Source organism: Paenibacillus piri, assembly GCF_004354045.1.
In the GTDB taxonomy this organism is placed as follows: Bacteria; Bacillota; Bacilli; order Paenibacillales; family NBRC-103111; genus Paenibacillus_S; species Paenibacillus_S piri.
In genome coordinates, this window is the sequence record NZ_SMRT01000011.1 from 57,672 (window position 1) to 115,342 (window position 57,671).

Below are 57,671 nucleotides of genomic sequence, written 5' to 3' on the forward strand. Positions count from 1 at the left end.
ACGGTATTCATACGATACATTATTATTCCAAGGATGCTGCCGGAAATACCGAAGCCGCGCAGTCGCTAGTCGTCAAGCTGGACAAGACAGCGCCTACTGCCGTGTTAACCCAATCCGGCAAAGCGGTTACGGATGTAACTTATACCGACACGCTGAGATTCGAGCTTACAAGCTCTGATGCGGGATCGGGGATTGCCGCTCAACGGCTGCTGCTTGATGGCAATGAAATCAGCAGCGGTCAATCAATCAAAGCGGCGGATTTGGGCTTGGGCGCCCATACGGTACAATTCCGGGTAACGGACGCCGCCGGCAATCAAGCGGAGCAAAGCTTTACTTTTAATGTAACGAAACCGTTATCCGGCGGCGTACCCGGCAAGCCGGTGCTGTCCGACGACAGCACGCATGCAACCGGGCTGAAGGATGGTAACTTCACGGTTACGATGAACATGTGGTGGGGAAATAACGGCACCGAGTTCAAGCTGTACGAAAACGGCAAGCTGATCGACACGCAATCGTTGACTGACGCATCACCAGGCGCGCAGGCTGCGAAGACGGTTATCAAAGGCAAGCCGAATGGAACCTATACGTATACTTGCGAGCTGAGCAATGTTTTCGGTACGACGGCCTGCGCGCCGCTTACTGTGAAAGTAACCGATGCCGCACCCGGCAAGCCGGTTCTGGCACAGGACAATTGGGATGGCGACGGAAACTATCAAATAACGATGAACATGTGGTGGGGCACGAACGCAGCCGAGTACCGCTTGTACGAAAACGGAAAACTGATTGACACGCAAAGCTTAAAAGCGGCTTCGCCCAATGCGCAAAGCGCGGTTACGAAGATCGAGGGCAGAGCGAAAGGCCAATACGAATACCGCAGCGAGCTGGTCAATGCGGCCGGCGTTACGGCCAGCGAGAAAATAACGGTAAAGGTTACCAAGTAAGCAGAGCTTGCAGGAAGCCCGGGACATCATCCCGGGCTATTTACTTTGTCCCGATAAAACGCGGATTTCACCCTACATTCAAGGAATCATGAATATAATCGACAAGTTTCACTATTAATAGAAGACGAATTGAATCATTTATAGTAAAATAAGACGAGATTTATTTTAAAACCATTTTTTTGGAACTTATGACTGGTTAATAACGTTAATGATATGAGATGAACAATATGAGGTGACTGCGATGCTACGAAAAAAAACGACGGATGTACATAAATCCAAACAGGCGCCGGTTAATAAGTCGGCCATGATGGTATCGGTTTTCATGGCTACGGCGTTGGTAGGCTGCGGTCAAACGCCGCCAACCCAGCAGGTGGCTGCCGTTCCCAACAGCACCGCGCAGCAGGCCGCCGCTTCCGGCAATGCGGCCCAGCAGGAGCAATCGAACGCCGAAGCGCCGCCATTCGGAGGCACCGAGCAAGATTATTGCCGGGATGACAACAACGACAGCCGGTGCGACGATTCGGGGGACAGCTACGATAAGCAATATGCATACTCGAATAATGGAAACACGTACTACGGACGCAGCTCCTCCGTTTCGTCGGGAATTTTAACCGGCGCTTTAGTAGGTGCGGTGATCGGAGCGGCGACGGCCAATTCCGGAAAAACCGCCCCGCCCCCGGCGGCCCCGCAGACGGCAGGCAAGGAAGGAAGAAATGTGACGACTGCGCCCGCGCAAGCCCCAAGCAATAAAGCGCCGGCGCCAACAACATCGACGCGCTCGGGCTCCTTTAACAGCTCTCCCGCCTCGGGAAGCTCGTCCGGCGCAGCAAGCACGTCAAGCTCAAGCAAGCCTTCGGGCACGAGCAGCTCAAGCGGTTCAAACGCTGCGACAAGCCCGTCCGGAGCAGCAAGCACGTCAGGCGCAAACAAGCCTTCGGGCACGAACGGCTCAAGCGCTGCGACAAGCCCGTCCGGCTCCGCTTCGAAAAGCTCTTCCGTAAGCTCGGGGAGCAGCTCATCCAGTCGGCCTTCGTCCGGCATTTCCAGCGGCACCTCCGCCTCCAAAGGTGGAATCGGCAGCTCCAGCAGTTCAAGCGGATCCAGCAGCTGAAGTTTGGAAGGAGTCGCATAAACCCGGAGATAGAGGATGAAGCAGGATGAGCGGCCGCCGTGCACGAAGGTGAAGATTGACCGTTTCATGGGCGTTCGCAATAATCGTAACTTTATAGCATCGGAATAGCCGGAAGAGCCGCAGTGCGGCTCTTTTTTTGTGTATATTCTCGACATAATAGAAATCGTAAAATCTGGAAAACCAAGTGGTCTAATCGAAGGAACACGACTTCAACAACGGCTGCAACCCCATATCCATCCCTCCCAACGCTCAAACGTACATCCTACACCAAGGACTACGCAAGGCGTTTTTCTTTATGGCTGAATGTTTTCAAAGGAATAAACCTTCGTTACATTGGAAATGTTTTTCGGACACATACTCTTCGAACAAGAAGAACTTGACACCCGGTTCGTCTGTGCGATATATTGGTTGACACGCAAGTCAATTTAAAAGAGGTGACCGATGATTGCCGCGCAATAAGGAACAAAACCAGGAAATTCGTCGACAACGACAAGAAACGATTATTCGGGCCGCGCTCAAAGTTTATGCAGAGAAAGGGTACTCGGCCTCCGAAATTAATGATGTTGCGGAACAGGCCGGCGTTGCCAGAGGTCTTATTTATTACTATTTCAAAGATAAGCATGCGCTATTCCGCGAATTGTTCCTCATAATGCTCAAGCGTTCGAATGAGCATATTCAGGCGCATTTTGATCAGGACGGCTCCGTTGTCGCCTTGTTGGAAAGCTTCGTCCGCACCATGTACATCAATATATTGGAGCAGTCGGACAGCATCCTGTTCTTCATGCGGATGCGTCATGATTTGCACGAGCTGTTCACACCGGAGGAGCTGAAAACATGGAGCTGGCATCACGACAATATGAGCGTAGTCCGCAAAATGTTGGACAAAGGCATGAAATCGGGCGAAATCAGGCAAATGTCCCCGCAGCTGCTGACCGTGCAATATTGGGGCGCGATGATGCATGGGGTGATGCATTTGCGTCAATCTCACCAGGAGCTGCTGGCGCAGGGCGTCGACAAGAAGGAAATCGAACAGTCGTTTCAGAGGGATATTCACGATGCCGTTGCAGGCTGCATGCTGCTTGTAACATCGTTAAATGGGCAAAATTCGATTGGAGTGGATAAAGAATGATCAAGCTGTTCAAATTGCTGATGCCGTATCGTTGGACGATCGGGCTGGTGCTGGCGCTTATTTTTTTGCAGTCGCTGTCCGAGCTGTACTTGCCGACCTTAATGGCGGATATCGTCAATCTTGGTATTGTGACCGGCGACCACAGTTATATATGGCGCATCGGCGGATTCATGCTGCTAGTATCGGCCGCAAGCGGGTTGTTTTCGGTTATCGCCAGCTTTCATGCCTCCAAAATTTCTTCCGGCTTCGGCCGGATTGTCAGAGGCAAAGTGTTCTCGCATGTCGAGCGGTTCTCCCTGCAGGAATTCGATAAGATCGGTACGGCGTCGCTAATTACCCGGACGACGAACGACATCAATCAAGTGCAGCAGGTGCTGCTCATGATGATGCGAATGATGGTTGCGGCGCCGATGATGTGTATCGGAGGCATCATTATGGCCGTGTACAAAGATGCAAAGCTCTCCCTTGTCATTATTTGCGTCATTCCTATATTGGCGCTGACGATTTTTTTAATCGCAAGGAAAGGAATCCCGCTGTTTAAGATCATCCAGACCAAGATCGATAAGCTGAATTTGGTGCTGCGCGAAACATTGACCGGCGTCCGCGTCATTCGGGCATTCAATCGGACGGACCATGAAAAAAAGCGGTTTGACGAGGCCAACCTCGATCTGACCGACGTCGCGATAAGAGTCAATAAAATTATGGCGGCCATGATGCCCATGATGATGCTCATCATGAGCTTCACCTCGATTGCGATCATCTGGTTCGGAGGCATCCGCATCAGCACCGGACATATGCAGGTGGGCGATTTAATGGCGTTTTTGCAATACGGGATGCAGATCATGTTTTCGCTGATTATGGTTTCGATGATGTTCGTCATGGTGCCGCGGGCGTCCGCTTCCTCGGTAAGGATCAATCAGGTGCTGGACACCGTGCCTGACATCGTCGATCTTCCGGCAGCCAGACAGGCGCCATCCGGACAGGGCCACGTTGTGTTCGATCGCGTCACCTTCAGCTATCCGGGGGCCGAGAAGCCCGCGCTATCGAACATTTCGTTCGAGGCCGTGCCGGGTCAAACGACGGCGATTATCGGCGGTACCGGATCCGGCAAAACGACGCTGATCAGCCTGATCCCGCGGTTTTACGACATCGAAAGCGGCAGCGTAAGGGTGGACGGTGTCGATGTGCGCGAAATGACGCAGGAAAGCTTGCGTTCGAAAATCGGCTTCGTCCCTCAGCAATCGGTTCTGTTTACAGGAACCATCCGCGACAATATCCGTTTCGGCAAAGAAGAAGCAACCGACGAGGAGATCGGTAAGGCAGCCGAGACTGCCTTCGCCGCTCCGTTCATCGCGGAAAAGGAAGATGGCTACGATTCGGCGATATCGCAGGGCGGCGGCAATCTGTCCGGCGGGCAGAAGCAACGGCTGTCGATTGCTCGTGCGCTTGTCCGCAAGCCGGAAATTTACGTGTTCGACGACAGCTTCTCGGCGCTCGACTTTAAAACGGATGCCAATCTGCGCGCCGCGCTAAAACGCGAGACGAGCAATGCGACGGTTATCATCGTCGCTCAAAGGGTCAGTACCGTCATGGACGCCGACCGGATTATCGTATTGGACGAAGGAGAGATTACGGGGATCGGCACACATCGCGAATTAATGGAAACGTCCACTGTCTACCGTGAAATCGTCTCCTCACAGCTTGCAGAGGAGGAGAGCGCATGAGCGAACATAATAAATCGCAGGGAGCTGGCGAAGGTCAGCGAAGAGGTATGGGCGGCCCCGGAAGGGGCCCGATGGGCGGCGGCTTCGGTATGCCGATGGGCATGCCGGGGCAAAAGGCGAAGGACAGCAAACGTACGTTTCGCCGTCTTCTTGGTTATTTAAAGCCGTTTCGTGTACAGCTTATTTCGGTAATAGCGGCAGCGATATTAAGCACTGTGTTCAGTATCGTCAGCCCGAAAATTATGGGGAAAGCCACGACGAAGCTGTTTGAGGGCTTGATGGCGAAGCTGCAAGGGGTTCCCGGCGCGGCAATCGATTTCCCTTACATTTTGAATATCGTTATGATCTTGGTCGTGCTGTACATTTTCAGCTCCTTGTTCGCATACATCCAGCAGTATTTGATGGCGGGCGTAGCGCAAAAGACAGTGTACCGCATGAGGAAGGACGTCAATGAAAAGCTGGTGCGGCTTCCGCTCAAATATTACGATTCGCAAACGCACGGGGAGATATTGAGCCGGGCGGTAAACGATATGGACAACATCAGCGGTACGCTGCAGCAAAGCTTGACGCAGGTTATTACCTCCGTCATAACGCTTGTCGGCATCATAGTCATGATGCTGACGATCAGCCCGCTGCTGACCTTGATTCTCGTGCTGACGCTGCCGCTCAGCTTTATCGTGATCAGGATGATCGCCTCCCGCTCGCAAAAGCATTTCATGGGGCAGCAAAAGGCATTGGGCGAGCTGAACGGGCATGTGGAGGAAATGTACACCGGGCATAAAATCGTCAAGGCGTTCGGGTACGAACGGAAGTCGATCGGCAAATTCGACGAAGTCAACGACCGGCTGTATGAATCGGGCTGGCGGGCCCAATTCATCAGCGGCATTATGATGCCTCTGATGACGGTCATCAACAATATCGGCTACGTGATGATCTGCGTCGTAGGCGGGGTGCTTGTGACACAAAGAGCGATCGAAATCGGCGATATTCAGGCATTCATCCAATATGCCCGTCAATTCTCGATGCCAATCGTGCAGACGGCGAATATTGCCAATATTATTCAGTCCACATTGGCTTCGGCCGAACGGGTGTTCGAAATATTGGATGAACAGGAGGAGGTGCCGGAATCTGCGCAAGGAAAGCTGCTTCTGAAACCGCGCGGCGACGTGCGCTTCGAAAATGTCAAATTCGGCTACAAGGAAGATGCCGTCGTGATCGACAATATGAACATCGACGTCAAACAGGGACAGACGATTGCCATCGTCGGACCGACGGGCGCAGGCAAAACGACGCTCGTCAACCTGCTGATGCGTTTTTACGAAATTAACGACGGCGCAATTACCATCGACGGTGTCAACATTACCGCTATGAAGCGGGAGCAGCTGCGTCAGCTGTTCGGCATGGTGCTCCAGGATACATGGCTGTTCAACGGCACCATCCGCGATAATATCGGGTACGGCCGCATGGGCGCGACGAAGGAGGAAATTCTCGAAGCCGCGCAGGCGGCGCACGCGGATCATTTCATACGGACTTTGCCCGACGGGTATGATACCGTGCTGAACGAAGAAGCGTCCAACATTTCGCAGGGCCAGAAGCAGCTGCTGACTATCGCGCGGGCCATCTTGGCCGATCCGGCCATTCTTATTCTTGACGAGGCGACGAGCAGCGTCGATACCCGCACGGAGATCTATATTCAAAACGCGATGCACAGGCTCATGCAGGGCCGTACCAGCTTTGTCATCGCGCACCGTTTGTCGACGATCCGCGACGCCGATCTCATTCTCGTTATGAATCACGGCAGCGTGATCGAGCAGGGAACGCATGTGGAGCTGTTGGCGCGCAATGGCTTTTATGCGGATTTATATAACAGCCAGTTTTCCAAAGCGCCCACAGCGGGCTAGACTTCATAAAGGATTCGCTTTCGGTCAATCGTACGCTCAAACCTCTTTTCCTGAGCAATAAGCTGCTGTATTAGCGACTTCCAAACTCAGCCGCACCCAATAGGAAGGAAGCAGCAAGCCGGTCACCCAACCCGAACCGTTGGAACCGGCTTGTTTGCGTACCTGCTGTATCGGGACCCTCCTGCCGGCATACCGGACAGTCTGTTTAAAACCGTCGGCAGCGGTTTAATGATTTGATGTACTGCGAATGTCATATTGACTAGCGAAAACGCTTAATTATAAGGGAGGTGGGAGTACCCGCTTCAACCGATTCGATGGATAAGCAAGCTTTTTACGACGGGAGGAGAGCGCCAGCCATGAACAAAACCAGGAAGACCGGTTCCGTTATTATGCGTGCAGTATTAGCGTTAATTCTGGCTTCGTCCGGATGGGTAACCTGCACGCCGGACTCGAAAGCGTATGCCGCCGATACGGCGTTCAATCAAAAAGGATCGGGCATAATGGGATGGCATGCGACACCGTATGGAGGCAGCTTTACCGAAGAGAAAATGAAGGCGAACGTGGACTGGCTTGCCGAGCGGTTCAAAGATTACGGCTACGAATATGTTTGCATCGACGGTTGGGTAGGCGACTCGACACTACATAATGCCGACGGTTACATTACGACGTACAAAAACGATTGGCAGCATGATTGGAAATATTGGGCCGACTATGTTCATTCCAAAGGGTTGAAGCTGGGCATTTATTATAATCCTTCATGGGTTCATAAGTCGATCGCGGACGATGCGACGAATAAAATCGCTGGTACCGATATACCGATCCAATCGATTACCGATCCGGCGCATATACACCAGACCCGGTATATAATCGATCCGGGCAAGCCGGGTGCGGAGCAGTATGTCAAAGGAATGATTCGTTATTATATAAGCGTGGGCGTCGATTTGTTGAAAATCGATTTTCTGCGTTATGTCGACGACGCCTACGGTCCGGAAGCGACAACGACCTTATACCGTTGGATGAGGGAAGCGGCCGGCGACGAGCTGATCTTGTACTATGCCAACGAGAAAAACCGCAATCATGCCCAGGATGAAGTGAAGTATGCGGATATTATACGAGCCAGCGAGGACTGGCGAACGAATACGGATCAGCCCCGCGTCTGGTATCATACGAGCATGCGCAACCGGGGTCAGGCGAAGGACGACATCTGGCCGCCGGCTTACAACATTTTCGACGGATTCATTTGGCTGTCGGATGTGTCCGGCAAAGGCAAGGTCGTCATTGACGGCGATTTCAGCGTGATGAGCTCGGGGGGCACGGATGCAGAGAAGAAAACCCGCATCAGCCTGCTGGCCATGGCCGGGAGCAGCATCAATATCGGTGACAATTACGGCAATATCGGGCAAAACGACGTTTATTACAAAAACCGTGAAATTATCGATATGAACCGGAAAGGCTTTGTCGGCAAACCGTTATCGCGGGATGTCAACGATCCGCTCAGCCAAATATGGAAAGGCCAAATGCCGGATGGAACATGGATTGTCGGCTTGTTTAACAGAGAGGATACGCCTCAGACGAGGACGATCGATTTCCAGCGGGATCTAGGTATTAACGGTATGTATACGGTTAGCGACATGTGGTCGCATACCGCTTTGGGCATCATGTCGTCCTATAGCGAGGAAGTGGAGCCGCACGGAGTACGGCTGCTCAAAATTTCTCTGGACGTCACGCCTCCGATTACGACCGCCCGGCTTGAGCCGGCTGCACAGAATGGCTGGAACCGTTCCGACGTCAGCGTTACGTTAACTGTCTATGACGATGTATCCGGTGCGGCCGGGACGGAGTACAGACTTAAGCCTGACGACGAATGGATAAAATATACCGTTCCAATCCTTTTTCAATCGGAAGGAGTTCACTCGCTGCAGTTCCGATCGTCGGATACCGCAGGCAATGTGGAGCGTACGAAGGAACAGCCGGTGCAAATCGACAGGACCCCGCCGGACTATACTTTAAAAGTGAACGGAAACGATTTTGCCGACGGAACGGAGTACAAGGACGACCAAATACTGCGATTCGAGCTTGCGGCGAAGGATGCCTTATCCGGAGTGGCCGCCCAGTCCATGACGATCGATGGCCAGCCTTATACGAATGGGAGCGGGTATGAGCTGGCTGGCAAACTGGGTACCCGCCATGTTATGATTACAGCTGTGGATCTGGCAGGCAATACCATAGAGCACAGCTTGCAATTCAAAGTCGGCACCGACATCAGGTCGCTCGTGAACCTGATTAATCGCTACATTGACTCCGGTGATATAAAAGGAGCATTGGTGCCCTTAATCCAAAACCTGCTGGATAAAATAACGGAACAGCTGGACAAAGGCTTGGGCAAGGAAGCCTCCAAGCTATTGCCGGAGTTGCTCGACCGTCTGAATGTTCATCCGAAGCTGTTGGAAGTAAGCGATCGGGCCAAAACCGTACTGACAACCGATTTGCAGGCGATTTTGGCAAAGTAAGCATAGGATGCCCAGGAAGCCCACCCTTCGGCGTGGGCTTCTCTGCCGTCTGCCTTGTCTGCCGCGGCTCGCAGCCGTCGCAAATTGACGAATTGCCATGAGCCCGTTGAGGAACGCTGCAACAAACCATGCAGAGAAGGAGCCGTCCCGTGAATTTGAAATTACGCTTGAGCGCAGCCTTCGCGCTCAGTTTTCTTTGTGCGGCCGCCTTCGGCGCGCTCGCATTATTCGTGAGGGTTTCCCAAATAAACCGTTTCGATTCTACAGTCATCCGCCTTGTTCAATCGATGGAATCGCCTTCAATGACAGCGGTGATGAAGCTTTTTTCATTCGTCGGTTCCGGTGCTGTGATCGCCTTTCTCGTCCCGGTCATTGCATTTTGTTTGTATAGAGTGCTGGGACACAGAAGGGAGCTGGTACTGTTTGTCGGCGTTGTTATCGGATCGGCCCTGTTGAATTGGGGTCTTAAAGCCGTTTTCCATCGAGCCCGTCCGACGATACACCGGATTGTGGAGGCAACCGGCTACAGCTTTCCGAGCGGGCATTCAATGTCGGCCTTTACGTTATACGGAATAATCGCTTTTTTGCTGTGGCGCCATACATCCCCTGCAAGCAGTCGAATTGCGCTGATCGCGTTCAGCTCAGCCATGATTGTGGCTATCGGGCTAAGCCGGATCTACTTGGGCGTTCATTACCCTAGCGACGTGCTGGGCGGTTATTTGGCAAGCGGTTCGTGGCTGGCTATCGCGATCTGGGTTTATCAAAAAGACGACCCGAACCCGAACAAAATAAAATTACCTTCACCGTCGCACCCGTAAGCTTGCTTCGCTTCACTCCGAGCCTCATTAACGCATAATCATCGCATGCATGTTCCACATTTCGCTCCATTACGATTTGATATGGCTGTCCGACACTTCGGGACATGCAGGCTCCATCGCCTCGGGACTGGACCGTGTGGAAAGCGGGTTGATCGAGCAAAGCACCGTGTTTGAAAAGCATTTCAACGACTATAGCCGGGGCTTTGTGCTTCAATGGGGACCGATATTTTGGGGATTGATCGGGGCTGCGTCGGGGTCGTTATGGTTGCCAAAATCAATTGAATGGCATGCGTCTCCCGCTCAGGGAGATGACGGGAACTGGATAAATACCTAAATAACGGGAAACATACAACCAACCGATTACGAGTCGAAATGAGGTTGGGTCCATGTACTGGGATTATTGGTCGATTGACCGCATTTTGGTATTGTTAGTCAGCCTGGCTTTTTTAATGCTCGGCAGTCAAGTCAGCTTGTTTCATTACCGTCAAAATTTTCACCATGCTTCCATGGGGGTTCCGGCTATTGCGGTGCCGCTCTTTTTTATCGCGGGCATCATTCTGACCTGGCTTAATGCAGGATGGCTGCATCAGCTGTTCCATGTGTTCATGTGGCTCGGGGGCGTTGCCGGACTCATCGGATTTTATTTCCATGTTCGCGGAGTCGGGCATCCGTGTCGGCGGGTGTGTGCTGTGCAATTTCATGATCGGATGGCATGTCGTGCTGCCGCTGATGTTACTGCTCTTAGTATATTGGGCCGCATTGCGATATACAGGAAGGGGATGTAGCTTTTGTCTCAGCGGACGCATTATCCACGGTTTCATGTGTTGAATGAAAAGGCAGCCTGGGATGAGCACACCCGTTCGATTGTAACTTCCCGGACCACGGATGTATCGCCTTACCGGTTTCTAACCGGGAAAGAGGCGGACGCGCTGTTTCTTATTTGCGGATTGCTGGTGAACGATTTCTCGCCGGATGTGCTCCGTTTCGTAGTCGGCCACATCGACCGTACGCTGTACGCCTCGACTGGGGAAGGCCAGCGCCAAGAGGGTGTGCCAGCGGCGGCCGATTTGATCCGGCTCGGACTGCAGGCGCTCGATAATTGCACAAAAAGCAATTACTACATCTCGTTTCATGCGCTGGACCGTACGGCGCAAAAGCAGCTTCTGCAGTCAGTGAGCGGAGGTACGGCGCATCCTCAGTCGGAATGGAAAGCTGTGCCGCAACAACCGTTTTTCCGGAAGCTGATGAGCTTAACGGTCGAATCGTATTGTTCGCACCCTAAAGTATGGTCGGAAATCGGCTATGCGGGTCCGGCATATCCGCGCGGATATGTGCGGGCTCAATTGGGGCAGGCCGATCCATGGGAGGCGAGACAAGAGCAATGAAGCGAAAATACGCCAACGAGGAAGCCGACGTTGCTGATCGATCACGCCGTCCGGACGATGAGCTCGATTATGGAGGCTGAAAGCGGCAAGGTGGAGTTCGTCGTTCCGGACACGGCTCATCTGATGGGCGGGTGCAGGATGGGCGATGACGCGTCGACCTCCGTCGTTAATTCCTGCGGGCAAACGCATGATATCGATAATCTGTTCATTTGCGACGCCAGCATTTTCGTAACGTCCGGCGCCGGCAATCCGACGAATACCGTTATGTCGCTTGCACTGCGGACGGCCGATTACGTCAAACAAAAGGCAAAAAAATTGGAGCTGCAGGCGAGCCGGCCGTAACCGGAACGTTTGCAGTTTTTCAATTCGCGTGCGGAAGGACATGGTTTCGATTCGTTCGACCAAACAGCCCTTGGCTATATAAAAAAAGGAGGGTCCGTATTTGGAAACGATACTGCGGACGGCCATTTCGTTCGTTTCCCTGCTGCTGCTTATCCGGGTTCTGGGAAAAAAGCAAATGAGCCATATTACGTTTTTTAATTACGTTACTGGCATTGCCTTCGGCTCGATTGCCGCTGTCATCGCGATTGATAAGCGAATTGCCGTTATGGACGGACTCATCAGCTTGATTGTATGGGCGCTGCTTACGATCCTGATCGAAACTTTTTCGTTAAAGTTTCCTAAATTTCGGGTCGCTATGGACGGAGAGCCGACCATCGTCATAAAAAAAGGAAAAATCGTCGAGAGAGAAATGGCTTCCATGCGCTTGAATATGGATGATTTAAGCATGCTGCTTCGCGAGAAAAACATTTTCTCGCTCGAGGAGGTGGATTATGCAATACTCGAGCCCCACGGCAAACTCAGCGTATTAAAAAAAGCTGAATACGAGCAGATCACAAAGTCCGACATGCATCTTCCCGTGCCGCCGCGCGCTTATTTGCCGACGGAAATCATTGTTGATGGCAAGGTTATCGACAAAAATCTGAAAGAGCTGAATTTAAACGCTGAATGGCTCGAAGAGCAATTGAGAAAATCCGGCAGCGGGCTCTCCCAGCTCAGCCATATTTTTTACGCTGAACTGCAAAGCGACGGCACGTTGTACATCGACAAAAGGGAAAATTGATTCTTGCTGATCGCGAATGTGTGCGTTCTAAATTGAAAGCGGCCCGGACTCATCCAATGAACAGTGAGAAACCGGATGGTCGAACGGGCAGGCTTTTCCGGAGGTACTAGAAAAAGATAGTACTAACCAAATCGTCCATGACCCCGTATAATTGGGATTGCATGCAGCAACCGGTCAATTCTAATGCGGAGGGGCGATGGGGATGGTAAGCACGAATGAGCGTATAGCCTTGCTGAGGCATCATGAGGAGTTTTGTTACAGCATTTGCTTGTATCTCGTACGCTGCGACAAGCTCGCTTGCGAAGCTGCGGCGGCTGCGTTGTTCAACCTTGCCCATTGCGAATCATTTTTCCAGGCAGGAGAAATGGACCGGCATCAATTGCTGCGGAAGGAATCGGCGAGATGCGCGCTTCAGACATTGATCCGGAAGGCAGGAGAAACGCAGCCGGTGGAACAGCATTATGGAATATAAGCCTTACATACATCACATACGATTAGCAATCGATGACGCGCGCGCGCAGCGCGTTTTTTTGTTTTTTGGGTAGGCCGCTTGTTCAATAAACCTATGGGAGTTGTGCCATTTCTTCGGATTGAAGACGATTTTACGATAGCAAATTGGAGATATAAAGTTTTAAATAAGATGGAGAAAGGAAGCTTCAAAAAGGTATAATGATTTAAATCCCCTATTAAAAAGAGTATAAGGAGGAGCAGCATGATATCGTTTAATGCCAGCGGAAAACAAGTGTCGGTCTTGTTATCGATTGAATCGGAAGTCTGCGCTCAGACTCAGAGGCTACGAGGAGGTATACGATGATGCAAAGCGAAGGTTTATCCACTGCCGGCTCCGGACCGCAAGTCCCTTTTCTCGCATCCGCCTCTTACCCAGTGCGGCATGGCAATGCGGTTCGTCCGCTTGTAGATAGCGGCCCTACCTTCCGACGGATTTGCGAGGCGATTGAAGCCGCCCGGCACAGTGTCTGGCTTGCGGTTACCTTCATGGCGCCGGATTTTCAGATGCCGGATGGCCGGGGCACCGTGTTAGATGTGCTGGACCGTGCGGCTGCGCGAGGGTTGGACGTTCGGATTATTTTCTGGCGCCCAAATCCGGAGAGCAGCGGGTACGGCCAAGCATTCGCGGGATCGCAAGCCGACCTTGAATTGCTCGGCGCACGCGGATCGCGTTTCCGCGCCCGCTGGGATCGTGCTCACGGCTATTATTGTCAGCACCAAAAAATTTGGCTTATGGATGCAGGACATTCGTCCGAGACGACATTCGTCGGCGGCATTAATCCGACTTTCAAAGTATTCGAACCGGGACACATGGGCGAGGGTCAGCGCCACGACGTCTATGTCGAAGTGACGGGACCGTCCGCGACCGACGTCCATCACAATTTCGTCCAGAGATGGAACGAAGCAAGCGAGAGAATGGAGGCTGACGGCGTGTGGGGGCACAACGGCGACGACGATTTGCCTTTTCCTGTACATGTATCCGCCCCTCAAGGGGACAGCCCGGTGCAGATTCAAAGGAACATCTATGCGGGACGCTATAGCAATAGTTATCCGACTCCCGGGGGTCCTCTCTTCAACATTGCAGCCGGCGAACGGTCCGTTTCCGAGCAATACATACAGGCGATCGATGCCGCCTGCCGCTCCATCTATATCGAGAATCAGGCTTTCCCGATTCCGGAGGTCGCTGTCAGACTGGAGGAAGCCCTGAAACGCGGTGTGGATGTTGTTATCCTTGTTCCGGCCGAACCCGAGGAACACGTACGCGCTGCCCGCCACAATCCGGCCCGCAAAGGCTTCTTTGATCATATTGAGGCGCTCGGCCGATACGAAAATTTCGCGCTTGTCGGAATTGCCGGGCCAAATGAACAAGGCAGGCGCAGCGCTATCTACGTACATGCCAAAATAATGCTCGTCGACGACGCATGGGCGACAATCGGGTCCTGCAATCTTCACTCGAATTCGCTGTTCGGCCACTCGGAGATGAATGCTGCGATATGGGATCCGAAAGTGGTGCAGACGCTGCGCCGCCAACTGTTATCCGAACACTTAGGTCAGGATACCGGGCAGTTGGACGACCGCGCTGCGCTTCGGCTCTACCGGAACGTTGCTTGCGAAAACCGCCTTAGCGGAGAGCGCGGCGACTTTAACTGGCAAGGTCTAGCGTACAGCCTGGACCCGACGACGTATGGTGAATAACAGTATCGTAATAACCGGCCGGAACATTGAGTGATAGCTATGATTTGTAGGATACTGCCATAATAATAACTTGTCAGAGGCTGCCTGCGTTGGATTGGCGGCCTTCTGTACGAAAAGCCTGAAAGTATAATGAAATCAAGGCAATAAATCGTGTTTGAGCTCCGAAGTCGTATCCATTGTATGTTCCCCACAATTAATCGTCAGTCTCAACGCGGTTAGAGGCAGAGAAAATTACACTTTACATTATTATGAAATTGCGTTATATTTGTATGTGCAAGCAATTAATATATAAATGAGGCTGAAACCATAAGGCAAAGCATTGGATGGGACGATCAATGAGTGCTGGAATAACCTTCGTAAACGATACGCCGTATTATTGGGAGAAAAGGAAGGAGATGAGCTGTCGCTTCACTTGCACAATGTGAGTAATCAATTGGAAAATATGGAATGACAGGGAATTTTTTATTTAGGAAATTATTTGCTTGTGCAAACAATCGTAAATCATTGAACCTACGTGTATAAAATGAAATTATGAAAAGGAGTGTTTATATGAACTATAATGCAGGCAATAAAACAGTTGTCGGGGCTGTGAAGCCGATTTTGATCCTTGGAGGTACGGGAAAAACCGGTCGCCGCGTGGCGGAGCGGTTAACGGAGCGCGGCTTGCCCGTACGGATCGGTTCACGCTCGGGCGAACCATCCTTTGATTGGGAGAACCGGTCTACCTGGGAATCGTCTCTGCAAAATGTGGGAGCGGTTTATATTACGTATTATCCTGATCTGGCGGTACCGGGTGCCGCGGCGGCGATCGGTGCTTTCGCCGAGCTGGCGGTGAACAACGGGATCAAGCGGCTCGTATTGTTGTCCGGCCGAGGCGAAGAGGAGGCTCAGCTCAGCGAGCGGGCGGTGCAAGATTCGGGTGCTGACTGGACGATCGTGCGGGCAAGCTGGTTCTGCCAAAATTTCAGCGAGAGCTTCCTGCTCGGATCGGTGTTGAGCGGTATGGTTGCTCTTCCGGCCGCGGACGTGGCGGAGCCGTTCATCGACGCTGAGGACATCGCAGATGTCGTAGTCGCGTCTTTGACTGAGGACGGACATATCGGGCAACTTTACGAGTTGACCGGTCCGCGTGCGCTCACCTTTGCAGAAGCGACCGAAGAAATTGCCAAGGCGAGCGGCAGGCATGTCCGCTACGTTCAACTCTCCGCAGAGCAATTTACATCCATGCTGTCGCAGCAGGGCATACCGGCCGAATTTATAGCGCTGTTGACCGATTTGTTCACAAAGGTATTGGACGGCCGCAACTCCCACCTGACGGACGGCGTTCAGCGCGCCTTGGGCCGGGGTCCCCGGGATTTTGCCGACTACGCTCGAGATGCAGCCGCTAGCGGTGTGTGGGAGGTTCATGATGAGCGACCGCTTGCTTAATGGCTTGACATTATTTTCGGCTATAGGCTCGGGATTGATTGCCGGAATATTTTTTGCCTTTTCAGTGTTCGTAATGACCGCCCTGGCCCGACTTCCGTCCGCTCAAGGTATTGCAGCCATGCAGTCTATCAATGTCGTTATACTCAATCCATTGTTTGGCGTGGTCTTTACTGGTACGGCACTGGCGTGCGCAGTCCTGGCGATCACTTCATACTTCAGGTGGGGCGAAGCAGGCGCTATTTATTTGCTGATCGGCAGCTTGATCTATCTCATTGGCTCATTTCTGGCGACTCTCATGTTCAACGTGCCGTTGAACGACGCACTGGCAGCCGCGGATCCCAATAGCGCCAATGGCGCTGAACTTTGGTTGCATTACAGCTCCAACTGGACGGCATGGAATCACGTGCGGACTGTCGCGTCCATTGCGGCACTGACGTCATTTATCGTCGCATTCCGGCAATTCGGCTAGTAAAATATGTGACGAATATCCCGACACGCTGCGATCAACCGGCCGATTTTTTAAAAAAGCAGACCAAGACGGTTGTCGTTTTGGTCTGTTTCACGTTTACTTTTCATAACGTTCATTTGTTGGAGGAACCGCATTTTTTAAAAAAATATTATTTTGTGTCGATAAAGTACATTGACAGTCATAGTAATATGATTTATATTGTAATCAAGGAGGTGAGGGTAATGGCCGATTACAAAATGTCATCCGATCTGCTCAGGGGACATACCGATACGATTGTGCTGAAATTGCTGCTCAGCGGCGATAAATACGGATACGAAATTTCCAAGCTGGTTCATTCCACCTCCAAAGGCGAATACGAGCTTAAGGAAGCCACGATGTATTCAAGCCTGAAAAGGCTGGAGCAGGAAGGAAATATTACCTCATATTGGGGTGACGAAACGCAAGGCGGCAGGAGAAAATATTACCGGATCACAAGCAAGGGCAAATTGACGTATGACGATAATAAAAAAAACTGGGAAACCGCCAAGCATATTTTGGACCAATTAATATAAGGAAGGTGGAAAAAGAAATGAACGACAAGCTGAAAAATTATTTGGACGCCATCTTTTCTCCGTATGAAAATAATCCGCAGGTGCGCGAGCTGAAGGAGGAGCTGTACAACGATCTGCAGGAAAAGCTGAACGATTTGAAGCAGGAAGGCTACGAAGAAGCGGAGGCTTATCATATGACGATCGAGACGATTGGGGAAATCAACGACTTGGTGGAAACGATCCAAATCAAGACCAACGAGCTCCAGCAAAAAATCGGCATGGATTTTTCCAAAAGCAATCTGAAGCATTCCGATTTGAGGTCATCGAACCTGCAGGACGGGAAATTCAATTACTGCGATCTGCAAGGCTCCGACTTCAGCCTTTCCAACTTGACCAACAGCTCTTTTAAATGCAGCAATCTGGATAAATCGAAGTTTGACGGCGCCAACCTGACCCGTTCGATCTTCAACAAATCGAATCTGAAAGGTGCGAGCTTCGCTAATTGTATTTTAGACCATACGTCTTTTCTGATGTCCGAACTGTCCGGCGTCTGTTTCGATCATCTGGTGTTTAACGGAACCGTGTTCGATAACTCCGGCTTGCGGGGCGCTTCGTTTCGTCATGCCATTTTCCGGAACGTATCGTTTAAAACGGATGTAAAGAAAGTCAACTTCGACGGAGCGACGATGGATAAAATGACATACGCCATTTTGAAGGGCTATAAAGCGGATCTTAAAAATGTGACTGTCGTATAAAATGAGTAGGTGCATATAGGCTTGGGTTCACTCCATCAATACTGACAAGATGCTGTCAGTAAGGTGCCTTTATAATAAATATTGAACTTAAATCAATGGAGGGAACTTCAACATGCACAATGTGCAAAAACAAAAAACAGGCATCGTGGTCGCAGGCTTGCTGCTAGCCATTTTGATGGCCTCGATGGACAACACCATTATGGCGACCGCGATGGGAACGATCATCGGCGAGCTTGGAGGACTTGACAAGTTCGTGTGGGTGACCTCGGCTTATATGGTAGCGGAGATGGCCGGCATGCCGATTTTCGGCAAGCTGTCCGACATGTATGGCCGCAAGCGATTTTTCGTCTTCGGCATTATCGTCTTTATGTTTGGCTCTGTTTTGTGCGGAACCGCCGGCTCTATCGTGCAGTTGAGCATTTTCCGCGCGATTCAAGGGATCGGTGCGGGAGCGCTCGTACCGATTACATTCACCATTATGATGGATGCCGTCGCGCCGGAGAACAGAGGCAAGCTCGGCGGACTGTTCGGCGCCGTATTCGGCATGTCCAGCATATTCGGGCCGCTGCTTGGCGCTTATTTTACCGATCATCTGCATTGGGTATGGATTTTCTATATTAATTTGCCGCTCGGCGTGATCGCTTTGGCGATGATTGCGTTCTTTTACAAGGAATCGCTGGAGCATTCGAAGCAGCGCATCGACGGATGGGGCGCCATATCGCTTATCGGCGCGGTTATCTGCCTCATGTTCGCGCTTGAGCTCGGCGGCAAGCAGTTTGCGTGGAGCTCGCTGCCAATCCTCGGCATGTTCGTCGGGTTCGTCCTGTTCGCGATATGTTTTATTATCGCCGAAAAACGCGCGGAAGAACCAATCATTTCGTTCGCCATGTTTAAAAACCGGCTGTATGCGTCCAGCAATGCGCTGGCCCTTTTCAGCGGCGCCGCCTTTATTACGGCTTCCGTATATATACCGATCTTTATCCAAGGGGTGTTGGGCGGAAGCGCGACGAATGCCGGGCTGGTACTGCTGCCGATGATGCTGGGCTCGGTCGTGACCGCAACTGCCGGGGGAGCCTTCATGACACGGCTGCCGTACCGCACAATCATGATCCCGACGCTTGTTCTGCTTGCCGGAGGGCTCGCGCTGCTGACAACGCTGACGCCGGGCTCGTCGCGGCTTACGATCACAATCTATATGATCATGGTCGGACTTGGGATCGGAGCATCGTTCTCGGTACTGAGCAATGCGGCGATACACGGATTGCCGATGCGGCAGCGGGGAAGCGCCAGCTCAACGCTGAACTTTCTCCGCTCACTGGGTATGACGCTCGGCATTACCGTATTTGGCATCATTCAGAACCACAGCTTGACGAATAAGCTGACCGAGGCGTTTGCGCAAAGCGGCGGCCAGGCCGCAATGCCGTCAGGCATCGACTTCAGCGATCCGCACGCGCTGCTGGATCCCGTATCCCGCGCCCACATCCCGGAATCGGCGCTGCGCCTCATCACGGAGGGACTTTCGTCTTCCATCGTATTCACCTTTGCGCTCGGTCTGATCCCCGCATTTTGTGCGCTGGCTGCAGCTTTCATGATGAGCAGGGAAAAGCTCGACCCGCAGGCTGAATCCAGGCAGTTCGAAGCAGCCCGGGAATCCAGCGTCTGAAAAAAACCTAATTATGATTCAACATAAACAGCTGCCGCGGGCATCATTCCAATGCCCGCGGCAGCTGTTTTTCGGCGATTCCTTACGTTTCGGGCGATTCCTTACGTTTCGAATGTGAAAGCGTACCGGGTATGGGGACGACGATTGCAGTTACGATTCCGAAATTTACGGAGGAAGAAATCAAGTCTTTTTGAAGCAAATTTCGTTATACTCTTGACCGGACGAGACGAGAAAGCGCGTATAGGTGGCCGCCGTGCTTCATTGGCTGTGCGGGTCATAGACTGTTGTTATGAGCATTTTATTCCCTACATATCGAGGTTCGAGGGGAGAACGGAATGATGGTGGCATCCAGACGGCGGCTCAGTCTCGCTCTCAATCAGGTCTCGCGTTTATACGGTATACGGTTGAACCGGCATTATTCGTACAATTCCTATTATCGCGCCAATGTCGCTTTTCGCGCCGAGACGGATCAAGGCGTATATTTAATCAAGCCGGTCCCTAACGAATATTTGAGGGTTCTGAGAGCGCATCGTTGGGTACGGATGCTTGAAAGCGCAGGGTATCCCCATATTCCGCATTGGCTCCGTTCCCTTAAAGGGAAGCCTATCGTCCGGCTCAATCGGCGCTATTACTATATGACGTCCTGGATCGAAGGCAAGGAGCTCGGTGCCGCCGAGCCGGAATTGGAGGAGCTTGGCCGCGTGCTGGGCCGGCTGCATCAAACGTCGAAGCAGCTGTTAGAGGGAACCTGCGGCGCTTCGTATACCGGATTGTTTTGGAATAAACAGGTGCTGTTAAAAAAGCAGTTCACCCTGCATCTGCCGCGGCTGATGAGGCACAAAGGCAGGATCGGCCGGTGGTTCCGCCGGGAGCGCGGACGCTGCGTGCTGCTGGCGGCGGAAGCCGCACGTACGCTGCGCAGTGCCGGCGTGCAGGCTCTGCTCCGCAGCGAAAAACTGCGGCCGGCGATCATTCACGGGGATGTAACTCGGCCGAATATCGTATGCACAGACGAGCGGATTTATCTCATCGACTGGGACAGGGCGCGCCGCGGCTCTGTCTATATGGAGCTCGCCAAATTGCTGACGAACACGACCCATTTCTCGATTCCGCTTATGGCGGCGGCGCTGCGGGGCTACGAGGAGCAGTGCCCGTTAACGAGGGAGGAGAGACTGCTTGTCAGCGCATTATTCCGCATGCCAAGCGAGGTTTGGTACGCGGCCAGGGACATTGCGGCCGGCAAAAGCACCGCCCCGGCGTTGTTCGATACCGTCGAAAAAACGTGGAGCAGCCGGCTGGCCGCTATCGCATGGCTCGATCGTTGGGCAGCGGGCGGCTTAACCTCATAACACGGCAGCAAGCGGGAGACAGCGGTCGCAAACCGGTTGTCTCTTTTATTAGGTAAACGGAGACAACAATGATGCTATAAATATGATATTTCAATTATAGTATTAGTTGTTATAATAGTTATGGAGAAATCAATCCCTGTTCAGTTGAATGCGGTTTCGTACTAAATCTTTTTACAGAAAGTAGCTGATCCAATGTTCACCAATTCATTCAAACAGACGCTGGCCGCGGGGCAATCCGTACCTCAAGGCGTATTTATCGGGTTTCCTTCCACGCAAATGGTCGAAATGGCGGCATACAACGGATTTGACGTCATTGTTATCGACAATGAACATGGGATGCTGAGCGATGAGAACGTCGAGCATATGGTTATTGCCGCCGAGCTTGCCGGGGCGACTCCGCTTGTGAGAGTCGTATCCAGCGTTCCCGGCGATATCCTCAAGGCTATGGATCGCGGGGCGCATGGCGTGCATGTGCCGCAGATCGATACCCGCGAGCTGGCCGAGCAGGTTGTCGCCGCGGTCAAATACCCGCCGTACGGTAAGCGCGGGGCTGCTTTTTCGATGAGGGCGGCAAGATACGGGACTGTGCCGATCCGCGATTATTTGCAGCATGCGAATGAACAGTCGCTCGTCTGCGTACATATTGAAAGTGAGAAAGCGCTGACGAATCTGGAGCGTATTTTGAGCGTGAAGGGTATTGATGTCGTCTATATCGGCCCGACGGATTTGTCGGTATCGCTCGGCTATGAAGGACAGATCGATCACCCGGAGGTTTTAAAAGCGTCGGATCTTATTTTGTCCACAGCCAAAAGGTACGGTGTCAAGGTAGGCATTCATACGAAGGATGCCCAAGGCGCAAAGGCGAGAAAAGAATGGGGAGCCGACTATGTCGGACTAACGGCAACGTCCCTCATCAATCAAGCGTTCAGCGATCATACGAAGCAGGTCCGTGCCCAAACGATCTGATCATGGAGGAGGAAAACACGATGAAAAGATTGCGGTTAACCGAACCAGGGGAAGACCACCATCTGAACTCCGGCACCGAGCAGCCGATCGTCACGTTATGGCTGCATGCCGGACCGAGTCCGCACAAAAATCAGCTATAGCCGCATGTTCATGCTTCACTTGAAAGCGGTGCCATAAATGTAATCACATTAAGCGAACGAATGCTTGTTCGTTACTGGTTGCCGCTATTGCCAGCACGAATGCAGCCATTAGAAAGGGGGCTTCATGAGGTCATTACTAGTAGTTGCGCTTTTAAGCTTGCTGCTGTTCAATGCTTGCTCCTCTAAACAAAAGTATACTTCGGTTATTGAAGCCATTAAATCCGAAGGAATTCAAGTCACTTCCGTCGAATCGCCCAAGGAAGCCGAGCTTCAAAACGTCAGTCCGCTCAGCTATAAAATCGATAATGATGAAATCATCCGGGTGTATGACTTCGGATCGAAAGAAAAGCGGGAGCTCGGGATGAAACAGTTTCAGGAACGTCAACAGGTTTTAAGCTCTCATGCGCCGATAGCTTACGAAGTACGCGATTATTTCATTCTTTATTACAGCGCTTCCCCTTCGAAAACACAAACCCCCAAGCTCGCCGAAACGAAATACGGAACCCAAATTCAAAAAGCGATGGACCTCATCCGTTAAAATACCGGTAACTGCAACCGGTCGAAGGGAGGCTGCACTTTATGCAGCGGCTGCAGGCAGTATTCTTGGATCGCGATGGTACGATTGGCGGAGACGGGCATTTTATTCATCCGCGGGATTTCGAACTTTTTCCTTTTTCTTTAAACGCGATCGGTCGTCTTAAGAAGAAAGGTCTCCTTGTATTTGCTTTCACGAACCAGCATCGCATTGCTCGTGGACAGGCCGACGAAGCGGATTTTGTCCGGCAGTTTGCCGCATATGGATTCGACGGCTCCTATATTTGTCCGCATGCTGCCGATGCAGGCTGCAACTGCCATAAACCGAAGCCGGGCATGCTGCTGAAGGCGGCGCGGGAGCACGGGCTCGACCTGACCCGCTGCGCGGTGATCGGCGATGTCGGCTCAACGGACATGTTAGCGGCCGCAGCGGTCGGAGCCGTCAAAATTATGGTTTTGACGGGCTGGGGGAAAACGTCGCTTGAACAATATAAGGACAATTGGTATGATGTCGCACGTCCCGATTATATCGCCACGGATTTGGCAGATGCGGTAAATTGGCTTGCTGCGCAATCTGTTGAGGACGGGGACCGATTATGAATGCGAAGCAGGCTTCCGTAAAGCGTGCGTCCATGCAAAGAGTCTGCCGTTTATGATATGATAATGGATATATTCTGGGCTTCAGCAGTTTAAGGGGAATCGATGTATGAATCGTGATATTCAACAGTTTAAAGCGGAATTTTTCAAAGCATTGGCTCATCCGATGCGCATACGAATCCTTGAGGTGCTGTGCGAAGGGGATAAAAACGTTAACGAGCTTCAGGCCATTCTGGGCAGCGAAGGCTCGGCCGTGTCGCAGCAGTTGGCCGTGCTGCGCAATAAAAATGTGGTCTTCGGATCCAAAGAAGGGACGTCGGTCATATATTCGCTTCGCGATCCGCTCATCAAAGACCTTCTCGGGGTGGCCAGACAAATTTTTGACAATCATTTGGTGGACGCTATTTCCTTGCTGGAAAACATCAGAAACGAATAAACACAACCTATTTTTGAGAAGTCAAGAAATACTAAAATTATCCTGAACTACATTGCTACCAATTCCCCTTTGTCTTATAATCATTATACAATGGAGGGGAACGTATGAGCGTACAGCAAACAGAAAAAGAGAAGCATTTGCAGATGATCTACAAGAACAATGTTGTTATTGCTAAAGATGGTGACAGGATTATAGTCGTACATAGTAAGCGAAGTGTGAAGCCATTGGTACCTTTTGAAATAACTCAAGAAGTTTTGGATCAGTGGAAGAAAAGAGATAGCAGGGTAGCAGAGACAGTGACACCGTACAAGGAATTGTTTGCTTCATCTGTTAATAGTATAAATGATCTGATAGTTGTAAGTGATTTTAATGAAATTGAGTTCAGCGAAGATTAAAACATAATAAAGGGTGAGCATCTTGTATTGCTCCCTTTTGGGGTCAATAATAACGCCATATAAGGCGTTTTTCTTTTGTCTATAAGGTTGGATCAATATTTGTACAAATCTACTGAGAATCGATTTTGTGTTATGATAGCCATATCATTAATTCTTAGAGACTGCCTAACCGCGTCGCGGCTGGGACTACGTCCCTTAAGGCAGTGAGGGTTCGTAGATACAAGAACGTTAGTGAAAGATTGTCCCTAAACACTTGTGTAAGTTATTTATTCGCAACGTCCTGTTGCTTGAAGTAAAACAATAAAAAATCCAACCCCGGAAGGGCTGGATGATTACTGTTTATTTATCCGTTCTAAATCAGATTCTACTTTAAAAACTCTTTTGTTAAGCACAGTAATTTCTGAATCCTTAGTATCCAATTTATGATCAATGTTCTCGAGTATTGCGAATATGTCAAGAGGCGGGTCTGTAAAATAAATTGTGTAACCTCTCAACTGAGATAAATGTGTCAATACTGACTACTAGATCAAAGTTGGAGGGAATCAATACATGGCGACCCGAAGCGGACTGCTGTCCAAACAAGAACTACGTCAATTTGTAAAGGAACACAACTTTCAATCTGCTGAAGACATTCAGAAGACGTTGAAGGAACTTTTTGCGGATGAATTATTGTAGCACAAAGAGTTTGAAATAACATAATACAACATAATAATCTGATTAAATTCTGCAAGAGGGATATCAAGGAAGCTCATTCAGCAGACAACCTTGCACCGACTAAACGCGTTTATTTAGAGAAGGAACCAATTCAACTGTTTTAATTGAATGAAAACAAGTCAGATCAACTGGACATGACCTGACTTGTACGGCGGCTTGTAGCTGGCGGTTTAAATTAGTATGGTTTCAAACCAAAACTAGTGCCAATTTAGATCATTTCCTCTTGTCAATGTAACTTAGCAATGTGAGAATAAACAATCCAAATGCAAACATGATTGAAAGAGCTTGAAATATATCCATGTTTACAGCCTCCACCTTTCCAGTAAGGTGTCCGCCTTTGTACAAGTCGTCTTATTGTGAATATTACTTTAAAATGGTTAAATATGGAAGTGCGGATGGAACTATTCTTGTGCGTTTTCTTTCTACATAATTCGATTAAAATGGCCTTTTTAAGGAAATCAAGAATGGGAGAAAAAATTTCAATCATTGAATTCAGTATTAATTGTCTACTATTCTATCATCATGACAAAATTTTTCGTGATATGACGCAACATTTGAGAAATGGACAGCCATTATGAAATTTAATGATTTTCAAATAAAACAGTTCTTCTTGGTTTTGCAGTAAATCTTGCAAGGACTTATTTGTCCACTGGTTTATTGATTTTTTGTTATTACACTATAAAGGGTATTAGTATTACTGCAATTAACGAAAACGAAAAAAGTTTACTTTTACTAGTTGGATCAACATGTTCTATGATTGGTGGATATATATGTGCTCGAATTGCGAAGAAGTCTGAATATTTTAATGCAGCAACAATTGGGGTCATCGGAATCGCAATAACTTCTTATAGTTATGTAACAGGCGACATTTCGCCTGATTGGTATAAGTCGGCTGCATTAGTTGTAGAGATTCCAATTACATTATTGGGTGTAAAATTAGCAAAGATGAGAGCATGAAAAATTTGTCTTAATGAAAACAGAAGGTGGCCTCCAAAATATGTTTAAGTGTCCAAATTGCTTAAAAATTACTGAACTCCAAAAGGTTAGATGCTCACATTGTGGCGAGACTCTTAAGTACAGTATCGCTCAAAAGTTTGATATTTTGGCTGAGTCTGTTGAATCCGCTCTCAAGATGGAACTGAAAAACAGGAAAAAGGGTAAAGATACCTAGTCTAGAAGCATATATCAAAATTCAACCATTTCTTTTCGAGGACTATAAAGGGTTCCTTTTTGCATGGTTAAATCGTTCATTGACAATACAAATAGCCGGGTGTATATTTCCTATATATTCAAATAATCAAATATATGAAAAGAAGGGCTCATATGAAATGGACAGGAAGATTTGAAGGCTACAATGTCCACGCATTCCGCCGGGATCTCATTGCCGGGCTGATCGTCGGCGTCGTTGCGATTCCGCTTGCCATGTCTTTTGCAATTGCTTCCGGGGTTAAGCCTCAATACGGGATTTATACAACCATTGCAGCCGGCTTCCTCATTTCATTGCTGGGTGGTTCCAGGTTTCAAATCGGGGGTCCGACCGGCGCTTTTGTGCCGATCTTATTGGCCATTGTATTGCAATACGGATATGAAAATTTGCTTCTCGCCGGTATGATCGCGGGCTTTTTACTTGTTTTAATGGGCGTTTTCAAGCTCGGCATGCTGATTCAATTCATCCCCCGGCCCGTTACAATCGGGTTTACTACTGGCATCGCCGTCATTATATTTACCGGGCAGATCGCGAATTTCCTCGGTTTGCGAAATATAAAGAACCATGAGTATTTTTTGTCCAATGTATATGAAATCGGTACCCGACTGTCTTCATGGAATGGGTACAGCATCCTGACTGCATGGATTTGCCTTGCGGTCATCCTCATTTTTCCGAAAATATTCCCCAAAATCCCGCCTTCATTAGTCGGACTTATCGTTTCAAGCGCAGTCGCCGCGTTGTTTTTCGATGGAAAGGTTGAAACGATCGGCTCCACCTATGGGGCCATTCCGGATACGCTGCCGACACTCTCCTTGCCGCATATTACAATTGAAAAAATAGTAGAGCTGCTGCCTCCCGCTCTCGTTATCGCTTTACTCGGCGGCATTGAATCGCTCCTGTCGGCCGTTGTGGCTGACGGCATGTCGGGAAGCAAGCATAATAGCAATCGCGAGCTGATCGGGCAGGGGATCGCGAATTTGGTCACCCCGCTGTTCGGGGGAATTCCTGCTACCGGCGCGATTGCGCGTACGGCCACGAATATTAAAAACGGCGCCGCTTCTCCTGTCTCAGGAATGGTTCACGCGATCGTTGTATTGTTGGTGCTAATTTTGCTGGCCCCTTTTGCTTCTGCGATTCCGCTTGCAGGCATGGCGCCGATCCTGATGGTGGTGGCCTGGAATATGAGCGAAAGGAAGCATTTTGTCCGCATTTTAACAATGAGAACGAGCGATTCGATCGTGCTGGCGATTACATTTTTGCTTACTGTACTGACGAATTTGACTACAGCCGTTGAAGTCGGGTTGGCGCTTGCGGTGCTTATTTTTGTCAAACGGATGCGGGATAGTATAACGGTTTCCAAGGGGCTGCCTGATCCGTCGCAAAAAGAAAAGGTAAGAGCCCATATGGTCAAAGAAGGCCATGATTGCCCGCAAATCAGCATTTATACGATTGAAGGGCCTTTATTTTTCGGCGCGGCCGACCTGTTTGAGACATCGATTACGGACTCGATTCGCTCGCATCCGAAAGTCGTGCTGCTGCGGATGGGGAGGGTGCCGCTTATGGACGCTGACGGCGAGGCCAATCTTGGCGTTATTTTGAAACAGGTGAAAAGCTCCGGCGGCAGTCTGTTCATCTCGGGCATGCAAATGCAGCCCCGCGCATATTTGAATAAATCCGGGTTGGATCGGCATATTGGGGTTAACCATTTCTTTGAACATACTGGCGCAGCCATTACGAGCGCATTGGATAAGCTGGATGACAAGCAATGTCTGGGCTGCAAACATTTCGCCTTTCGCGAATGCACGGCGTTGTCCTCCCATACCGGGCAGCAGGTTGCCGGAAAGCGGACTCATTTATCCGATCGGTAAGCGGGATAGGGAAGGAACCGCCTGGTCTCAAGCTTCGATTTTATCGCAATGCCGGAATGAAATGAGGGATGTGCTCTTTAACCAGCAGCATCGCCGCCTTGCAAAAATGATCGCAAACTTCCTCTGCTTCATACATGTAGACGGTCATGACTGCGCCATTGTACAATATTTCCAGCTGCTTCGCCAATGCATCGGGGTCATGAGCTCCGGCTGCGATGGCGATTTGTTTTATACGGTTCCACGATTCCCGGCGGCATTCTGTTGCTTTATGATGGCCGGGATGATCTTCATCGGGAAACTCGACAGTTGTATTCATAAACGGGCAGCCGCGAAAGTCGGGCTCCTTCATTCTGGAAGCGAGACTTCGGAGCAGCTCACATAGCTGTTCGGCAGGATGGTCCGGATACCGGCTGCAGGCGTCCTCGATCCGGCGCATCGTTCTTTGCCGGCGCTGCTCCAGAAATGCGACAACAAGATCGTCCTTCGTCGCGAAATTACGGTAGAAGCTCGCTTTGGCAACTCCCGACTCCGCAATAATCCGGTCGATACCGACAGCGCGTACACCTTCCCGGTAAAACAAGTCCGATGCAATCTGTAAAATGCGTTCCTTGGCCGATTCTTTCTTTTCCATGGCAGATTCACTCCTGTAAACATGTAAAATATGGATTGACATGAGACAGATCTGTCTGTATTATTTTACAAGAGACAGAACTGTCTACCCCATTATATCACATCCGAAAGGAGAATGCATGGTGTCTTTTCAACAATCAGCCTTATCCCCGGCACGGCAGGCTGCGCAAACGGAGGACCGAACCCGATCCCTCATGCTGCTGGCAGTTATGCTGTTCACCGTATTTTTGTCGGTAGCCAATATATTTATCGTCAACGTAGCTACACCTTCAATCCAACGCGGACTGCACGCCAGTTTCTCCGAGGTGCAGCTCGTTATTACAAGCTATACGCTTGCCTATGCTGTCACCCTTATTATCGGCGGTCGTCTGGGGGACCGGTTCGGACGCAAGCGGATGCTGTTCGTCGGCGTGGCGGGTTTTACCGCCGCTTCCTTTCTTTGTGGAATTGCATCGGGCGTGACAATGCTGATTGTCATGCGAATCATTCAAGGGCTGTCGGCGGCGCTTATGGCGCCGCAGGTGTTGTCGCTGATTCAGGCCAATTATGCCCCTGAGCGGCGTGCGGCCGTGTTCGGTATGTACGGCGCGGCGCAAGGTATCGCCGCTACAAGCGGACAACTGATCGGCGGCTTGCTGCTGCGCTGGAACCCGCTTGCTCTCGATTGGAGGACGGTGTTCTTTTTCAGTGTTCCAATCGGCATCGTCATTATTGGGCTGATTCCGTTTATCGCGGAGTCCAGAGGCGAATCACAGGCGAAGCTGGATTGGATCGGCGCTGCCGGCGCCGCTGCCGGTTTGCTTATGCTCATTTATCCGCTGGTACAGGGACAAAAGGAAGGCTGGCCGCTCGGTCTGATTGTTTGCCTCGTCTTATCGTTCCCGGTGCTGGCAGCCTTTGTCTGGTATGAACGCAGGCTGACCCGCAAAGGCGAATCGCCGTTCATGAATGTCGATTTGTTTCGCCAGCGCAGCTTTACGTACGGCATGGTGATCGTGTTTCTCCTTTTTTGCTCGCAATCCGCCTATTTTCTCGTATCGGCCTATTTTTTGCAAATCGGGCTCGGCTATACGGCGCTTAAAGCGGGGCTCATCATCCTGCCGATGGGAACGGGGTACTTTCTCGCCTCGCTGTACTCCGCCAAAGCCGTCGCCAAATTCGGCCTGCATGTACTGACATGCGGAGCGGTTATGACTTCACTCGGTTATGTGTATTTCGCTTGGTCCTTGCATTCGACGGGACTGACCGCCTTCGGATTCGAATGGATTCCCGCCTTATTCGTGCTGGGCTTCGGACAGGGTGCGATCGCAGCTCCGTTGACTCATGTTATATTGGCGCAAATTCGCAGCAGCGACATCGGCTCCGCTTCCGGAATTTTAACGACCGGCATGCAGGTCGCCTTCGCGATCGGAATTGCGTTAATCGGTCTGCTGTTCCTGAATACGCTCGGATCGCATGCTGACACTGTAGGCCGGCAGTTCGCCCCGCAGCTGCAGCAAGCAATAGCGGATTTCAATCCGACTGGCGGTCAGGGCGAAGCGGTGCTGCGCCAATTTCAAAGCTGCTATGCCGAATATGCGCGTTCAACGAATCCGACTGTACTGCCGACCGGCTGCAGCACGGATAATTCGAACGTCAGAGGCGTGCTGACGGACGTATTAAAGCAGGCCAATGCGCGCAATTATGCCGAATCGTTCGTGTTTTGCCTCTACGTATTGGCTGTTTTTACGGCAGGCCTGACGCCGCTCGTGCTCGGCCTGATCCGGCGAAAACAGACTGGCAGCGTATAGAGAACAGAACTTTTAGTGTTGACAGCAGAGTGAAAGTAATATAAATTGATTATTGACTGAAACAGTCAATCAATAATTATTTCGTTCATCCAAACCGATATCCAGTCCATACCAGGCTGCGCGGTACCGCTGCCGCTTTGCATGCTTCGCTGCCGCGTACAGTGACAGGGCAAGCATACGACGCAGCCTGAAACATACGCAGATGGGGAGAATGCTGGAAATGAGGGGAGGTTTTTTTCACTCAATTATTGACTGAATTAGTCAATCATAAATCTAGGGAGACTGGAGTAATGAAACATGTTCAAACAGGTGATCATGCAATGAATGGGGGGCAAGCTGGCGGGTCCGCGCTTGTAATAGGAGGGGGCTTTGCCGGACTGCTGACGGCACGAATTTTATCCGGTTACTTCAAGGAGGTTGTGATCGTGGAAAAGGATGAGCTTCCTGCGCATCCCGGAGAACGGACGGGAACGCCGCAGGCATTTCACCCGCACCGTTTTACGTCGCGCGGCAAAGCTGTGGTCGAACGCCTTTTCCCGGGATATGAGAACGATCTAATGGCGCATGGCGCGCCTTCCGTACTAAATAAGACCGTTTATAATATGAATCAATACGGCAGTGTGGAGATGCAATACCCGCGCAACGATTACAAGTTCAGCCGGGCGCTGCTGGAATGGGTGCTGCGGCAGCGGGTAGAGGCGATTCCGAATGTGCGGTTCCTTGCGAAGCATGATGCGCTGCGACTATTGACGAAACAGGATTGTTCCGCCGTCATCGGGATTCAAGTGCGGGAGCGAAATGGATTCGGGCGGGAACGTGCGCTGTATGCCGATTTGGTCATAGACGCGAGCGGCCGTTCTTCCAAGCTCGATCGATGGCTTGCCGAAATCGGGTACGAGGTGCCGCAGCCGGATTTGCTGAAGGTCGATATCGGTTACAGCACCCGCCGCTATAAAGTGCCGTCCGACCGGATGCATCTTATCGAAACATGGGATACGATCAACATTGCGGGTCAGCCTGCCAATGGTACATTCACCGGCGTGTTTTCATTTATCGAGAATCATACGGCCGAGCTGCTGCTCTATCGTCCGGGAGGACAGTATCCGCCGGCGGATGGCGAAGCGTACGAGCAGGAGATCATCCGTCTGCCAAGCCCGAAGATTGCCGAGCTGCTGCAAGGGCTTGAGCCGATCACGCCGCCCCGCGGCTTCCGCGTTCCCGAGTTGTACCGGCGGCATTATGAACGAATGCAAAGCTGGCCGACAGGACTACTGGTTCTTGGGGATGCCTTTTGCATCTTTGATCCGATTTTCGGCCAAGGCATGACGGTCGCCGCGATAGAAGCGGAAACGCTGGAGCGCTGCTTGCGTGAACAATGGGATGCCCCCAAGCCCGATTTCGAGAAACGAGTGCTTCAAAGCATACAGCATGTAATCGAACCGGCATGGTGGTTGAACTGCGCCAACGACTTGCAATGGCAGGGAGTGGAATATGCGGGCAGCGAGCCGCTCCAAGGCATTTCATTTGGCCGGAATTTTATGGATTTGCTGCTCAAATATATAATGACCGAGCGCAAATTGGAGCTGTACGGTTTGTACTGGACGGTCAATACATTATCATTGTCGCCGCGCAGCATACTGAATGCACAGACGGTCGGGACGGTTTTAAATGCATCCGTTGAAGGCCGACAGCGGCTTGAGGAACTAACGGGGCGCTACGGGACGCCGCTGGAGCAAATATTGGAGGAGGTGCTTCCTACATTCTCCGAGGCGCCTTTTGTTCCGCTTGCTTAAACGGAATGTATAGCGGCGGAATAAACATATGAAACGTCCGGACCATCAATGATATACTCATATACGTAATCGGCTAAATCAAGTGAAGGAGGGGCAGTCTTTGACGCCTTTAAACGATGAACAATTGCATCAAATACGCGATGAACGCAAAGAACAAATTATAAGGGCGGCGCTGAGCGTCTTTGCCCGGCGGGGAATCGCCGGCACGAAAATGAGCATGATCGCAGCCGAAGCCGGCATCAGCCACGGACTGTTTTATCATTATTTTAAATCGAAAGACGAGCTTTTCACAACGCTTGTTCAGCAGGCAATGACGGAAGCGCTCCATGAATTGGACAACATCTATGCCATGCCGGGCTCGCCGCTTCAAAAAATAAGAGTGTTAACCGAAGCGATTCTGGACGAAGGCGGAAAGCCGTATTTTTTGCTGATCTATCAGGCGCGTACTTCCGACGGAGTTCCCGAACAGGTCAAGCAGCTCATGGAGCAGTATTCGATGAATGCGTTTGTCGACCGGCTGCTTCCCTTGTTTGCGGAAGGACAGCGTGCTGGCGAGCTTGCCGCCGGCGATCCTGCGGATCTGATCGCTTCTTATTTATCGGTTTTATCCGGCTTGATGGTGCTGAACGCGTGGGATGACGCAAACTACAAAATCCCTCAAACCGACATGCTGCTGAGGCTTTTGACTGCGCGATAACCGCTCGTCAGAGGCGCATCGCGAAGCACGCTGCGCGGCGGTACAAGAGCCGTATTTTCGGCTGTGCCGGCTCAGCTGTAGCTGCTCCCGTCCCATTTGTAAAAACGGAGCAGCTCCATGTCGATTTCAAGTCCGGTTCCGTGACCTTCCGGCAGCATAAGCTCGCCTTGTACGGGTCGTACCGGGACCGTATGAGCAAACGGATTGTCCATCACATCCCATTCGACGGGCTCAATCGCTTCCGTCTCCATTTTACTCCAAGGTTCCAGGCAGGCATGGGCCATAACGGCATACAGCCGCGACAGCGCGCCGTCGAAGCTGTGGGGGGATACGCGAGCGCCAAACTGTCTGGCGAGCTTGAGCGTCCCCAAATAATCGTCTATTCCTGCAACATGCAGCGGATCGGGAGTTACGATATCGATCGCATGCCGGGTCAGGAGCGGAATAAAGTCAGCGGCCGCTTCAATATTTTCGCCGCCTGCAAGCGGGACGGACAGACGCTGCCTGAGGCATGCATATTCGTCCGTGTGCTTGACCGGAATCGGCTCCTCCAGCCACATGACGTTAGGCCATGCTTCCAGCAGAGCCTTCCACTTTAGCGCAGCCGCCGCATCATAGCTTTGATTGGCGTCCAACGCCAGTCCGATACGATCCTGCAGCAGCGCTTGAGCGTCACTGATATGCTGCTGATCGCAGGCAATCGATTTTCCGCCGATTTTGAGCTTCACCATCCCGAAACCGTCCGCAATCGCCCGTTCGATAGAGAGCAAGGATTGCTTCGTCCAGTCGGAGCCATCCGTATACGATTGAAAGGAAGCATAGACCGGAACGGCATTCCGGCGCTTGCCGCCCCACAGCCCGCATACCGACAAGCCGCATGCTTTGGCGGTAATTTCCGTTAAGGCCATGCTGACGGCCGATGCCGCACGGGAATGCCATTGACTGATTGTTGGAACGAGAGTGTTCCGCTCCGCGGCCGACTTGCCTGTCAAATAAGGGATGATCCGGTCCCGAAAGCCTTTGTCCAGTGCCGGCAGCCAATCGGCGCATTCGCCCCAGCCTTCGACACCGTCTTCGGTTGTAAGTCGAATCATATAGCAGGCCCGGTATGATTTGATGCCATTGGCATCTCCGTACGGCTTCGGAATCCGGTAGAAGAGGGGAAAGGTGTCTACTTTTTGTATTCGCAATTTTATCCTCCAGACCGTTTATTTCCAGTTTATCCGTTTAGTATGCCGTAAAATTTATCCTTTCATCCAAGTTCATCTTTTGCTGAAAGCTTTGATACGGCGGTACATCGACCTGTTTCTCAATTTTAAAAACAGCGCCGCGGACGGCTTGAAATTGACCTCTATCTTTTGACAAGTGCCAATTTCATACTAAAGTCGCATATACGCTCATCCGAACGGATGAGCGTTTTTTTGTCATAGTTCATTCCCCGTGCTGACGCTCAAAGCTTCCTTATGCGGTAATCTAAGAGCGTGGTGAATAAATCGCGGAGAGGGCGGAATCGTTCTGGAGAAGCGTGAGCGAATCGCCTTTGTCCCCGGATTTCTACCGCTAATGCGGGTAAAAAAGGAGTGGTTGAGATGGCACGGTTACACGGAAAAGTAGTCATGATTACAGGAGGTTCGAAAGGTCTGGGGAGAGCGCTCGCATTTGCGTTTGCCAAGCAGGGAGCGAAGCTCGCGATTGCGGCGCGGGGAGAGCGAGCGCTAATGAGCGTCAAACGGGAGCTGGAGGCATTGGGCGTCGAGGTGCTGGCGACAGTCGGAGATATGTCCGTGTCCCGCGACGTGGAACGGTTTGTCGCGGCCGCGGAAGACAGGTTCGGACGGATCGATGTGCTGATCAATAACGCGTCCGTCCTCGGTCCGAGTCCGATGCCGCTGCTGCTGGATTATCCGGAAACGGACTTTGCCGAGGTGCTTCGCGTTAATGCCGTCGGTCCGTTCCTGGTGACCCGGCGCGTCATCGCGAATATGCTGGTCCGTGGAGACGGCTCCATTATTAACGTTACGTCGGCCGCAGGAAATGTCGGCTACGCCGGGTGGGGCGCCTACGGAATTTCCAAGTTCGCCTTGGAAGGATTGACGGAAACTTGGGCCGACGAGCTGCAGGAAACGGAGGTGCGTGTCAATATGGTAGACCCCGGCGAGATGGATACGCAGATGCACGCCCTGGCCGTCCCGGACTGCGACTATGAGCTTGCAGTTCCTAATGATGTGACCGGCGTGTTTTTGTATCTCGCCTCCGAGGATTCGGCGCATGCCAACGGGCAGCGATTTATAGCCCCGCAATTTCTTCGGCAGGAAGGAGGCGGCGGGCATGGATACTAAAACGGTCGTATTCGAGCTGCCCGACGAATTAAACGCGGCCTCGCCTCCGGAAAGGAGAGGCATCCGGCGCGATCATGTCAAGCTGCTTGTTCTTGACCGGCAAACGGGTCACAGGTCGCACGCCCATTTTCATCAACTAGGCGAATATGTGCAGCCTGGGGATTTGCTCGTCTTGAATGCAAGCCGGACGATCCCCTGCGTGCTGTACGGCGTCTGGAGAAGAAGTGGCGCAGTCATGGCGGCGCGCGTCGAAATCCGGCTTGCCCGGCGATTGAACGGTGCGGCTTGGGAAGCGCTGGCGGTAGATGCCACGGTGGAAGCCGGCGATACGTTCGAATTTTCACCCGCACTGTCCGCCGTGGCGGAGGGCACATCCGTCAAGCCTTTGATCCGGATCGTTTTTTCATTGGAGGGTGCTGCATTAATGGATCAAATATATGCGTGGGCCGAGCCGGTCCGCTATGAATATATCCGTCAACCGTGGGAGCTGGACTACTACCAGACGGTGTATGCATCCGTGCCGGGTTCGGTTGAAATGCCGTCGGCAGGCAGGGCGTTCAGTTGGGAGCTGCTGTTCAAATTGCAGCGAAGCGGCGTACGTATTGCGTACGTTCAGCTTCATACCGGCTTGAGCTATATACCGGAAAGCGGCGGTCATCCCGACCCGACATATAATTTCGAACAGTTTGAGGTGCCTGCCGAAACGATCGAGGCCATCAAGCAAACGATGCAGCGCGGCGGAAAAGTGATCGCCGTGGGCACGACTGTCGTTCGCGCCCTGGAATCGTCCGTCGACGCCAGCCGTGAGCCGGTCGCCATGTCCGGCTGGACGAATTTGATGATTAACCGCACTACTCCTCTTCAGGTCGTAAACGGATTAATCAGCGGATTCCATGAGCCGGAAGCGAGCCATCTCGAGCTGTTATCCGCTTTTGTCGACCCGGATATGCTGTATGACGCTTACCGGGAGGCGATTGAGCTCGGCTATTTGTGGCATGAATTCGGCGATATGAATTTGATTATATAAAGGATGGGATAAGATTGATGCTTCATCATGTATCCATCGAAGTCGCATATTTGGAAAGATCGGTTGCCTTCTATGAGCGTTGGCTGGGTTTCACAATGGAAGCGCGAATGGAATGGGAAAACGAACGGATCGCTTTTTTGAAGCTGGGGACGGACCGACTGGAGCTGGTGCAGCCCGAAACGTTCGTTCCATCCCCGGCTCGTACGCACATCGCGTTCGAAGTGGAGAATACGGACGCGTTATGCAACCGATTGCGGTCTGTACGTTCGGTACGGATCGAAGAACAGCCGGTTGTAATGGCGAACGGATGGAAGGTCGTGTTTATATCAGGGCCGGACGGCGAGCTGCTCGAGTTCATTGAAATTGTAAAAAATCCGGCGAGCGGGTTTAGCGCCAGCATCATGGGAAACGAAACATATGGGATGGAATATGACTAATTTGACAGGCTTCCGGGGCGCCGGCAGCCTGTTTTTGTATATATCTGGAAATACAAGCGGTTGATCCGCAGTTTATCAATATATTTGATAAAACTTATAAGATGATTCTAATTGACCTGGCTCGTAAGCTATGATAGGTTCTAATGAGTATCATTAATTATATATTAATACTTGGAATTAAAGCTCATATTTCATGCATGCTACGCGAGGTGGATAGTGGTGGAACTTAAAGTAACGAACAGTCCTTTTAATCAGGAGCAGGTCGAGCTGCTCAATCGCCTTCTGCCTGCGCTGACGGAAACGCAGCGGATGTGGTTGAGCGGATTTCTTACAGCGCTTCAAAGTCCGGCGGCTGCTGCAACGGCAGGTACGCCGTTGGCGGGTACAGTCGCGAATGCGGTACCCGTCTCCAAGGAAGTCACCGTACTCGTCGGTTCTCAGACGGGCAATTGCAACGGCTTGGCGAAAAAGCTGTCGAAAAAGCTGGAGGAGCAAGGATTTCAGGTGACGCTCTCGGCGATGAGCGCCTTTAAAACGAACAATTTAAAAACGATTCAGCATTTGCTTGTTCTGGTGAGCACTCATGGGGAGGGCGAACCGCCGGACAACGCGATTTCGTTCCATGAATACCTGCACAGCAAGCGGGCGCCCCGACTGGAAGGGCTGCGGTTTTCCGTGCTTGCGCTCGGCGACACATCGTATGAGTTCTTTTGCCAGACGGGCAAAGATTTCGACAAGCGTCTGGAAGAGCTCGGCGCCAAGCGGATTGCTCCGCGCGTCGATTGCGACGTGGATTTTGACGAGTCCGCCGCAGAGTGGATGAAACAAGTGCTTGGCGCTTTAAGCGAGGCTTCTGCGGTACCGGCCGCTGTCGATCCCGGAAGCGCGGCGCTATTAAGCAGGACCGAGTCGGAATATTCGAGAACGAATCCGTTCCAGGCCGAGGTGCTTGAGAATTTGAATCTGAACGGCCGCGGATCGAGCCGGGAAACCCGTCATGTCGAGCTGTCCCTGGAGGGCTCGAACTTTGAATACGAGCCTGGCGACAGCCTGGGCATATATCCGGAAAACCATCCTCGTCTCGTAGACGAGTTGATTGAGGCTATGGGCTGGAAAGCGGAGGAGCCCGTTGCCGTAAATAAGAACGGCGAAGAACAGCCTTTGCGCGAAGCGCTGCTGCGCCATTTCGAAATCACTGTGCTGACGAAGCCGCTGCTCGAGCAAGCGGCCAAGCTGACTCCGGACAGCAGCCTGAATGAGCTGCTGGAGGCGGGACGCGAGCAGGAGCTCAGAGCTTATTTGACCGGCCGGGATCTGCTTGATTTGGTGCAGGATCATAATTTGCGCGGCGTTCCGGCGCGCGATTTTACGGCGATTATGCGGAAAATGCCTGCTCGCTTGTATTCGATCGCAAGCAGCTCGAAGGCGTATCCGGATGAGGTTCATGTTACGGTCCGCACCGTGCGTTATAACGCTCTGGGCCGCGACCGTTACGGCGTCTGCTCCGTACAGCTCGCAGAGCGCGTGCAGTCCGGCGCAACGCTGCCGGTATTCATTCAGCAAAATTCGAATTTCAAGCTGCCTGAAAGTCCGGATACGCCGATCATCATGATCGGACCGGGTACGGGCGTCGCTCCGTTCAGAGCCTTCCTTGGCGAACGGGAGGAGACAGGAGCGGCCGGTAAAGCATGGCTGTTTTACGGAGACCAGCATTTCGCCACCGATTTCCTTTACCAGGTCGAATGGCAGGGCTGGCTTAAAAGCGGCGTGCTGACGCGCATGGATGTCGCGTTCTCCCGCGATACCGATCAGAAAGTATATGTGCAGCACCGGATGATGGAAAAAAGCCGCGAATTTTACAAATGGCTGCAGGAAGGCGCTTGCGTCTACGTCTGCGGCGACGAGAAAAAAATGGCGCATGACGTCCATGCGGCGCTCGCAGCCATACTCGAGCAGGAGGGCAAGTTTAGCCCTGAAGAAGCCGCCGAATATTTGACCCGTATGCAACAGCAGAAACGTTATCAGCGGGACGTGTACTAGTTGACGATCCCGAAGATCGCGAGAGGAGATAAGCAAGCATGTCAGATAACAATTTAGTGTCGCCGCATAGTGCGCCGCACAGCGACGTTGAAGATATTAAACGAAACAGCAATTACTTGCGCGGAAGTCTTAACGATACGCTGGAAGATCCTATTACCGGCTCCATTCCGGAAGACGATAACCGGCTGATGAAGTTTCACGGCAGCTATATGCAGGATGACCGGGATTTGCGCAACGAGCGGAGTAAGCAGAAGCTGGAGCCGGCATATCAGTTCATGCTTCGTGTGCGCGCGGCCGGCGGGATTGTCACGCCCGATCAGTGGCTGATGATGGACCGGATCGCACAAAAATACGGCAACGGATCGATCCGGTTGACGACCCGTCAATCGTTCCAACTGCACGGCGTCATCAAATGGAATCTGAAGAAGACGATTCGCGAAGTGAACGACGCTTTGTTAAGCACACTGGCCGCCTGCGGAGACGTCAACCGCAACGTCATGTGCAATCCGAATCCGTACCAATCGGAGGTTCATTCCGAGGTGTACGAATGGGCCCGCCGGATCAGCGATCACCTAGATCCGCGAACTAGGGCCTATCACGAAATTTGGCTGGATGGGGAGAAAGTGGTCGACAGCCAATCGAGCGGGGAAGAGCAGGAGCCGATTTATGGCAAGGTATATTTGCCGCGCAAGTTTAAAATCGGAATGGCCGTTCCGCCTTCCAACGATGTCGACGTATTTTCCCAGGATCTCGGGTTTATCGCGATAATCGAGGATGGCCGATTGAAGGGCTTTAATGTAACGGTCGGCGGCGGGATGGGAATGACGCACGGCGATCCGCTGACTTACCCGCAAGTCGCTCAAGTGATCGGGTTTTGTACGCCGGAGCGGATTGTCGACGTAGCCGAGAAGACGGTTACGATCCAACGGGATTACGGCGACCGTTCGGTTCGGAAGCATGCGCGCTTTAAATATACGATCGACGACCGCGGCATCGATTGGTTCATCCATGAACTATCCGACCGTCTCGGATGGAAGCTGGAGGAAGCGCGTCCCTACCATTTTGACCATAACGGAGACCGTTACGGATGGGTGAAAGGCAGCAACGGCAAATGGCATTTCACATTCTTTATCGAGAACGGCCGGATCAAGGATGAAGAGAATTATCAGCTGATGACCGGTCTCAGAGAAATCGCCAAGGTGCATAACGGAGATTTCCGTCTTACCCCGAATCAGAACCTGATCATCGGCAGCATCAGCAGCCAGAAAAAGAAGCGCATTGAAGAATTGATCAAGGAGTACGGGATCGCCGACGGTATCCATAATTCCGCATTGCGAAAAAATTCAATGGCCTGCGTTGCGCTGCCTACTTGCGGGATGGCGATGGCTGAAGCGGAGCGTTACCTCCCGACGCTGCTTGATAAAATCGAGCCGATGCTGGAGGAATCCGGACTTCGCGACGAGGAAATCGTCATCCGCATGACCGGCTGTCCGAACGGCTGCGCCCGTCCTATGCTGGCGGAAATTGCGTTCATCGGCAAAGCTCCGGGCAAATACAATATGTATTTGGGCGGCGGGCATGCCGGAAACCGTCTGAACAAGCTGTACAAGGAAAATATCGGCGAGACGGAAGTTTTGGAGTCGCTGAAGCCGATTATTGCCCAATACGCGAAGGAACGGCGGGATGGAGAGCATTTTGGCGACTTTGTCATTCGTGCCGGATACGTAAAAGAAGTGCGTTCCGGACAAGATTTCCATTCCTGATGGACTCCCGGATACAATAAACCGAACAACGAAGCGCCCTGGTGGAGCGCTTCGTTGTTTTTCTTTTTATCGGCTCGAACAGCTCGCGAAATTAGGTCTGAGGACTTATTTTAGTTAAATTTACAGCTTTTATTAGCAAAATTTAATACCATAAACTTCCTGAATATGCTATTCTACACAATAGTTTCGACATCATAGGGAGGTAATAGGATCTTGTTAAAACTTGGACGTCTTTTCACAGTTTGTATCGTCTTGATCGCGATGCTCTTCGCCGGTGCGGGCAGCCCGATTCATGCGGAAGAAAGCAAGGTGAGCTTTTACAGGCCGTTTCCGCAAGGAGCGGTGGGGGTAACCCGGCCCATGATAGGAATCTTGTTTGAGCTGAAGGGAAACCCGGAGTTGGAATCGTACAAGTTGAATTTGGATGGCAAACAAGTATCATTGACATGGAATCCGGTTGATCCGAAGTTTGTTTATATTCCGGACAAAGATTTAACGCCGGGGGAGCACAAGGCCGAACTGATCATTCATTTTAAAGGATTTCGGGAAATATACAGAAGCTGGACCTTTACGATTGCTGCAAGCCCGGTAAAAACGATAGCCCAGCCGGCACAATACCAGCAGTTCGGTATTACCGCCATTAACGATTTCCGGAAAATACTCGGTCTGCAGTCCGTTCAATGGAATGACAGGCTGGCCGGCTCCGCAACCAAGCACGTGGAATATTTAAAAGCCAACTATCCGGATGATTACAAAGGCTCTTACCCGTTATCCCATTACCAGGAATCGGATGGTGCGGGCTTTTTCGGTAAAACGCCTGCGGAGCGCGCGAAATATTTTGGATACCCGTACTTTACAGGGGAAGTTAACCGAATCAGGGGAAACAATACAATTTGGACCGATATCGACAATCTGTTCCATGCGCCGTATCATCGTTTTGCTTATATGGTGCCCGATGCCAAGGAGGTCGGTCTGGCCCGGTCCGAAAATTTTACCGTGATCAATTTTGGCGGCTCGCCGGACAGCAGAGTAAATCCGCTCATGATCGTGTCGCCTGCTGAATCGCAGACGCATGTACCGATCCAATGGGAAAATCGCGAAACGCCGGATCCGCTGAGGATGCATGCCAATGCTCCCAAAATCGTCGGTTATCCGATCGCCGTAACGGTTCATGGTACATATGTCAAGCGGATTGACGTTGCATCGGCCGAGCTCGCCTCATCTACCGGCGACCAAGTCGAGCTGTACGTCAATAGGCCCGGACAGGATGAAAACCTGAGCACCGAAGCGGTGTTTATTCCGAAAAAACCGCTGCAAGCATTTACAATGTACACCATGAATGTAAAGCTTAAAGTGACGATGGAAGACGACACGATAGTGCCGTTGGACAAAGAGTGGTCATTTTCCACGGAGAAGAAAAAAAATTACTGGAAATCGGCTGTTCATAAAGGAACGACTCATACGGCCGTATTCGGACTGGAAAACGATTATTTCGACGCGGACGGGATCAGGTTCAAAACGTCGGTGAAGCCGGAAACGGTTGACGGCAGCGCCTATTTGTATGTCCGTGACTTGGCTGTGGCGTTTGGAGCCGACGTGGCTTGGGACAATAAGCTGCAAGCGGCTATTTATGAAAGGGGGGAACGGAGAATCGTGCTGTATACGACAAGAAATCAATACGAGGCTGACGGTCAGGTCAATATGACCGACACTCCCGCCAAGCTGATCCATGACAACACGATGATTCCCGTTCGTCTGTTGGCTGAAGTGCTGGGAAGTACGGTAGCATACGATCCGAACACCCGTACTGTTACGGTCACTTTCGAGTGAACTCGTTCAGCTTTGCTGAACATCGGGGAATCAGATGGGGACTCTACCCCACCTGATTCAAGGCCCGCCTTAGAGGCGGGGGTCTTAACCCGATAAAGTCGTAATCGAATAAAAGAGCAATCGAGAAGAAAGCGCAAACGGCACAAGATGTTAAAATATAATACATACTGGCTTGCGGTCCATCCGGTATCCTATTCCAATTTCGAGGTAGGTGATGATCAATGGCTCTTACAGCGGACAAAATTTTTGTCAATTTACCGGTTAAAAATATGAATGCGTCCATCGATTTTTTCACGAACGTCGGTTTTGCTTTTAACGCTCAGTTTACCGACGAAAACGCAACCTGTATGATCGTAAGCGAGCATATTTACGTTATGCTGCTGGTGGAAAGCAACTTCAAGTCGTTTATCAAAAAAGAAATCGCGGACACAACCCGGAGCACCGAATGCATCCTGGCTTTGTCCGCCGACAGCAAGGAAAAAGTAGACGAAATTGTAAATAAGGCACTATCCGCCGGAGGCACCGCTTACAATGAACCGGTCGACCATGGCTTTATGTATACGTGGAGCTTTCAGGATTTGGACGGCCATCTGTGGGAATTCATGTACATGGATCCAAGCGATATCGAGCAGCAGGGCTAAAGCTGAGCCTCCTGTATGCTACGGGATTATGGCTGACAGCTGTCAGCCATAATCGCTTCGGCGGTCTCCCACAATACGGGCAGAAACCGGATAACCTGCTCGGCACGGCCGGTGAGATCGCCGGCACTAGTGATCCCGAGATCGGCAATCATCGCTTCGAATGCCGGCAAGAGCGTCCGCTGGAGCTCCGGCGGTGCATCCGCCGCCAATATTTTGTGGCAGCGCGCGAACGTAGCGACGATCCAGAACACAGCTTCACGGTGACTTCCGGATTGAATGAGCTCGCGGCTGCCGTCGATTGCGATGGGCCGCGCCGCAGCGGTGATGTCGGTGCTGAAGAAAAACGGCGTCCTGGCTGCGGCTGCAGCGGCGTCGAACGTCCGGGCAAGCTCGCCGAGATGCTGCTCGACGCGCTGCGGACTCAGCTGATCGCAACCGAGCAGCTTCAGAAGCTCCGGATACAAATCGGCATGACCGTAATCCGTCAGCGCGCTGCGTGCGGCAAGATAGCGCAGGCGCACGGTCGGGTTGCGAAGCGCTGCCACCAGTAGAACATGCGTCGTTACGCCGGTCGGAAACAACCATGACATTACCTGATCATGCAGCGGCGCGGAAGCATCGATGGACCGCAATCCGTTCTCGATCTTGATCCGGGCATTTGCGCAGCGGCGGCGTACCCAGTCCCGCTCCGCAAAATGACGGGACACCTCTGCCTGCAAACTGCGCAGATGTCCGGTCGGATCGTCAATGATCGTATTTGTGCGGAAGCTGCCCGCCAGATGGTAGGAAGTGAGAACCACCTCGACAGAGGCAATCTCGTTCCAGGATAAATAAGTAATTTCCAAAAGCGTGCCGCGGTAGAAGAGCTTTCCAAGCTTGATCGGTGGCTCCGCCTGTTCTGTGACGACTACGACGTCGACGTCCGATGACGCCGGCAGCTCCGCATCATCGGCGAGAATTATCGTGGAACCGCTGAAATAAGCCCCGCAATATCCGTCTGCACGGCTGGCATGCTCCTTAACCCACTCAGCCGCAGCAGCCCGCGCCAGTCCTACATTCATTTACATTCTCCTCCATTTCGCCAAACAATTGGAAAGCAATTATATCATTGGAAGATGAAACATGTAAAGGTCGGTGACGAATATCGTACAATCCGCCCGTAAATTAACCTTCCAGCGCAAAAAAAAGCCAATACTAAGCAAGATTGGCCATTCCTTTAACAGAGCTGACAGGATCGATTCAGGAGAAACGCTGGCGGGCAAATCGATGGTACGGTGGAACCGTCCGACAAATCGTTCCTTCCGGTGAGTGAAATGGTATAATATAATGTATCTGCAAGGACATGCCTGAACGCTTCGAATTTACATTTCATTTCAAAAAGGTTGTGGGATCATGGCGATTTATGTTGCGCTGCTGCGGGGCATTAATGTAGGCGGGAAAAATAAGATCAAAATGGCGGAATTGAGGCAGAAGCTGGAAGCGATAGGGCTAAACCGGGTTCAAACGTATATTCAAAGCGGCAATGTTTTGTTTGAGGCGAACGAGGAGGAACAGGTGCTGCGCCAACGGATTGAAGAACAGATTGAGGCTGGCTTCGGCATAAAAGCAGCCGTTGCATTGCGTACTGCCGATGAAATCAGACATGTAGCCGCAAACTGCCCGTTTTCGGAAGAGGCTGTGACTCAAGCCCAGACAACGGCAGTAGGTGAGAGTCTGCATGTATCGTTTTTGCTTGCAGAGCCTGCGCAGGAGGCGGTTGAACGGCTCGAACCCTACAAGAGCGACAATGACGAATATCGAATAATTGGGCGGGAGATGTATCTTCTATTCCATCACAGCATCCGCGACTCCAAGCTCGCGATGAATCTGCACAAGCTGAACGTCGCAGGAACCGTGCGCAATTGGAAAACGGTCAATAAGCTCGTCGCATTGGCGGATGCGATGGAATCACCATAAACGAAAAGGAGAAAACTATGTGCCGAAACATCAAAACTTTGTTTAACTTCGAACCTCCGGCTACCGACGATGAGATTCAAGCCGCTTCGATTCAATTCGTAAGGAAAATTTCGGGCTTCACCGTGCCTTCCAAGGTGAACGAAGAGGCGTTCAACCGCGCCGTTCAAGAGGTAACCGCAGCTGCCCGGAGCTTGATGGACTCTCTCGTAACCCAGGCCGAACCGCGCAACCGGGAGGTCGAAATCGAGCGCGCCCGCGCGAGATCCGCGAAACGATTCGGAACTGGAAAGGCTTAAGGCGGCCCTGCGGTGACATAACTTGCATCAGGGGAGGGGGCATCCGATATATGCGACCTCCTTTATTAGTATACATAATATTTAATATGTAAACTAATAGTTTTCTCTTTATTGTCAGTTCCTGTATAATGCGGCTCATTCCGTGTAAGCTTATTAATGAAGTGACGGCCGAAAAGCAGCAGCTTTCAATAAGGAGATGATTCCTATTCTTCATCCAAAGCGAACGGACCGGATGAATCATTATTTTGAGCTTGCCTTATACGCGCTTGCCGCTGTGTGCTTCGTTTATTTTTTAATCCGCGGCATATACGCCAAAGTGTTTGAGGCGGTGTTAATCGTTGCGGTGCTGGCGCTCATCCGGGCAGTCATCAAATTTACGAAGGTCGAGCTGTTTCCCGCACTGCGCTTTTCTATTTTGCTTTTTATTTTTGTCGCGATGTTTTTGGCTAATGAATTTGGATTTTACACGATCTTTCCCCAGTTGGATAAAATCGAGCATCTGTGTTCGGGGGTCATTCTATGCTTTGTCGGACTGTTAATCTTCAGGCAAATCAACAAAAATAAAGAAGCGGTTAAGCTGCATGCTTCGACTGCGGTATGGTTCAGTCTTTTTTTTGCAGTCGCGATGGCCGGTTGCTGGGAAATTTACGAATATACGACGGATCAGCTGTTCGGGCTTCATTCGCAAAACGACAGTCTTGTCGATACGATGTGGGACATTATTTGCGGAACTGTCGGGGCTGGGGCGACCGGTCTTTATTTGTCGTTTAAAGCTAAGAATCAAATCTTGACGTGAAGCAGCCGATCCGATCCGCAATCGATTATATTATTTTGACAATGATATCGATTAGTATATAAAACGATGGATTTAGTTTAAGGAAGGGGTACCTTTTGACAACGGACGATGTTCAATTCGGAATTATCATCATGATCTTCACGGTAACCGCTATCTGTTTTCTTCTGCGTGCGAAGTCGGGCTATCGCTGGTTCGGCGGCGCGCTCATTGCGATGACGGTTGTGCTTGCTATTTTTGGCGTGTTGTTTCATCTCGAGGCGGCTTTGCACAATCGGATGCATTAAGCAAGCTCATTTTCCATGACGGGCAATCGGCCTTTCATGATTGCTTGCACTTTGCCTGCTGATCTTGGCGGTGACAGCGGCGCCGGCCGCATGAGGCCGCCTCGTACTGCGACAGGCTGAGCCCGGTCTTGTTTTTAAAAATGCGGCTGAAATAATTGGGGTCGGTATAGCCGACCATTTCGCCGATTTCCTTGAAGCTCAGCTCCGGTTCGCACTCGATAAGCCGCTGCGCCTCCGCGACGCGCAGCGCTATGACAAACTTGAGCGGAGTCGTACATTTGTATTTTTTGAACAACTTGGTCAAATACGATGCGTTGTAATGAAAGCTTTCGGAAATTTCCTCAAGCGATAGGGAAGGGTTGGCGTAACAGGTCCGAAGATAATGCTCGAGACGCTCGACAAGCTCGCCCGCTGAATCATGATCCATTTCTTCCTCGGCATACGCAATGTATTCAAAGGCAGATACGACATGCTCTATCATGCAACTAAAATCCGGGGAAAGAGCGAACCGGTTCAGCAGCTCATATTCAAGATGAAATATTTCTTCCTCCGGGATAAGCAGCTTTTGCTGCCAGGCAAGGTGAATAAGATGAATTATTTTCTGCTGCAGCCGCAGCTGCGTAATCTCTTTTCGGGTCAAGCCGAGCAGCGCTCTCCGCATTTCGTTGCGGAATACGCCGCGGTTGTTAAGCTCCATCAGGTTAAGCAACTGGTGCTGGAGGCTGCAGGGCGGCCCATCAGCGGATTCCTTCGCAGCCGGAAGCTCATCGCATACAATTACGGACGATTGCCCCATAACGAGCCGCTCCTCCATAGCGGCGCGCAAGTTCAGCGCACAATAAAACAATTGCCGCAGCTGGAAACTTTCCCGCATCATACAGATGTTGACGGGGAGCGGAGCGGATAGTTCGGTAAGCCGCTTCAGCAGCCGTTCGGCGAAATCTGCCGGATCCGGCGCGGAATGGCGGGGAAGCGCCAAATATTTGCCTCCAGGCATCGTTTGATCGATCAAATGCCATCTGCCCGAGCCGTTCAGCTCCTGAATGATGTCATGAATCGGTGCGGACTTCCATAAGTCGGTCAAAAACGCGATCGATTCCTCCGACAACCGCTGCGCAGGCAAATGTCCCAATTGAATCAGAAGCATGACATACGTTTCGCCATCGAGACCGCTGTCCGTTCCGTCCCACGGTCCAGCGCTCCCTTGAACGGCCGCCTCGATCAACGCCCGTTCCCGGTTCGTCCTGCATTCCGTCAAAATGTGGTGAAATCCTTCCAGCGTTGCTTGAATTTCGTCCTTGTCGACCGGCTTCAGCAAATAATCTTTAACCCCGTATTTGATTGCCTGCCGCGCGTATTCAAACTGGTTGTAGCCGCTGATGATCGCCGTCAGCGTATCGGGGTAGCGTGCCGAAACGTGACGGACGAGCTCAATGCCGCTCATTCGCGGCATCTGGACGTCGGTGATAAGGACATGCGGTCTCGTCTGTTGGATGAGCCGCAAAGCTTCGAGGCCGTCGTATGCGGAGCCCGTTACTTGGAAGGGAAGAGCGGTGGAGTTGATTTTGTCCACGATATTGCGCAGGATGATCGGTTCATCTTCAACGACAACGACATGAAACTTCTCATCTAGTCCCATATAGGGGTGCCACCTCCAGATTGGATGCCGGCTTGACATGCCCGCCGAGCGAAATATGGGCTCCGCCTTCACGATTGTTGGATATGCGGAACTCGGCGCCGTTTCCATATACCATTCGAAGCCGCTCATCGATATTTACCATGCCAATGCCTTTGGACGGGTTTCGTTGGAAGTCGCGCTCCTGGTCTATACGGGTAGCCCACTCAGGAAATTTCTCGATCATTTCCGGCGAAAAGCCGGTGCCGTTGTCTGCAATTTGAATGCTCCATCGCGTATCGTCCATTTGTCCCAGGATGGAAATCCGCCAAGGCGGAGGAACATGAAGGCCGTGCTTGAAAAAATTTTCGACAATCGGCTGAACGGTCATCGCCGGAATGACAATATGCCGCATATCGGGATGAATGTCGATTTCATAATACAGCATCCCTTCATAGCGGATTTGCATCAATTGCAAATAGTCGATCGTATAATCGAGCTCCATGCCGATCGTCGTAGCGGGCTTGTCATGATCCAGTATGTAGCGGAGCATCTTCGATAACAGCTTGCACGTCCGGACGATTTCATGATGTCCGGCTTCCTCCGCCATGACGCTGATGACCGTTATCGTGTTGTACAGAAAATGCGGATTCATCTGCGATTGCAGCGCCGCCATCCTCGCCTGAATTTCCTTCGAGCGGGAGAGGAGCGTTTCCTCCAGCGACAGCTCGAGCCGCAGGCACATTTGCTTGAACGCTGTCGAGAGCATCTCCAGTTCGTTAAGCTCGGCATTGATTTGCTGCTGCGAGGCAGGCAGCAGCGTGTTCAGGCTCAACGAACGGAACAGCTTATGCATCTGCTTGATGGGCGCCGTTAAGCTTTTGGCAACGTAGAACGAAACGAGCAGCGTAACGATCAGCAGGCCGAAAGCTCCGATCAGCATCTGATTCCGAAACCGCACAAGCGGCACCAGCAGCACGCGCTCGGATTGGGAGACGGCGACCGTCCAGCCGGTATAGTCCGATCTCGTGAATGAGACGATCTCATTGCCGCCGGCCCGCATCAGCTCAAGCTTGCCGGAAGGAGTTGCGTTCGCTTGAACGCGGCTCCAATACAGCTTGGCGGCGGTGGAGTCCGCTCCGAGCGGGTAGACGAGGGTGCCGTTGCGATCGAACACCATGTACGACCGGGTTTCCGATACACCGGAGGATGGCGTGATCCGCTTGTTGATCGCTGCCGTAAGCCGCTGGTAATCGGTTTGGACCTCGACGATAGCATATCGTGACGAGCCGAGGTCCCACGGAAAACGCCGCGAAACGGATATGACCGTCCTATCGCCCGGAAACCAATCATCTTTACGGGGTGTGGAGATCCATTTTCTGCCGTCCAGCTCGTTCGTCGACCGAATCCAGTCAAGCGCTTCCATTTTATAAAGAGGCAAAAACGTATTGATCGAATAATCGCCCGTCCCCCAAATTCTGCCCTTCATATTCATAATATTGATCTGCCAGTCGGACTGCAGAGGACCCATAATCGAAAAAATATGACTGTTCAGCTCTCGCTGGTTCGCGAACATCGAAATTTCGCTGGTCGGATCGGGCTCGTTAAAAAACAGTTTTTTAATGTTGTCGGAAAAAATGATTTTGACCACCGTATTGTCCATTTCCTGCAGCAGCGCGTCCAGACCTACGGAAATATTGTTGGCCGATTGGTAGATCGTCTCCGACGCGTTCAGGCTGATCTGCCTGGCCATGAAAATGTAGAACGTAATGGCGGCAATCATGAAGACGGAAACGATCAGAAGCGAATAAGTGCAAAACAGCTTCGTTTGAATCGATTTGAGATGAAAAGGGACAACGTATTTCATGCAGCCATCAGACCTCCTGTGCGGATTGGTTCAATTATATTCATGGACAACCGTATTGAGAAACGAATAACGAAAAAATCCAGCAAACCATATCTATTTTATGCATCGAAGAAACGGACGCGTCCCTCTATAATACATATTGTAAACGCATTCAAATTGAAAGGAGGGTTAACGCATTGAACAAACGATTGCACCAGACGACAAGCATTATAATGCTGATCCCGGCACTGCTTCTGGGAGCCTGCAGCGGCGGCGGGGGCGGGAACGGCACATCGAACAATACGGCGCCGCCGGCGGACAATTCGGCAGCCGCGAACAAGAACGCGACGGCACCGGCCGCGCCAAAGCCGGAACCAAAGTCCGATGCGACGATTACCGTGGGTGCCTCGCAAAACTGGATCAAGGACGTCGACCGGAAGCTGGCGGAGGAATTTACCAAGGAAAGCGGCATCAAGATCGATTTTCAGGTGAATCCGGACGACCAGTATAAGAACGTCATGAAAACGAAGCTGGCAACCGGCGAAGCGCCCGATATTATGTACTTGAATTCCGGCATTACGCTGTCGGATTACCAGCCGGAAAAAAATTTCCTTGATTTGACCAAAGAACCGTGGGTGGCGAAGCAGCGGGATTGGGCGATTCAAGGCTCAACGGTTGACGGCAAAATTTACGGCTTTAACACCTGGTCCGCCGATGGCTGGGCGATGCTGTACAACACGAAGCTTTTTGCGGATAACGGCTTGACGGCGCCCAAAAGCTTCGACGAACTGCTCAAGGTATGCGACGTTCTGCTCAAGAAGGGAATTACCCCGATCTACGACAACACGAAAGATACATGGCATGTAGGGCAATGGTTCGCCTCGATGTCATACGCGTTCCAGCAGGAAGATCCGGGCATTTTCAAAAAATTGAACGAGAACCAGGCGAAATTTTCCGATCTTAAATCGGCGAAGCAGGGCTTGGTCGATTACAAAACGTTGTATGACAAAGGCTATTTCGGAAAAAACTCGTTATCCAACGAATGGACGCGCGGTTATGACGCGATGGGCTCGCAGAAGTATGCCATGATTCTTGTGTACACGACGTATCAGAACGAAGTAGCCGCCAAATTTCCCGAATCGAACGCGAAGGATTGGAAAATGTTCCCGGTCCCGATCGGCGGTAATACAGGCTTTACTTACGGTCCGGGTATCGTGCGCGTGGTGAACAAAGGAACAAAGCATGTGCCGGAGATTCAAAAATATTACGAGTTTCTGAGCCGGGAGAAAAACTTGAAATCGTTTTATGAGGCGAGAACGGACCTGGGCGAAATGTCGTTCAAGGATATGGAGGTAAGACCGCCGTCGAACGCCTACAAGAGCGTAACGGAGATGGCCGGACAAAGCCAGAGCCTGTCGTTGACGAATACGACCAAATTTATTGACGGCGATCTGATGGGCAAGCTGATGCAGGATATGCTGATCGGTCAATTGAAGCCGGAACAAGTGCTGCAAAAGTTCGATGAAAGCCGAATCAAGTCTTTCACGGTCGCGAAGTGACGGTTAGTCCGGCTTCCAATGGGCCGCCAAACGGCAATGATTTTTGAAAAGAATGTGGTGAGAACATGAAGACCGGCAATGTATACCCGATGTACTTCTTGTCCGGAGTATTGCTGATCTATTCCGGACTGTTCTTCTTTCCGAGCTTATACGGTTTCTATCTCTCCTTAACCGACTGGAACCAATTCAGCGATGCTGTCCATTTCATCGGTCTGGACAATTACAGGCAAATGATTGCGGATCATGCGCTCTTCTCCGGAATTATCGTCAATACAATCATGTTCGCATTATTTACGACGCTGCTGAAGAACGTTATCGGTCTCGCGCTCGCCTTGGCGCTCAATGAAGGATTGCGGTCGAAAGCTTTACTGCGCACGGTCTTTTATTTGCCCGTTACGTTATCGCCCTTGATCATCGGCTTGATCTTCTCCTCCGTATTCGATGCCAATTCGGGCATATTGAACGGCTTCCTCATCCGGATCGGCTTGGACGATTGGGCCATGGCCTGGCTCGCCGACGTCCGATTCGCGATGGGGACGATCATCTCGGTCGAGACGTGGAAATATGCGGGCTTCAATATGGTCATTTATTTGGCGGGCCTGCAGATGATTCCAAAAACGTATTACGAAGCGGCCGAAATCGACGGTGCCAGCTCGTGGAAACGGTTCGTACACATTACATTTCCGCTGGTCATGCCGGCGATTACAATCAATCTCATTTTGAATCTGATTCACGGCTTTAAAATATTCGATCTTGTGTATGTGTTGACCGGAGGGGGACCGGGCAGCGCAACCGAGGTTCTGAATACGGCCGTTTTCCGTGAATTTTCGGCAGGGCGTTTCGGCTCGGCCACGGCGATCAACGTCGTCATCTTCTTGTTGATTACGGTCGTGACCTTGGCAACGCTGTCCATCTTGTCCAAACGATCGGAGGTGGAGGCATGAACGTTGCCAATGAAGCGGAGATGGTCCGGCAAGCGCGGTCGGTTCGAAGGCCCGGGCGCAGACGATTTCCGGTTGTCAAAGAATTGCTCATGTGGCTGCTGGCGCTGCTTATCTTGATCCCGCTTTTTCTCGTCGCGATCAATTCGTTGAAAACAGAAGCCGAAGCCGACCTGATGAACCTGGAGCTGCCCAAACAATTCATGTTTGACAACTACGCAAATGTGATCAAGACGGGCAAGATGGTTCAGGCGTACCGAAACAGTCTAATCATATCGGCCGGCTCGACATTGGTGACGAGTCTTTTTTCGGCGATGGGCGCATTCGTGCTGTCGCGCAGGAGGACGAAGCTGAACAGACTCATTTATTACTATTTCATCATCGGTCTGATCGCGCCGGTCAACTTTATCGCGACGATCAAGGTCATGCAAATGACGCAATTGTTCAACACGTTCCATGGCATTATCCTGCTGTATTCGGCGCTCATGATCCCGTTCACGGTATTTCTGTTTTACGGCTTTATTCAGTCGGTGCCGAAGGAGCTCGACGAATCGGCGATGATGGACGGATGCAGGAGCCTGCAGCTGTTTTTCCGGATTATTTTTCCGCTGCTGCTGCCGGTCACGATTACGTGCGTGCTCATTAATTTCATGAATGCGTGGAATGAGTTTATTTTGCCGCTATACGTATTCAACAAATCGGATTATTATCCGGTAACATTGGCGGTTTACAGCTTTTACGGGACGTTTATTTCCAGCTGGAATCTGGTTTGCGCGACTATCGTACTGACGACGCTGCCGATCGTTCTCGTCTATATTTTCGGTCAGCGGTATTTGATCTCAGGGATGACGGCGGGCGCCGTAAAAGGATAACCATCGTAATGATTGCCGCAAAATGGTAAAAAGAGGAGGCGACAAAACTCATGCGTAAAACAATCGGTATTGGAGTTGCCGGTGCAGGCGCAATCGGGATCAGAGGCGCACTGTCGCATCTCAGCTTGCAGGATGTCAAGGATTATGGCGTAAGACTGGCCGCCATCTGCGATCCCGTACCGGGACGCGCCAAGGCTGCGGCGGAAAAATTCGGCGTTACCGCCTACTACGAAAGCTACGAGGAGCTGCTGCAGGATCCGAACGTCGATATCGTCACGCTCTGCACGCCGATCGGGCTTCATTACAAGCAGGGCGTTCAGGCGATCGAGGCCGGCAAGCATGTACATTTCAACAAGACGATGACGACCCGGGTCGAGGAAGCCGACGATATTATCCGGCGGGCTGCCGAGAACAATATCCGTGTCGTAGCTTCGCCCGGCATGATGCTCAGACCGGAAAACCGGAAGAAGCGGAAACTGATTCTCGAAGGTGAGCTCGGTCAGCTGGGATGGGCTATTGCGGGCACGGCGAGAGGAACCGTCGCCTTTCACTTTGAAGAAGAATTCCGCACGGGGGAAAATATTTTGACCAGCGTGAACCCGGAATGGTATTTCAAGAAGCCCGGCGGTGGGCCGATGTACGATATTACGTCCTACATGCTGCACGAGCTGACCGGAATTCTCGGACCGGTTCAACGTGTGACCGCTTTGTCCGGCCAGGCGGTTCCCGAAGTGTTTTACCAAGGAAAGCGCATTGCCAAGGAAATGGATGACTCCACCATCCTGATGCTCGACTTCGGCAGCTGCCTATATGCAGTCGTCTATACGACGATCGCCGGCGAGATTACCGGCTGGTCCCCCAATATATACGGAACGCATGGAGCGTTGATCGGTTCGAAATTCGGCGATACCGAATTGAAAGACCCTGCATTGACGCAGCCGCACGTCAAGGGCGAGCATGCGCATATGCGCGAAGCTCACGTGTTCGCGGATATTATGCAGCTGGTCGATTGGGTAAGAGACGGTACGCCTTCGATCGTAACCGCCGAGCATGCCAGACATGTCGTGGATATCATCGAATCCGGCTACCGGGCCGCTGAAACCGGGCAAACCCAGCAATTGTGCACAACCTTCGAGCCGCTCCCGCTTGAGCAGCTGTAACGTTTACAGGCGAAGACGGAAATTCGTCAATGCTTGCATCTAATTTTATAAAAGAATGGTGGTTGAGACAAAATGAGACTGAGTCAGGAAGAGCTTGCCAGCGGACAGCTGCTGCCCGAAACGTTGGAGCTTGCAGCCAATCTTGTCAGAGTCAACGGCTTCGTTACGTTCGAGGAAATTATCCCGAGAGCTGTCATCGACAAGCTGTACGATGCTTATATCGACATATTGGAGCCGTATTTGGCCGAGCATCACGAGGAGGTTTACAATCCGAAAAACGGCTTTAACGACGGCACCAATCACATCCGCCTGTACTTGCCGTTCGAGAAGCCGTTCGTCGACGAGCAAATATTGGCTCACCCGTTCGTCCTCTCGGTCGTGGATCAAGTTTTGGGCGACGATTGCGCCATCCGTTATTTCGCGACGAATACTTCGCTGCCCGGAGGCAGGAATGCCCAGCCGGTGCATTCGGATATGCATTCGATGTTCGGCTTGCGATACGGCGCCAATTTGCCGATCTCGAATCTGATCGTCAACGTTCCGCTCGTCGATACGACCGAAAACAACGGTCCGATGGAATATTGGCCGGGCGGCACGCATCTGCAGCCCGACTATATGTACGACCGCAAATCGTTCCCGAAGGCGAAGCTGGCCGAGCATATGACCGTACTGAAGGCGACTATGCCGGCAGGATCGATTATGATCCGCGATGACCGCATGTGGCATCGGGGCACACCGAACAAATCCGATAAGCCGCGTCCGAATATCGCGGTCATTTATTCCGCGCCGACCACCAATCCGTCCAAAGGAACGATTCCAATTCCGCAAGAAACGTTTGACGGCCTGTCGCCAAGGCTGCAGAAGCTGCTCCGGTTCGAGAAGATCGGCCATCCGGCGCTTAAACCTACCCACTATGAAGTTAAGCCTTAACGGTTCGCGGTTGATAAACATTATCCCGTATCGGTTGGGATTCATGCAATTCGCAGCCGATATCCCGAGAGGAAACGTGATTGTGCCATGAAAATCGATTTATGCGACAAAATCGCGCTGGTGACAGGCGGTGCGGGCATGCTTGGCCGCGTTATGATCCGGTCCCTCGCGGCATGCGGCGCCGATGTAGTGATTCATTACAATACGAAAGCGGAAAAAGCCCAGCAGCTGAAGCGGGAAGCGGAAGCGATGGGAAGGCAGGCCTATGCCGTACAGGCGGATATTACCGATCTGACATCCGTGCTCGCCATGCGGGATCAAATTCAGGAGCATTTTGGGAAATTGCCCCATATTATCGTAGCGAATGCGGTCGCGCAGTATAAATGGACCTCGATATTGGAGCAGCAGCCGGCCGATTACGAAAGCCAGTTCAAAACATGCGTCATGCAGAGCGTCTATTTGGCGAAGGCATTCATGCCGGCGCTGATCGAGCGCCGGGCGGGTCGGTTTATCGGGATCAACACGGAATGCGCCATGCAGAACTTCCCTACGCAGTCGGCTTATGTTGCGGGCAAGCGCGGGATGGACGGCGTATACCGGATTCTGGCCAAAGAAGTGGGCGAGTACGGCATAACCGTCAACCAGGTCGCGCCCGGATGGACGTTCAGTGACAGAGACCGCGAGCGGGGCTTCGCGCCGCCGCTGGAGGACGGCTATTTAACGACCGTGCCGATGAAACGGCGCGGGACGGATCAGGAAATCGCCAACACGGTGGCGTTCCTCGCATCGGATCTGGCTTCCTTCATCAGCGGGGTCTATATTCCGGTCTGCGGTGGGAACGTCATGCCGGCAATCTAGTCCGGCGAGCCGGCCGGACACGTCGAAGCAACCGGTTTAAGCATCGGATGAAGCTTTTTGATCGGATCATCGGCCTAAAGTTGAAATAGTTGTCGATCATCGCAAACAGACTGGCTGCGGGAGCAGCCGGTCTGTTTGTTGTGAGTTCGAAGTTATAATGAAACATCTGTTGCATTTTTATCCTTCGAGTGATAATCTAAATTTTGGAAGAATTGTTCCGGAAGGGTGAAGATGATGAATCATTCAACCTCTTGGCACTCCGTTTCCAAGGTGGAGATTATTCGTACATTTGACGTCGGGACAGACGTCGGTCTGACATCGTCCGAAGCGGAGCTAAGAAAACGAAAATATGGAAAAAATGAATTGCCCGCCGCCCCGGACAAGCCTTTGCGGAAAGAAATCATTGAGGAGTTAACCGAACCGATGATTTTGCTCTTGATGGCGGTGGGAGCGATATACGGATTTCTTGGCGAGATACGGGATGCGATGACGATCATGGTCATTATTGTCGCCGTGCTGGCTATTGAGATCGGCAACGAAAGCAGAGCGAAAGGGGCCATTAAGGCGTTAGCCAAGTTTAATGTCACTACATGCCCGGTATTACGGGACGGTACGTATCAGGAAATCGGATCGGCCGGGCTGGTGCCGGGAGACATCGTATTTTTACGCGCGGGGGAGCGGGTTCCGGCTGACCTGCGATTATTGGAATGCGCCGGACTGCGCATTGACGAATCGAGCCTGACCGGGGAATCCGTCCCGGTTGACAAGAATGCCGTTCTGCTTCTTGCCCGCGATACCGCGCTCGGCGAACGACAAAACCTTGCTTATTCCGGAACTTTGGTTGTGAGCGGAAAGGGCAAAGGACTCGTCGTCGGCACGGGCGCATCGACGGAGCTTGGCCAAATTGCCGGGTACGTTCAAACGGCGAAGGAGCCGAGAACACCGCTGCAGCTTCATATGCGCGAGCTGGCAAAACGGATGGTTTGGATCGCGCTCGGGTTCAGCCTTCTGATCGCGGCGATCGGATGGATCGGCGGCACAGGCTGGAAAAACACCGTCTTGACGGCGCTGTCGCTCGCATTTGCAACCATTCCCGAGGAATTGCCGATATTGATTGCTATGGTTCTCGGGCTGGGGGCTTACCGGCTTTCGAAAAAGAAGGCCATCGTCCGGCGTCTCAAAACCGCGGAAACGCTAGGCAGCGTTACGGTTGTCGCTACGGATAAGACGGGAACGTTAACCGAAAACCGGATGCAGGTTCAAAAATGGTTTATTGACGGGAAATGGCACAGCCAATCTGACTGGAACCGGTCGCAATGGACGGACATGGCTGTACAAATCAGCGTGCTTGCCAACGATGCGGTTATTACTGAGCTGGATGAGTCAATCGGCTTTCACGGCGACCCGACGGACGCCGCATTTTGCCGGTTTGCCGCGGATACGGGCTATGATGTCGTCCAATTGAAAAGAAGCGCCCGCCCGGTCCGAGAGTTTCCGTTAACCGAGGATAGCAAACGCATTACCATTGCACTGCAAAAAAAGGGCGGCTTCACGGTTATGACCAAAGGAGCGCCTGAACAAGTTCTCGCACTATCGTCATATGCTGTTGTAGACGGAACGGTAACACCGCTCACCCGTGAGCTTCGTTCGCG

Annotated in this window: 53 protein-coding genes and 1 pseudogene (2 of these 54 cut by a window edge); 47 read left to right on the plus strand and 7 right to left on the minus strand. The window is 51.6% G+C overall.

Annotated features, from left to right (window positions below):
- Positions 1-941, plus strand: partial view of an OmpL47-type beta-barrel domain-containing protein gene (locus tag E1757_RS21225; RefSeq protein ID WP_246079351.1) — the 3' end only. Its footprint begins 2,350 nt before the window's first position; the window shows 941 of its 3,291 coding nt (coding positions 2,351-3,291); its start codon lies off the left edge, out of view; it ends in the stop codon at positions 939-941.
- Positions 942-1,514: 573 nt separating this feature from the next.
- Here E1757_RS21225 and E1757_RS21230 read toward each other — a convergent pair.
- Positions 1,515-2,141: a hypothetical protein gene (locus E1757_RS21230; protein WP_133231856.1), complete on the minus strand. Its 627-nt coding sequence runs from the start codon at positions 2,139-2,141 to the stop codon at positions 1,515-1,517.
- A 377-nt stretch (positions 2,142-2,518) separates the two neighbouring features.
- On the opposite strand from E1757_RS21230, the gene E1757_RS21235 reads away from it, so the two are divergent.
- The 23 genes and pseudogenes from E1757_RS21235 to E1757_RS21345 all read left to right on the plus strand — a co-directional run bounded on the left by E1757_RS21235 (position 2,519) and on the right by E1757_RS21345 (position 24,130).
- The gene (locus E1757_RS21235) at positions 2,519-3,202 is read left to right on the plus strand and encodes a TetR/AcrR family transcriptional regulator (RefSeq protein ID WP_133231858.1); all 684 of its coding nucleotides are present in this window, start codon (positions 2,519-2,521) and stop codon (positions 3,200-3,202) included.
- Complete coding sequence (locus E1757_RS21240; protein WP_133231860.1) at positions 3,199-4,926, plus strand: ABC transporter ATP-binding protein; 1,728 nt, start codon at positions 3,199-3,201, stop codon at positions 4,924-4,926. Before E1757_RS21235 ends, E1757_RS21240 begins: the two co-directional genes overlap by 4 nt.
- The gene (locus E1757_RS21245) at positions 4,923-6,827 is read left to right on the plus strand and encodes an ABC transporter ATP-binding protein (protein WP_133231862.1); all 1,905 of its coding nucleotides are present in this window, start codon (positions 4,923-4,925) and stop codon (positions 6,825-6,827) included. Before E1757_RS21240 ends, E1757_RS21245 begins: the two co-directional genes overlap by 4 nt.
- Positions 6,828-7,183: 356 nt before the next feature.
- Entirely contained in the window at positions 7,184-9,337 is a 2,154-nt protein-coding gene (locus E1757_RS21250) for an alpha-galactosidase (RefSeq protein ID WP_165972216.1), read from the plus strand.
- Positions 9,338-9,486: 149 nt separating this feature from the next.
- A complete protein-coding gene (locus E1757_RS21255) occupies positions 9,487-10,155 on the plus strand; it encodes a phosphatase PAP2 family protein (protein WP_246079353.1) in 669 nt (222 codons plus the stop codon).
- A 49-nt stretch (positions 10,156-10,204) separates the two neighbouring features.
- Entirely contained in the window at positions 10,205-10,489 is a 285-nt protein-coding gene (locus E1757_RS37250) for a DUF2935 domain-containing protein (protein WP_133231868.1), read from the plus strand.
- Positions 10,490-10,541: 52 nt separating this feature from the next.
- Positions 10,542-10,940, plus strand: a complete 399-nt coding sequence (locus E1757_RS21265; RefSeq protein WP_246079354.1) for a hypothetical protein — start codon at positions 10,542-10,544, stop codon at positions 10,938-10,940.
- 3 nt (positions 10,941-10,943) lie between these two features.
- Positions 10,944-11,540, plus strand: a complete 597-nt coding sequence (locus E1757_RS21270) for a gluconate 2-dehydrogenase subunit 3 family protein (RefSeq protein WP_133231870.1) — start codon at positions 10,944-10,946, stop codon at positions 11,538-11,540.
- 33 nt (positions 11,541-11,573) lie between these two features.
- Positions 11,574-11,882: pseudogene (locus E1757_RS21275) on the plus strand (GMC oxidoreductase); the annotation flags it as partial.
- A 100-nt stretch (positions 11,883-11,982) separates the two neighbouring features.
- A complete protein-coding gene (locus E1757_RS21280) occupies positions 11,983-12,663 on the plus strand; it encodes a DUF421 domain-containing protein (RefSeq protein ID WP_246079356.1) in 681 nt (226 codons plus the stop codon).
- Positions 12,664-12,865: 202 nt separating this feature from the next.
- Positions 12,866-13,135, plus strand: a complete 270-nt coding sequence (locus E1757_RS21285) for a hypothetical protein (protein WP_133231872.1) — start codon at positions 12,866-12,868, stop codon at positions 13,133-13,135.
- Positions 13,136-13,473: 338 nt separating this feature from the next.
- Entirely contained in the window at positions 13,474-14,868 is a 1,395-nt protein-coding gene (locus E1757_RS21290; protein ID WP_133231874.1) for a phospholipase D-like domain-containing protein, read from the plus strand.
- Between the two features lie 549 nt (positions 14,869-15,417).
- A complete protein-coding gene (locus E1757_RS21295) occupies positions 15,418-16,296 on the plus strand; it encodes an NAD(P)H-binding protein (RefSeq protein ID WP_133231876.1) in 879 nt (292 codons plus the stop codon).
- Complete coding sequence (locus E1757_RS21300; RefSeq protein ID WP_342774582.1) at positions 16,274-16,765, plus strand: anthrone oxygenase family protein; 492 nt, start codon at positions 16,274-16,276, stop codon at positions 16,763-16,765. The genes E1757_RS21295 and E1757_RS21300 overlap by 23 nt, the downstream gene beginning before the upstream one ends.
- 221 nt (positions 16,766-16,986) lie before the next feature.
- Positions 16,987-17,316, plus strand: coding sequence for a PadR family transcriptional regulator (locus tag E1757_RS21305; protein WP_133231880.1), 330 nt, complete (start codon positions 16,987-16,989; stop codon positions 17,314-17,316).
- Positions 17,317-17,333: 17 nt separating this feature from the next.
- The gene (locus E1757_RS21310) at positions 17,334-18,050 is read left to right on the plus strand and encodes a pentapeptide repeat-containing protein (RefSeq protein ID WP_133231882.1); all 717 of its coding nucleotides are present in this window, start codon (positions 17,334-17,336) and stop codon (positions 18,048-18,050) included.
- Positions 18,051-18,162: 112 nt separating this feature from the next.
- Positions 18,163-19,713: an MFS transporter gene (locus E1757_RS21315; RefSeq protein WP_133231884.1), complete on the plus strand. Its 1,551-nt coding sequence runs from the start codon at positions 18,163-18,165 to the stop codon at positions 19,711-19,713.
- 335 nt (positions 19,714-20,048) lie between these two features.
- Positions 20,049-21,062, plus strand: coding sequence for a phosphotransferase (locus tag E1757_RS21320; RefSeq protein WP_133231886.1), 1,014 nt, complete (start codon positions 20,049-20,051; stop codon positions 21,060-21,062).
- Positions 21,063-21,254: 192 nt separating this feature from the next.
- Positions 21,255-22,028 carry an HpcH/HpaI aldolase family protein gene (locus E1757_RS21325; protein ID WP_133231888.1) on the plus strand — a complete coding sequence of 258 codons (774 nt, stop codon included), beginning with the start codon at positions 21,255-21,257 and terminating at the stop codon, positions 22,026-22,028.
- A gap of 264 nt (positions 22,029-22,292) precedes the next feature.
- The gene (locus E1757_RS21330) at positions 22,293-22,706 is read left to right on the plus strand and encodes a hypothetical protein (RefSeq protein ID WP_133231890.1); all 414 of its coding nucleotides are present in this window, start codon (positions 22,293-22,295) and stop codon (positions 22,704-22,706) included.
- Positions 22,707-22,747: 41 nt separating this feature from the next.
- Positions 22,748-23,302: an HAD-IIIA family hydrolase gene (locus tag E1757_RS21335; RefSeq protein WP_133231892.1), complete on the plus strand. Its 555-nt coding sequence runs from the start codon at positions 22,748-22,750 to the stop codon at positions 23,300-23,302.
- A gap of 106 nt (positions 23,303-23,408) precedes the next feature.
- On the plus strand, positions 23,409-23,735 hold the full coding sequence (locus tag E1757_RS21340; RefSeq protein ID WP_133231894.1) for an ArsR/SmtB family transcription factor: 327 nt from the start codon (positions 23,409-23,411) through the stop codon (positions 23,733-23,735).
- A 104-nt stretch (positions 23,736-23,839) separates the two neighbouring features.
- Positions 23,840-24,130, plus strand: coding sequence for a hypothetical protein (locus tag E1757_RS21345; RefSeq protein ID WP_133231896.1), 291 nt, complete (start codon positions 23,840-23,842; stop codon positions 24,128-24,130).
- Positions 24,131-25,057: 927 nt separating this feature from the next.
- On the opposite strand, the gene E1757_RS36230 is transcribed toward E1757_RS21345, so the two are convergent.
- Positions 25,058-25,144: a putative holin-like toxin gene (locus tag E1757_RS36230; protein ID WP_220446521.1), complete on the minus strand. Its 87-nt coding sequence runs from the start codon at positions 25,142-25,144 to the stop codon at positions 25,058-25,060.
- A 342-nt stretch (positions 25,145-25,486) separates the two neighbouring features.
- On the opposite strand from E1757_RS36230, the gene E1757_RS21350 reads away from it, so the two are divergent.
- Both E1757_RS21350 and E1757_RS21355 read left to right on the plus strand, forming a co-directional pair.
- The gene (locus tag E1757_RS21350) at positions 25,487-25,801 is read left to right on the plus strand and encodes a hypothetical protein (RefSeq protein WP_133231898.1); all 315 of its coding nucleotides are present in this window, start codon (positions 25,487-25,489) and stop codon (positions 25,799-25,801) included.
- Positions 25,802-26,167: 366 nt separating this feature from the next.
- Positions 26,168-27,919 carry a SulP family inorganic anion transporter gene (locus tag E1757_RS21355; protein ID WP_133231900.1) on the plus strand — a complete coding sequence of 584 codons (1,752 nt, stop codon included), beginning with the start codon at positions 26,168-26,170 and terminating at the stop codon, positions 27,917-27,919.
- 40 nt (positions 27,920-27,959) lie between these two features.
- On the opposite strand, the gene E1757_RS21360 is transcribed toward E1757_RS21355, so the two are convergent.
- A complete protein-coding gene (locus tag E1757_RS21360; protein WP_133231902.1) occupies positions 27,960-28,550 on the minus strand; it encodes a TetR/AcrR family transcriptional regulator in 591 nt (196 codons plus the stop codon).
- 118 nt (positions 28,551-28,668) lie between these two features.
- Here E1757_RS21360 and E1757_RS21365 point away from each other — a divergent pair, with 118 nt between their 5' ends.
- The 3 genes from E1757_RS21365 (at position 28,669) to E1757_RS21375 (ending at position 32,829) form a co-directional block, all read left to right on the plus strand.
- On the plus strand, positions 28,669-30,339 hold the full coding sequence (locus tag E1757_RS21365) for an MFS transporter (protein WP_165972217.1): 1,671 nt from the start codon (positions 28,669-28,671) through the stop codon (positions 30,337-30,339).
- A 290-nt stretch (positions 30,340-30,629) separates the two neighbouring features.
- Positions 30,630-32,132, plus strand: coding sequence for an NAD(P)/FAD-dependent oxidoreductase (locus E1757_RS21370; protein WP_133231906.1), 1,503 nt, complete (start codon positions 30,630-30,632; stop codon positions 32,130-32,132).
- Between the two features lie 100 nt (positions 32,133-32,232).
- Positions 32,233-32,829, plus strand: coding sequence for a TetR/AcrR family transcriptional regulator (locus E1757_RS21375; RefSeq protein ID WP_133231908.1), 597 nt, complete (start codon positions 32,233-32,235; stop codon positions 32,827-32,829).
- Between the two features lie 71 nt (positions 32,830-32,900).
- Here E1757_RS21375 and E1757_RS21380 read toward each other — a convergent pair whose 3' ends face one another.
- A complete protein-coding gene (locus tag E1757_RS21380) occupies positions 32,901-34,019 on the minus strand; it encodes a mandelate racemase/muconate lactonizing enzyme family protein (protein WP_133231910.1) in 1,119 nt (372 codons plus the stop codon).
- A 399-nt stretch (positions 34,020-34,418) separates the two neighbouring features.
- Between E1757_RS21380 and E1757_RS21385 the strand changes: the two genes are divergently transcribed.
- The 7 genes from E1757_RS21385 (at position 34,419) to E1757_RS21415 (ending at position 42,906) form a co-directional block, all read left to right on the plus strand.
- Positions 34,419-35,168 (plus strand): SDR family NAD(P)-dependent oxidoreductase, encoded by a 750-nt coding sequence (locus E1757_RS21385; protein ID WP_133231912.1) that lies wholly within the window; start codon positions 34,419-34,421, stop codon positions 35,166-35,168.
- On the plus strand, positions 35,158-36,195 hold the full coding sequence (locus E1757_RS21390; protein WP_133231914.1) for an S-adenosylmethionine:tRNA ribosyltransferase-isomerase: 1,038 nt from the start codon (positions 35,158-35,160) through the stop codon (positions 36,193-36,195). The genes E1757_RS21385 and E1757_RS21390 overlap by 11 nt, the downstream gene beginning before the upstream one ends.
- Positions 36,196-36,212: 17 nt before the next feature.
- Positions 36,213-36,632, plus strand: a complete 420-nt coding sequence (locus E1757_RS21395) for a VOC family protein (protein ID WP_246079379.1) — start codon at positions 36,213-36,215, stop codon at positions 36,630-36,632.
- A 219-nt stretch (positions 36,633-36,851) separates the two neighbouring features.
- Positions 36,852-38,672 (plus strand): assimilatory sulfite reductase (NADPH) flavoprotein subunit, encoded by a 1,821-nt coding sequence (locus E1757_RS21400; RefSeq protein WP_133231918.1) that lies wholly within the window; start codon positions 36,852-36,854, stop codon positions 38,670-38,672.
- 38 nt (positions 38,673-38,710) lie between these two features.
- Entirely contained in the window at positions 38,711-40,435 is a 1,725-nt protein-coding gene (gene cysI / locus E1757_RS21405; protein WP_133231920.1) for an assimilatory sulfite reductase (NADPH) hemoprotein subunit, read from the plus strand.
- Between the two features lie 213 nt (positions 40,436-40,648).
- Positions 40,649-42,265 carry a stalk domain-containing protein gene (locus tag E1757_RS21410; RefSeq protein ID WP_133231921.1) on the plus strand — a complete coding sequence of 539 codons (1,617 nt, stop codon included), beginning with the start codon at positions 40,649-40,651 and terminating at the stop codon, positions 42,263-42,265.
- Positions 42,266-42,486: 221 nt separating this feature from the next.
- Positions 42,487-42,906 (plus strand): VOC family protein, encoded by a 420-nt coding sequence (locus tag E1757_RS21415; RefSeq protein WP_133231923.1) that lies wholly within the window; start codon positions 42,487-42,489, stop codon positions 42,904-42,906.
- A 26-nt stretch (positions 42,907-42,932) separates the two neighbouring features.
- On the opposite strand, the gene E1757_RS21420 is transcribed toward E1757_RS21415, so the two are convergent.
- Positions 42,933-43,967: a hypothetical protein gene (locus E1757_RS21420; protein ID WP_133231925.1), complete on the minus strand. Its 1,035-nt coding sequence runs from the start codon at positions 43,965-43,967 to the stop codon at positions 42,933-42,935.
- Between the two features lie 331 nt (positions 43,968-44,298).
- On the opposite strand from E1757_RS21420, the gene E1757_RS21425 reads away from it, so the two are divergent.
- The 4 genes from E1757_RS21425 to E1757_RS21440 all read left to right on the plus strand — a co-directional run bounded on the left by E1757_RS21425 (position 44,299) and on the right by E1757_RS21440 (position 46,238).
- Positions 44,299-44,862, plus strand: coding sequence for a DUF1697 domain-containing protein (locus E1757_RS21425; protein WP_133231927.1), 564 nt, complete (start codon positions 44,299-44,301; stop codon positions 44,860-44,862).
- Between the two features lie 17 nt (positions 44,863-44,879).
- On the plus strand, positions 44,880-45,158 hold the full coding sequence (locus E1757_RS21430; RefSeq protein WP_133231929.1) for a DUF2277 domain-containing protein: 279 nt from the start codon (positions 44,880-44,882) through the stop codon (positions 45,156-45,158).
- A gap of 232 nt (positions 45,159-45,390) precedes the next feature.
- Positions 45,391-45,954: a DUF2238 domain-containing protein gene (locus tag E1757_RS21435; protein WP_133231931.1), complete on the plus strand. Its 564-nt coding sequence runs from the start codon at positions 45,391-45,393 to the stop codon at positions 45,952-45,954.
- A gap of 95 nt (positions 45,955-46,049) precedes the next feature.
- Entirely contained in the window at positions 46,050-46,238 is a 189-nt protein-coding gene (locus E1757_RS21440; protein ID WP_133231933.1) for a hypothetical protein, read from the plus strand.
- A 34-nt stretch (positions 46,239-46,272) separates the two neighbouring features.
- Here E1757_RS21440 and E1757_RS21445 read toward each other — a convergent pair whose 3' ends face one another.
- Positions 46,273-47,877: a response regulator gene (locus E1757_RS21445; protein ID WP_165972218.1), complete on the minus strand. Its 1,605-nt coding sequence runs from the start codon at positions 47,875-47,877 to the stop codon at positions 46,273-46,275.
- Complete coding sequence (locus E1757_RS21450; protein ID WP_133231937.1) at positions 47,864-49,720, minus strand: cache domain-containing sensor histidine kinase; 1,857 nt, start codon at positions 49,718-49,720, stop codon at positions 47,864-47,866. Before E1757_RS21450 ends, E1757_RS21445 begins: the two co-directional genes overlap by 14 nt.
- Before the next feature lie 176 nt (positions 49,721-49,896).
- On the opposite strand from E1757_RS21450, the gene E1757_RS21455 reads away from it, so the two are divergent.
- From E1757_RS21455 to E1757_RS21485, 7 genes are all read left to right on the plus strand, one after another.
- Positions 49,897-51,258 (plus strand): ABC transporter substrate-binding protein, encoded by a 1,362-nt coding sequence (locus tag E1757_RS21455; RefSeq protein ID WP_133231939.1) that lies wholly within the window; start codon positions 49,897-49,899, stop codon positions 51,256-51,258.
- A 65-nt stretch (positions 51,259-51,323) separates the two neighbouring features.
- Positions 51,324-52,202 carry a carbohydrate ABC transporter permease gene (locus tag E1757_RS21460; protein ID WP_133231941.1) on the plus strand — a complete coding sequence of 293 codons (879 nt, stop codon included), beginning with the start codon at positions 51,324-51,326 and terminating at the stop codon, positions 52,200-52,202.
- A complete protein-coding gene (locus E1757_RS21465; protein WP_246079358.1) occupies positions 52,199-53,071 on the plus strand; it encodes a carbohydrate ABC transporter permease in 873 nt (290 codons plus the stop codon). Before E1757_RS21460 ends, E1757_RS21465 begins: the two co-directional genes overlap by 4 nt.
- 50 nt (positions 53,072-53,121) lie before the next feature.
- A complete protein-coding gene (locus E1757_RS21470) occupies positions 53,122-54,231 on the plus strand; it encodes a Gfo/Idh/MocA family protein (RefSeq protein ID WP_133231943.1) in 1,110 nt (369 codons plus the stop codon).
- 72 nt (positions 54,232-54,303) lie between these two features.
- Positions 54,304-55,161 (plus strand): phytanoyl-CoA dioxygenase family protein, encoded by an 858-nt coding sequence (locus tag E1757_RS21475; RefSeq protein ID WP_133231945.1) that lies wholly within the window; start codon positions 54,304-54,306, stop codon positions 55,159-55,161.
- An 87-nt stretch (positions 55,162-55,248) separates the two neighbouring features.
- Positions 55,249-56,019 carry an SDR family NAD(P)-dependent oxidoreductase gene (locus tag E1757_RS21480; RefSeq protein WP_133231947.1) on the plus strand — a complete coding sequence of 257 codons (771 nt, stop codon included), beginning with the start codon at positions 55,249-55,251 and terminating at the stop codon, positions 56,017-56,019.
- A 231-nt stretch (positions 56,020-56,250) separates the two neighbouring features.
- Positions 56,251-57,671, plus strand: partial view of a cation-translocating P-type ATPase gene (locus E1757_RS21485; protein ID WP_133231948.1) — the 5' portion only. It continues 1,195 nt past the right edge of the window; only the first 1,421 of its 2,616 coding nucleotides appear in the window; the start codon lies at positions 56,251-56,253; its stop codon lies off the right edge, out of view.

What these genes read in the sequence shown, in the direction of transcription:
- E1757_RS21230 (WP_133231856.1), bottom strand. Translation starts at nt 2,141, where the DNA reads ATGAAACGGTCAATCTTCACCTTCGTGCACGGCGGCCGCTCATCCTGC.
- E1757_RS21240 (WP_133231860.1), top strand. Translation starts at nt 3,199, where the DNA reads ATGATCAAGCTGTTCAAATTGCTGATGCCGTATCGTTGGACGATCGGG.
- E1757_RS21245 (WP_133231862.1), top strand. Translation starts at nt 4,923, where the DNA reads ATGAGCGAACATAATAAATCGCAGGGAGCTGGCGAAGGTCAGCGAAGA.
- E1757_RS21250 (WP_165972216.1), top strand. Translation starts at nt 7,184, where the DNA reads ATGAACAAAACCAGGAAGACCGGTTCCGTTATTATGCGTGCAGTATTA.
- E1757_RS37250 (WP_133231868.1), top strand. Translation starts at nt 10,205, where the DNA reads ATGTTCCACATTTCGCTCCATTACGATTTGATATGGCTGTCCGACACT.
- E1757_RS21265 (WP_246079354.1), top strand. Translation starts at nt 10,542, where the DNA reads ATGTACTGGGATTATTGGTCGATTGACCGCATTTTGGTATTGTTAGTC.
- E1757_RS21285 (WP_133231872.1), top strand. Translation starts at nt 12,866, where the DNA reads ATGGTAAGCACGAATGAGCGTATAGCCTTGCTGAGGCATCATGAGGAG.
- E1757_RS21290 (WP_133231874.1), top strand. Translation starts at nt 13,474, where the DNA reads ATGATGCAAAGCGAAGGTTTATCCACTGCCGGCTCCGGACCGCAAGTC.
- E1757_RS21295 (WP_133231876.1), top strand. Translation starts at nt 15,418, where the DNA reads ATGAACTATAATGCAGGCAATAAAACAGTTGTCGGGGCTGTGAAGCCG.
- E1757_RS21300 (WP_342774582.1), top strand. Translation starts at nt 16,274, where the DNA reads ATGATGAGCGACCGCTTGCTTAATGGCTTGACATTATTTTCGGCTATA.
- E1757_RS21305 (WP_133231880.1), top strand. Translation starts at nt 16,987, where the DNA reads ATGGCCGATTACAAAATGTCATCCGATCTGCTCAGGGGACATACCGAT.
- E1757_RS21310 (WP_133231882.1), top strand. Translation starts at nt 17,334, where the DNA reads ATGAACGACAAGCTGAAAAATTATTTGGACGCCATCTTTTCTCCGTAT.
- E1757_RS21315 (WP_133231884.1), top strand. Translation starts at nt 18,163, where the DNA reads ATGCACAATGTGCAAAAACAAAAAACAGGCATCGTGGTCGCAGGCTTG.
- E1757_RS21320 (WP_133231886.1), top strand. Translation starts at nt 20,049, where the DNA reads ATGATGGTGGCATCCAGACGGCGGCTCAGTCTCGCTCTCAATCAGGTC.
- E1757_RS21325 (WP_133231888.1), top strand. Translation starts at nt 21,255, where the DNA reads ATGTTCACCAATTCATTCAAACAGACGCTGGCCGCGGGGCAATCCGTA.
- E1757_RS21330 (WP_133231890.1), top strand. Translation starts at nt 22,293, where the DNA reads ATGAGGTCATTACTAGTAGTTGCGCTTTTAAGCTTGCTGCTGTTCAAT.
- E1757_RS21335 (WP_133231892.1), top strand. Translation starts at nt 22,748, where the DNA reads ATGCAGCGGCTGCAGGCAGTATTCTTGGATCGCGATGGTACGATTGGC.
- E1757_RS21340 (WP_133231894.1), top strand. Translation starts at nt 23,409, where the DNA reads ATGAATCGTGATATTCAACAGTTTAAAGCGGAATTTTTCAAAGCATTG.
- E1757_RS21345 (WP_133231896.1), top strand. Translation starts at nt 23,840, where the DNA reads ATGAGCGTACAGCAAACAGAAAAAGAGAAGCATTTGCAGATGATCTAC.
- E1757_RS36230 (WP_220446521.1), bottom strand. Translation starts at nt 25,144, where the DNA reads ATGGATATATTTCAAGCTCTTTCAATCATGTTTGCATTTGGATTGTTT.
- E1757_RS21355 (WP_133231900.1), top strand. Translation starts at nt 26,168, where the DNA reads ATGAAATGGACAGGAAGATTTGAAGGCTACAATGTCCACGCATTCCGC.
- E1757_RS21360 (WP_133231902.1), bottom strand. Translation starts at nt 28,550, where the DNA reads ATGGAAAAGAAAGAATCGGCCAAGGAACGCATTTTACAGATTGCATCG.
- E1757_RS21365 (WP_165972217.1), top strand. Translation starts at nt 28,669, where the DNA reads ATGGTGTCTTTTCAACAATCAGCCTTATCCCCGGCACGGCAGGCTGCG.
- E1757_RS21370 (WP_133231906.1), top strand. Translation starts at nt 30,630, where the DNA reads ATGAAACATGTTCAAACAGGTGATCATGCAATGAATGGGGGGCAAGCT.
- E1757_RS21385 (WP_133231912.1), top strand. Translation starts at nt 34,419, where the DNA reads ATGGCACGGTTACACGGAAAAGTAGTCATGATTACAGGAGGTTCGAAA.
- E1757_RS21390 (WP_133231914.1), top strand. Translation starts at nt 35,158, where the DNA reads ATGGATACTAAAACGGTCGTATTCGAGCTGCCCGACGAATTAAACGCG.
- E1757_RS21395 (WP_246079379.1), top strand. Translation starts at nt 36,213, where the DNA reads ATGCTTCATCATGTATCCATCGAAGTCGCATATTTGGAAAGATCGGTT.
- cysI (WP_133231920.1), top strand. Translation starts at nt 38,711, where the DNA reads ATGTCAGATAACAATTTAGTGTCGCCGCATAGTGCGCCGCACAGCGAC.
- E1757_RS21415 (WP_133231923.1), top strand. Translation starts at nt 42,487, where the DNA reads ATGGCTCTTACAGCGGACAAAATTTTTGTCAATTTACCGGTTAAAAAT.
- E1757_RS21420 (WP_133231925.1), bottom strand. Translation starts at nt 43,967, where the DNA reads ATGAATGTAGGACTGGCGCGGGCTGCTGCGGCTGAGTGGGTTAAGGAG.
- E1757_RS21425 (WP_133231927.1), top strand. Translation starts at nt 44,299, where the DNA reads ATGGCGATTTATGTTGCGCTGCTGCGGGGCATTAATGTAGGCGGGAAA.
- E1757_RS21430 (WP_133231929.1), top strand. Translation starts at nt 44,880, where the DNA reads ATGTGCCGAAACATCAAAACTTTGTTTAACTTCGAACCTCCGGCTACC.
- E1757_RS21435 (WP_133231931.1), top strand. Translation starts at nt 45,391, where the DNA reads ATGAATCATTATTTTGAGCTTGCCTTATACGCGCTTGCCGCTGTGTGC.
- E1757_RS21445 (WP_165972218.1), bottom strand. Translation starts at nt 47,877, where the DNA reads ATGGGACTAGATGAGAAGTTTCATGTCGTTGTCGTTGAAGATGAACCG.
- E1757_RS21450 (WP_133231937.1), bottom strand. Translation starts at nt 49,720, where the DNA reads ATGAAATACGTTGTCCCTTTTCATCTCAAATCGATTCAAACGAAGCTG.
- E1757_RS21460 (WP_133231941.1), top strand. Translation starts at nt 51,324, where the DNA reads ATGAAGACCGGCAATGTATACCCGATGTACTTCTTGTCCGGAGTATTG.
- E1757_RS21465 (WP_246079358.1), top strand. Translation starts at nt 52,199, where the DNA reads ATGAACGTTGCCAATGAAGCGGAGATGGTCCGGCAAGCGCGGTCGGTT.
- E1757_RS21470 (WP_133231943.1), top strand. Translation starts at nt 53,122, where the DNA reads ATGCGTAAAACAATCGGTATTGGAGTTGCCGGTGCAGGCGCAATCGGG.
- E1757_RS21475 (WP_133231945.1), top strand. Translation starts at nt 54,304, where the DNA reads ATGAGACTGAGTCAGGAAGAGCTTGCCAGCGGACAGCTGCTGCCCGAA.
- E1757_RS21480 (WP_133231947.1), top strand. Translation starts at nt 55,249, where the DNA reads ATGAAAATCGATTTATGCGACAAAATCGCGCTGGTGACAGGCGGTGCG.